The sequence below is a fragment of the Cupriavidus sp. GW823-FHT07A04 genome (genome assembly GCF_058794615.1).
The window spans coordinates 1-56,558 of record NZ_JBXAHA010000032.1; the positions used below are offsets into that span (position 1 = coordinate 1).

The following is a 56,558-nucleotide window of genomic DNA, read 5'->3' on the forward strand; positions in this document are numbered from 1 at the left end:
TAGTCTTCTTTGCCGACGCAAAGAAGAGTGACCGGCAGCCCCCGCAGGGGGATGTCGTATGGCCCTTGGGTGCAAAAGCCAACGCCGCTTAAAGAAACAGCGAAGGCAGCCGATCAGCCTACAACCTCTCAACAATAGTCACATTCGCCATCCCCCCACCCTCACACATCGTCTGCAACCCATACCGCTTCCCCTGCGCATGCAGCGCATGCACCAGCGTAGTCATCAGCTTGGCCCCCGATCCACCAAGCGGATGCCCCAGCGCAATCGCCCCGCCGTTCACGTTCATGCGCGCCGGATCGGCGCCCGTGGTCTGCAACCAAGCCAGCGGCACTGGCGCAAACGCTTCATTGATCTCGAACAGGTCGATATCGCCGATCTTCATGCCGGCCTTCTGCAGCGCCCGCAGCGTTGCCGGCAACGGTGCTTCCAGCATGATCACCGGGTCATGGCCCAGCACCGACATATGGTGAATGCGTGCCAGCGGCTTGACGCCCAGCTTCTTCAGGCCGGCTTCGTTGACCACCATCAGCCCCGCCGCGCCATCGCAGATCTGGCTGGCGCTGGCGGCGGTGACGGTGCCGCCTTCCTCGATCAGCTTGACGCTGGAGATGGATTCCAGGCTGGCTTCAAAGCGGATGCCTTCGTCCACCGTATGCAGCTCGCCGTTGGCGCTGCCGTCCGCGGCGCGCACGGCGACGGGCACGATTTCGTCCGTGAAGCGGCCTGCCTGCGTGGCGGCGATGGCGCGGCGGTGGCTTTCCAGCGCGTAGCGGTCCAGGTCGTCCCGCGTGAGGCCGTACTTGCGCGACATCATCTCGGCGCCGGTGAACTGGCTGAACTTCACACCGGGATAGCGTTCCTGCATGGCCGGGCTCATCGAGCTGCCGAAGCCGTTCTTGAAGGGCAACGTGGAGGGCAGGCCCATCGGCACGCGGGTCATGCTTTCCACGCCGGCGGCGATCACGATGTCCATGGTGCCGGACATCACCGCCTGCGCGGCGAAGTGCAGGGCTTGTTGCGACGAGCCGCACTGGCGGTCGACCGAGGTGCCGGGCACGCTTTCCGGCAGCTTCGAGGCCAGCACGGCGTTGCGCGCCACGTTGCCGGCCTGCTCGCCGGCCTGACCGACGCAGCCCATGATCACGTCGTCGATCAGCGCCGGATCGGCGCCGCTGCGCTCAACCAGTGCGTTCAGCACCTGCGCGGCGAGATCCGCCGGATGCCAGCCTGCCAGCTTGCCGCCCTTGCGCCCGCCCGCGGTGCGCGCGGCCGCTACGATGTATGCCTCTGCCATGTCGTCTCCTCTTGTCGTTCCGGGGCGAACCCGCCCGTAATGGCCGTGTCCTGGGAAGGGCACGGCCAAGCCTCGTTATCCTGTTGCGGATTCTGGCCCAGCAGCGGGGCGCCCGGCGTCGTCGGAAGCGACGATTGCGCGGCGCGGCCGACGCCCCAAGCGGCGGCGGCGCATCACGCGCGCGGCGTGAGCACCGAGAAGATGGCGGTGGCGCGCAGCAGGCAGCGCTCCCCGGCCATCAGGCGGCAACCGCCGAAGCGCAGCCGCGAGCCCAGCTTGTCGAACTCGACGTGCGCCTCCACCCAGTCGCCCACCCGCGCGGCATCGAAGTAATCCATGCTGAGGTTGACCGTCACCGCCGGCTGCTTGCGGTCGGTCTCCAGCGCCATCATCATGCCGATGGCGGTGTCGGCCAGCGTGGCCAGCATGCCGCCGTGCGGGATGCCAAGCGGGTTAAGGTGATGCGGCCCGATGCGGATGGCCACTACGCGCCGTTCCCGATCCACGTAGATCTGCCCGAAGTTCTCGAGGAAGCCCTTGGCGCCACGCAACGCGACAAAGCCCGGCGGCGGCGCCTCGGCCACTTCGGATTGCCCTGCGCCCGGGCCGGCATCGGAAGGTTGACTGGCTTCAGCCATGGCTGCGCCGCCTTATGCTGCGAAGTAGCGCGAGGCCACCCCGAGCTGCTCGCGGCATTCGGCCACCATGCGCTCGATCAGCTCGGCGCAGGTCGGGATGTCGTCGATCAGGCCCACGCACTGGCCGGCGCTGATGATGCCGCCGTCGGTCTCGCCAGCGGCGAGCGCGGCCTTGCCGCGTACGCCCGCCACCAGGTGCTTGACGTCCTCGAACTGGGCGCCGCCCGGCTGGCGCTCGATGGTGACGACCTCATCGGAGACGGCGTTCTTGAGCACGCGCGCGGTGTTGTGCAGCGTGCGGAAGATCAGGTTGGTGTCGCGCTCGCTGGCGTCCACCAGGGCCTGCTTGACGTTGTGGTGGATCGGCGCCTCGCGCGTGGCGCAAAAGCGCGTGCCCATGTTGATGCCCTCCGCGCCCAGCACCAGCGCCGCCGCCATGCCGCGCCCGTCGGCAATGCCACCCGAGGCAATCACCGGAATGCCCAGCCGGCGCGCGGCCAGCGGGATCAGCACCATGCCCGGGACGTCGTCCTCGCCCGGGTGGCCCGCGCACTCGAAACCGTCGATGGACACCGCGTCCACGCCCAGGCGCTCGGCCGACATCGCATGGCGGATCGCCACGCACTTGTGGATCACCTTGATGCCGGCCGCCTTGGCGCGCGCGATGTGCTCCTTGGGATTGTTGCCCGCCGTCTCCAGCACCTTGATGCCGCTTTCGATGATCACGTCGAGGTAGCGGGCGTACGGCGGCGGGTTGATGGAGGGCAGCAGCGTCAGGTTGACGCCAAAGGGCTGGTCGGTCAGCTCGCGGGTGCGGCGGATCTCCGCGGCCAGCGCTTCCGGGGTGGGCTGGGTCAGCGCGGTGAGCACGCCAAGCCCGCCGGCGTTGGAGACCGCGGCGGCCATCTCGGCGTAGCCAACCCACTGCATGCCGCCCTGGATGATGGGGTAGCGGGTGCCCAGCAATTCGGTGATGCGCGTCTTCATGATGTTCCTTCTGGCTTCTGGTCTTTGTGTTCTATGCTCGGTCTTCTGCCTGGCTCAGGCCGCCAGGCGTCCTGGCGCCAGTCTACGGCGGCACTGCCGTCCCTACCTCGTCGGATTCGACGATTGCAGGCGCCCGATTCTGCACTACCTTACCCACACCCATTTCGAGAGAGCCAAGGCCAGCCATGAGCACCCCGAACCCAGCCGTCCCCCCCAGCTTCGAGACCCTGCAATACGCCGTCGACAAGGGCGTCGCCACCATCACCCTGCACCGCCCGGAAAAGCTCAATGCCTTCACCCCGCGCATGATGCAGGACCTGATCGACGCCTTTGACGCCACCGACGCCGACGATGACGTCCGCGCGGTGATCGTCACCGGCTCCGGGCGCGCCTTCTGCGCCGGCGCCGACCTGTCCTCCGGCGGCTCCACCTTCGATTACGAGAAGCGCTACGGCGCCAGCAAGCAAGCCGCCCACCGCGATGGCGGCGGACGCGTGGCGCTGCGCATCTTCCGCAGCCTCAAGCCGGTCATCGCGGCGGTCAACGGCCCGGCGGTGGGCATCGGCGTGACCATGCAGTTGCCGATGGACATCCGCCTGGCCGCAACCGATGCCAAGTTCGGCTTTGTGTTCGCGCGCCGCGGCATCACGCCCGAGGCGGCATCGTCGTGGTTCCTGTCGCGCGTGGTGGGCATTTCCACCGCGCTGGAATGGTGCTACACCGGCCGCGTGTTCTCGGCGCAGGAGGCGCTGGAGCGCGGGCTGGTGCGCTCGCTGCACGCGCCCGAGGACCTGTTGCCAGCCGCGCAGGCGCTGGCCCGTGAGATCGCCGACAATGCCGCGCCGGTATCCGTCGCCATCTCGCGCCAGCTGATCTGGCGCATGGCCGGGGCCAGCCACCCGATGGAGGCGCACCGCCTGGACAGCCGCGCGATCCAGTCGCGCGGCCAGTCGGCCGACGTCAAGGAAGGCGTCAGCGCCTTCCTGGAAAAGCGCCCGGCCAGCTTCCCCGAGCGCGTGTCGCAGGACATGCCGGACTTCTTCGACTGGGGCAACGAGCCGCCCTTTATCTGATCCCCAATGGATCCCCTGCCAAGCCCCAAGGAGAACCGCGTGAAAGTCAGCATGGCAGTCCAGAGCCGCAAATCGGTACGCGGCTTTCTTCCCACGCCGGTGCCGCCGGAGATCATCCGCGACGTGCTGGAGCAGGCCGCGCGCGCGCCATCGGGCGGCAACCTGCAGCCGTGGCACCTGCACGTGGTAGGCGGCGAGCCGCTGGCGCGGCTCAAGGCCACCATGCGCGAGCGCGTCGCCGGCGCGCCCCGCGGCGAAGGGACCGAGTACGACGTCTACCCGCGCGAGCTGGTCTCGCCTTATCGCGAACGGCGCTTCCAGGTGGGCGAGGACCTCTATCGCTGCCTGGGCATCCCGCGCGAAAACAAGCCGGCGCGCCTTGCCCAGTTTGCCAATAACTTCACGTTCTTCGGCGCGCCGCTGGCGCTGTTCTGCACCGTGGACCGCCGCATGGGCCCGCCGCAATGGTCGGACCTGGGCATGTACCTGCAAACGGTGATGCTGTTGCTGCGCGAGCATGGGCTGGACAGCTGCGCGCAAGAATGCTGGGCGATGTATCCGGAAACCATTGCGGGCTTCCTCTCCCTGCCCGCCGAACGCATGCTGTTTACCGGCATGGCGATCGGCTACGAGGATCCGGCAGCGGCGGTCAACCAGCTGCGCGCCACGCGTGCGCCGCTGGCGGAGTATGCGGAGTTCATCGGCATCTGAGCGGGTGAGCCGGTGAACCGGTGAACGGGTGAATGGCTGAACGGCTAAGCGCCATGACCATGCCGATTTCGTTATCGGCTTGCGCAAAAAGCCACAGGCCAGCGGCACGTCCGAGTGCCCTCTGCAGGGGTTTCCATCCCCCCGGACGCTGCCTGGGCTCGCTTAATCGCCCGCGTTTCCTTACAGCAAACCCAGTTGCCGCGCGATGGCAACCGCCTGCGTGCGGTTGCTGGCCCGCAGCTTGGCGCTGATATTGCGCAGGTGGGTGCGCACGGTGGTCTCCGAGACAAAGAGCCGATCCGCCATCGCCACATTGGAGAAGCCCTCGGCCAGCAGTTGCAGCACTTTCTGCTCCTTGGGCGTAAGCGGTTCCAGCAGCCCATGGCGCGCCTGCATGGCGGCCGGGTCCACCGGCTCCGGCGCGCCGCCGCAGGCTTGCAGCAGGCGCTCCACGTACCCCGCGGGCAACGCGCTGCCCTGGCGCAGGCAGGCTTCGGCCACCAGCCGGCGCACCTCCGCGCTTTCGTCAGCGAAGATGCGGATGAATCCTTCCGCCGCGCCGAAGCGCAGCGCCTCGCCCATCGCCTGCAACGCCTGGGGGGCTTCGCCGCTGCGCTGGCAGGCCAGCGCAAGCAGGATGCGCAGCTTGAGCGCCCTGCGCATCAGTTGCGCGCGCTCGGTGGCGGCGAGCTCCGTCTCGATGGCCTCGCGCGTGCGCACGCAGGGCTCGGTGAACAGCGCCAGCCGCAGGCGCCCCATGACCACGTCTTCCAGGTCGTTGGCAAAAGAGCTGACCGCGCTCAGGCCGGGACGCGCGCGCCATAGCGCCGGGTCGGCTGCGTGCTGCAGCGCTTGCTCGGCGGCATGCTGATTGCCTTGCAGCAGCGCCAGGCGGGCGCGCTCGAGCATGGCACCCAGCACCAGCCGTGGCAGGCCGCGATGATGGCCAAGGTGCTCGAGGGCGGCCAGCCATTCGTGCGCGCCGTCCACGTCGCCGCGGTCGCAGGCGATGCGGGCCAGCACGGTATGGCCGGTGATGATCTGGTCGGGCAGGCCGAGGTCGCGCGCAAGCGGCACGTACACTGTAAGCAGGCGCTCCGCGCGCTCGCGCTCATTGATCTCGTAGAGCGCATCGGCCAGCAGGATGCCGGCCATGGCGTTGCCGTTGGTAGGGCCGTAGCGGTTCGGCAGCATGGTGCTGGCGGCAATGCGAAACCGCGCCAGCGCCTGCTGCAGGCGGCCCTGGCGCAGATCGATCAGCCCCTCCACCGATTCCGAGAAGATCTTGTTGAAGTTGCTGTCGGAGCCGCGCACCACCTGCCGGGCCACGCCCAGCAGGCGCCGCGCCTCGCGGTAGTCGCCGGTGACGGCGGCCATGCGCGCCATCGAGGTGGCAAGGATGGAGTCCGGGAACGGATAGCCCATGGGCAGCGGCAGCGGATCGTCGCGGCTGCAGGCGCGCGCCTCGTCGAAGCGGTCCATCATGTTCAGCAGCATATGGCGCAGCGCGCGCACATGCGCCAGCAGGTCGCCCTCGGCGCCGGCCAGCGGGATGGTCTGCAGCAGCGCAATGGCGTCGGCCGGGCCGCGCGTAAACGACAGCGCCCACACATGGGCGATCTGCAGCTTGGGCCACGCAGCCAGCGCGTCGGCCGGCACCGCATCCAGCCAGCGCGTCAGCAGGCGCATGCGGCCCTGCGCCAGCAACTCGTCCACCTTGCCCGCCAGCAGCGGCAGCGCGTGGTCCACCGCGCCGGCCGCCAGCGCATGCTCGATGGCCGGCACCGGCCGGCCCTGCTGCTCATACCAGCGCGAGGCGGCCATCTGCAAGGCGGGCACTTCGTGCGGCATGGCCTGCTGCAGCTGCGCGCGCAGGAAGCTGGAGAAAAGGCTGTGATAGCGGTACCAGCGCGCATTGGGCTGATGGGCCTGAGCAGGCGGCTCCGCGCCGCCGTGGCGCTCGCCATCCAGCGGCATCAGGAACAGGTTGGCCCGCTCCAGCCAGGCGAGGATCTCCTCGCTGTCGGCGGTGCCGCTCACGGCATCGCACAGCGGCCCGCTGAGCTGGTCGAGGATTGACGTGCGCAACAGGAATGCACGCACCGCATCGGGCAGGTGCAGGTAGACGTCCTCCACCAGGTAATCGGCAATCGCGGCGTTCGAGCCGGAGAAGCCGGCGATGAAGGCGTCCGGCTGGCCACGCCGCTCCAGCGCCACCGACGCCAGCCACAACGCGGTGGCCCAGCCTTCGGTGCGCCGGTGCAGCGTGGAGATAGCCGCGGGCTGCAGCGCCAGGCCGCGCGCGCGGCGCAGGAAGGAATCGGTCTCCTCGGCGGTGAAGCGCAGCTGGGCCGGCTCGATCTCCAGCAGCTCGCCACGCGCGCGCAGCCGCGCCAGCCCGGACTCCGGCACCCAGCGCGTGCCCACCACCAGGCGGGCGCCGGGTGGCAATTGCTCCACCACCTGCCAGACCAGGCCGGCCACGGCGGGGTTCTGCAAGGCCTCGAAGTCGTCCAGGAACAGCGTGAAGGGGCGGTCGTGGGCCGCCATGCGGTCGATCAGCGCAAGCGCGTGCTCGCCTGCCGACTGCGGCGCGGGCTGGGCCGCGGCGAGCGGCGCGCCGCCCTTGCGCAGCACCAGCTCGAAGGCGGCTTCGAGCGAGCCCAGAAAACGCGTGGCGTCATTGTCCGCGCGGTCCAGCGTGAGCCAGGCGGTGGCCACGCCTTCGGCGTCCAGCCGCGCCCGGCATTGCAGCATGGCGGTGGTCTTGCCGAACCCGGCCGGCGCGCGCACCAGCACCAGCTTGACGAAGCCGGCCGCGCACACGGCGTCGCAAATGGCGCGGCGCTCCACCTGGAACGGGGTCAGCATGGGCGGGCGCAGCTTTGCCACCAGCGTGGCGGCGCGGGCGGCGCCCCGATGGCCCGCGCTGGTCTCCTCGATTGTTGCCATTCGCCGTGTCTTCCTGTTGGCGGCGGCACCCACGAGCGGTGGATGCCACGCGATCGGCGCCGGCTTATGGTTGCCGGCTGCTGGCGCCACATGCGCCAGGGATCGAACGGCTGATTATGGCGTAAACGCCCGCCCGGCATGCGACGCGGCCGCGATGCCGGGCGGGCGGCCTCGATGCCGGCCACAATGCCTCCCCCCATGCCGGCCACACAAGCAAGCTATACCAGCTTGTTCTCCCGCCCCGCCCAGTAGCGCTCGCGCAGCAGCCGCTTGAGCAGCTTGCCGGTGGGCAGGCGCGGCAGCTCGGCGGCAAAGTCCACCGAGCGCGGGCACTTGATGGCGGACAGATGGGTGCGGCAGAAGGCCAGCAGCTCGTCGGCCAGGGCCGGGCTGGCGCGCGCCATGTCGAGTGGCTGCACCACCGCCTTGACCTCCTCGCCAAAGTCCTCGTTTGGCACGCCGATCACTGCCACGTCCATGACCTCGGGATGGGTCATCAGCAGGTTCTCGGCCTCCTGCGGATAGATGTTGACCCCGCCCGAGATGATCATGTTCGCCTTGCGGTCGGTCAGGTAGAGAAAGCCCTCCTCGTCCACGTAGCCGACGTCGCCCAGCGTGGTCCAGCCGGCGTGCACCGGGTGGCGCGATTGCGCGGTCTTGTCGGGATCGTTGTGGTAGACGAAGCTGCGCCCCTCGGCGAAGTAGATGGTGCCGGGCTCGCCCGGCGGCAGCAGCGCGCCGCTGTCGTCGCAGATGCGCAGCTGGCCAACGGAGGCGCGGCCCACGGTGCCTTTGTGGGTGAGCCAGTCGGCCGAACCCACGGCGGTGGAGCCGTTGCCCTCCGTGCCGGCGTAGTACTCCCAGATGATCGGCCCCCACCAGTCGATCATCTGCTCCTTGATGGCCACCGGGCAGGGCGCAGCGGCATGCACGGCAAAGCGCAGCGAGGACACGTCGTGGCGCTGGCGCACCGCCTCGGGCAGCTTGAGCATGCGCGAGAACATGGTGGGCACGACCTGGGTATGCGTGATGCGGTGCTCTGCCAGCAAGCGCAGGAATGCTTCCGCGTCGAAATGCTCCATCACCACCGAGGTGCCGCCGAGTTGCTGCACGGCCATGTTGTAGCGCAGCGGCGCCGCGTGATAGAGCGGCGCGGGTGAGAGGTAGCGCGTGTCTGAGCCGAACTGGTAAAGCGACTGGCACATCAGCACCAGCGAGCCAGGCACGTCGATCTGCTGGTTGGCCGGCGGCGTGAAGACACCCTTGGGGCGGCCGGTGGTGCCGGAGGAGTACAGCATGTCGGTGCCTGCACATTCGTCGTCGATGCGCCACCCGGGGTACTGGGCCAGCGCCGTCTCGTAGGCGGCAAAGCCCGGCACCGCGCCGTCCATCATCAGGCGCGCAACCAGGCATGGCACCTTGGCCGCCACCCCCTGCGCCACGGCGGCCTGCGCATGCGAGGTGACCAGCATCCTGGCGCCGCTGTCGGCCACGATATGCGCCGCGTCGTCCACGTTCAGGCGCGTGCTGATGCACACATAGATCAACCCCGAGCGTTGCGCGCCCCAGCACAGCTCGAACAGGCGCGGGTGGTTCTCCAGCAGGAAGGCCACGCGGTCGCCCGGCTGCAGCCCGTGGTCGCGGAACAGCCGCGCCGCCTGGTTGGAGCGCTCGTCAAGCTCACGGTAAGTAACGACGGTGCCGCCGGCCATGATGATGGCCGGCTTGTCCGGGGTGCGCTGCGCATGAACATGCGGGTGCATGACTGACCCTCCTGGAAGTGGGTGTGGCCGAACTGGGTGACTCGATGACTGGGTGACTGGGTGCGTTGGAAACTTCGGTATCGCGGAACCGGCAGGGATGGCATTGCGTGCGGCACATTGTCGGGACAGGTACCCCGGGCGGGCATCGTCGGATGCGACGAACGCGCCTTGGTGCAATGCCGCAAACGCCGATGTGGCCGCCCGTGCGGCGCGCCGCGCGCCAAGGCGATTCGTCGCATCCGACGATGCGAACCGGCGGCCTCTTCACATAATGGCAAGTGCCCCAGCAACCGCGCCAAGGAACCACCGTGGATTTCCAATTCAGCGAAGAACAATCGATGTTGCGCGACACGCTCGCGCGCTACCTGGCCGACCACTACAGCTTCGAAGCCCGCCAGGCGGCAATCCGCTCGCCCGCTGGCTGGCGGGCGTCCTGCTGGCAAGCCCTGGCGCAGGAGCTAGGGCTGCTGGGCGCCGCGTTCCCGGAACGCTTTGGCGGGCTCGGCGGCAATGCCGTCGACCACACGATCGTGATGGAGCAGTTCGGCCGCCACCTGGTGGTCGAGCCCTACCTGTCTACCGTTGTGCTCGGCGGCGGGGCCTTGCTGCATGGCAGCGAGACGCTGGCCGCCAACTGGCTGCCTGCCATCATCGGCGGCGAGGCCACCGTGGCCTGGGCGCACGCCGAGCCGCGCAGCCGTTACTGCCTGCACGATGTACAGGCCAGCGCCGCCCGCGTGCAAGGCGGCTGGCGCCTTGACGGCCACAAGGCCGTGGTGGTGGCCGCGCCGTGGGCCACGCACCTGGTGGTGAGCGCGCGCACCGGCGGCAGCCGGCGCGACCGGGACGGCATCAGCCTGTTCTGGATCGCGCGCAACGCGCCCGGCGTGACGCTGCAGGAATACCCCACCGTGGATGGCTCCCGGGCCGCCGATATACGCCTGGACAACGTCTTCGTGCCGGATGGCGGCTTGCTGGGCGCCGAGGGCGAGGCGCTGGCGCTGATCGAGCGCCTGAGCGACGAGGCTGCGGTGGCGCTGTGCGCCGAAGCCGGTGGCGCCATGAGCCGCATGCTCGGCGACACGGTCGACTACGCGCGCCAGCGCAAGCAGTTTGGCGTACCGATTGCCACCTTCCAGGTGCTGCAGCACCGCATGGCCGACATGTACGTGCAACTGGAGCAAACCGTGGCGCTGACGCAAGTCGCCGCCATGCAGGCTGGCGCGCAGCCCACGCAGCGCGCGCTGGCGGCCAGCGCCGCCAAGGCGCAGGCCGGGCAGGCCGGCAGGTTCGTCGGCCAGGCCGCGGTGCAGATCCATGGCGGCATGGGCGTGACGGAGGAGCTGGCGGTTGGCCATTACTTCAAGCGCGTCACCGCGATCGACCTGCAGTTTGGCTCCGCCGAACACCACCTGCGCCGTTACGCCGACCTGCTGTATCCGGCTGCCGCGTGAGCCCGCGCATTCCTGCCCCGCACTGACGAACATCCCGAGGCCCGTCGATGAATCTCGATTTCTCCCCGCAAGAGCTGCAGTTCCGCGACGAGGTCCGTGCCTGGATCAAGGAAGCCTTCGACCCCGGCCTCAAGGCCCTGATGGCACGCACCAAGAATGGCTATCTCGACAAGGAGGGCCAGGTGCGCTGGCAGAAGAAGCTGTTCGAGCGCGGCTGGGCCGCGCCCAACTGGCCCGAGGAATATGGCGGCCCGGGCTGGTCCCCGGCGCAGCGCTACCTGTTCCAGGCCGAGACCGCCGCCGCCGGCTGCCCGACCGTGTCGCCGATGGGCCTGAAGATGGTGGCGCCGGTGATCATGAAATACGGCAGCCCCGAGCAAAAGGCGCGCTTCCTGCCGCCCATCCTTCGCTCCGACATCTGGTGGTGCCAGGGCTACTCGGAACCCAACTCCGGCTCCGACCTGGCCTCCCTGCAGATGCGCGCCGAGCGCGGCCGCGACCAGGATGGCGAGCACTACATCCTGAACGGCTCCAAGATCTGGACCACGCACGCGCAATGGGCCGACTGGATGTTCTGCCTGGTGCGCACCAGCCGCGACGCGCGCCGCCAGGACGGCATCTCCTTCGTGCTGGTGGACATGCGCACGCCCGGCATCACGGTGGCGCCGCTGCCCACGCTGGATGGCCCGGTCGAGGGCCAGCAGGAAGTCAACCAGGTCTTCTTTGAAGATGTGCGCGTGCCGGTGGAAAACCGTATCGGCGAGGAGGGCCTGGGCTGGACCTACGCCAAATACCTGCTTGAGTTCGAGCGCGGCGGCAGCTACGGCCCGATGCTGCGCCAGCAACTGGCCAAGGTGGCACGCATCGCGCAGAAGGAGCCCGGCGAGGATGGCGGGCGCTTGCTCGACGACCCGGGTTTTCGCCGCAAGCTGGCCGAGCTGCACGTGCGCGCGGCCGCGCTGGAGGCGAGCGAGCTGCGGCTGTTTTCCAACGTGACGTCGGGCACCTCGATCGGCGCCGCCTCCAGCATGCTCAAGCTGGTGGGCACCGAGACCATCCAGGCCATCAGCGAGCTGGCGGTGGAAGCAGCCGGCCCGTACGCGCTGCCCTTCGTGCAGGATGGCTGGGGTGAATTGCAGGGTCGCGCCACGGGCCCGCAAGCGGGCCCCGACTACGCCGCGCCGCTGGCGCCGCGCTATTTCAACTACCGCAAGGCATCGATCTACGCCGGCTCCAACGAGATCCAGCGCAACATCATCGCCAAGCTGGTGCTAGGGCTGTAAGCCAGGTCAGTGCAGCAGCCCGCCAGCCGGGCTGCGCTCCTGGCCGGCGTCCACCTCATCGCCGGCTTCCAGCGCCTCGGTCACCGTGGCCCGGATCGATTCCGCCTTGAGCAGCAGGCGCAGGGCGATGTCGGCGCCACGGCTGGCCGCCACGCGCGCAATGAAGGCCCGGCGCGCCGGTTCGCCCAGCGTGGCGACGTGTGCGGCTTCGCACAGCACATGCCATGCGGCTGGCTGGCCGTCGAACTGTTGCCGGCGGCGCAGCAGGGTGGCGTCGATGGCGGCGGCGATGTCCGCGTCCCTCACGGTCTGATTGCGCATGGTGCTCTCCTGAACGGGAAACTGGGGTTAGGGCCAGGCGCGGGCCGTGCCACGATCGTTGCTGCCGTGGCTGCTGCCCGTCTGGAACCTGGCGCCGCGCTGGCGCGCGGCATGGATGGCTTCGCTCTTGTTGCTGACCTGCAGGCGCTGGTACAGCAGCGCGACATGGCTCTTCACGGTCGCCACCGAGATATTGAGCAGGCGGCTCACGGTCTTGAGCGCATAGCCCTGCGACAGCAGGACCAGCACCTCGTACTGGCGCGGCGTGAGCTTCAACATGCGCGCCTCGTCGCGCAGCAGGTCGATGCGGGCGCGTTCCGTCGCCAGAACCTGCAAGGGCGCGGAGGGGTGCGGGGCCGGCTGGCGCCAGCGCGCGTCATCGGCCAGTACCAGCCGGATCGCCGCCTCGATCGCCGCCAGCGATGACGCCTTCGGCAGCCACGCGCAGATGCCCCAGGCCAGGTCCGGCGGCAACACGGGCGGTAACGTGCCATCGACCAGCAGCAGCAGGTACTGCGCCGATAGCACGGTGCGTGCGGTCTCCAGCAACGCGCGCGCGCGATCCTGCTCCGGCGGCAAGCTGAGGATCACCAGCCCGATGTCGTTCATCTGCCCCTGCAGCATGGCGAGATCGGCCGGATCCACGCAGATCACGTGGCCCAGGCCCTCGACGCCACCAAGCATGCGCAGCAGGCCGAGCCGCAAGAGCGGGTTGTCTTCAAGCAGGAGTGCATTCATGACAGCGTGCCTCCGTGCGAGCTGCTGCGTTCCGGTTCCATCTGCTCCCCCTTTGGCAACGACGTGCCCATCCGGCTTGGCTGGTATTCGCGGCAGCGTTGTCACAGGCAATACCGCAAGCCGCGTGCCAGCGGCAAGGCGTTGAGCGCGGCGGGTGCGAAGGGGATTGCGGCAGGGGTGGCGCCGGCCGGGAAGGCAGGCGCCATAACGGCTGGCGGGAGGGCATGCCAGGCAGGAGGGACCTGGTGGCGCCCCTTGCCAGCAGCGAATGCGCGAGCGGCGGGCCGGCTGCGTGTTACGCGTTACGTAACGCGTTCCGCGGGGCAGGTGAAGGTGTTCAGGGAGAATGTGTCCCGATGATCAATGACTCGCTGCGCTTTCCCATGAAATGGGAAAGCGCAGCGTACCGAGCGTCTTGCATTCGTCTTGCATTCCTGTGCGCCAGCCTCAGTTGACCCGCCGGTTGTACCCTTCCCAATACGGCTCGCGCAGCTTCCTGCGCAGCAGCTTGCCGGAGGGGTTGCGCGGCAGCGCATCGACAAACTCGATGCTCTTTGGGATCTTGTAGCCGGCCAGCCGCTCGCGCGCCCACGCCACGATGCTGTCGCGATCCGGCGCCTGCCCGGGACGGGGCACGACGATGGCCTTGACCGCCTCGCCCCATTTTTCGTCGGGCACGCCGATCACGGCCACATCCGCCACTTGCGGGTGGCCGTAGATCGCGCTCTCGACCTCGGCGGGATACACGTTCTCGCCGCCGCTGATGATCATGTCCTTGACCCGGTCGTGGATGTAGACATAGCCCTCGGCATCGAGAAAGCCGGCGTCGCCGGTGCGCAGCCAGCCGTCGGCGTCGATGGTGCGCGCGGTCTCGTCGGGCTGCTTCCAGTAGCCCGCCATGTTCTGCGGCGAGCGGATCATCAGCTCGCCGACTTCGCCCGGCGGCAGGCGCCGGCCTTCCCAGTCCACCACCACCACTTCCACGCCGGGCAGCGGCTTGCCGGCGGCCCGCATGCGCGGCACGTCGTCGGTGGTGTGGTCTTCCGGCGCCAGGGCCACCACCGTGCCGGTGGTCTCGGTCATGCCGTACTGCTGCGCAAACCCGCAGCCGAAGACTTCGATGCCCTCGCGCAGCAAGGCTGCCGGGATCGGCGCCGCGCCATAGAGCAAGGTCTTCAGGCGGGAGTAGTCGATGCGGCGCGCGCGCGGATCGCGCAGCACGAACTGCATCGCCGCGGGCACCAGGAACAGCTTGCTGATGCGCTCGCGCTCAAAGAAGTCCAGCACCGCGCCGGGATCGAAATCGCGCGCCACCACGCCCTTGGCCCCCGCAAGCAAGCTGCGCAGGCCCCAGCCCGAGCCACCAATATGCGCCACCGGCATGGCCACCAGCGAGACATCGTCGTCCGTCCAGCGCGACCACGAGATATCTTCTCGCTCGCTGGCCTCGGTGCCGGCGGTCAGGTTGCGGTGGGTCAGCATGGCGCCCTTGGGGCGGCCGGTGGTGCCCGACGTATAAAGCTGCAGCACCACGTCGTGCGCGGCGCTCTGGTGCGCCGGTGGCGTGGGCGCATGCGCGTCGCGCCACGTCACATAGGCGGGCCAGTCCGGCTGGCCGCCTTCCATGGCGATCACCCCGCGCACCAGCGGCAGCGTGGGCAACAGCTTGCGCACCAGGTCTGCCGATTCCGGCCCAACGAACAGCAGCGCGGCATCGGAGTGGCCAACGATATAGCCCACCTCCGGCGGCGCCAGGCGCCAGCTCGCGGGCGCCATCACAGCGCCCATCTTGGCTGCCCCCAGCAGCAGCTCGAAGTAGTGATCGCAGTTCTTGCCGATATAGCCGATGCGCTCGCCGGGCCCGACCCCCGCTGCCGCCAGCGCCTGGGCGACACTATCGCTTTGGCGGTCCAGCGCCAGATACGTGGTCAGCCTGCCTTCGAAAGCATAGGCCACGGCATCAGGCCGCCGCAGCGCGAAGTGGCGCAGCGCATGCGGCAGTGTGGTCAGATAACTGAAATCCACCAGCGTCTCCTTCTCTCGGTCCTGCTGCATGCGCGCGTCCTTTTTATTGTTGTGAACTGCCGGATCAGCGCGGGGCCATGCGGATGGCGCCATCGAGCCGCACCGCTTCGCCGTTGAAATAGCTGTTGCGGCACATCTCCAGCGCGAGCGAGGCAAACTCTTCCGGCGCGCCGAGCCGCTTGGGGAACGGCACCGAGGCGGCCAGCGCAGCCTTGACGTGTTCCTGCGCGCCTTGCAAGAGCGGCGTGTTGAAGATGCCGGGCATGATGGTATTGACCCGAATGCCTTCGCCGGACAGGTCGCGCGCGATCGGCAGGGTCATGCCGACCACGCCGGCCTTGGAGGCGGAGTACGCCGCCTGGCCCATCTGCCCGTCCTGCGCCGCCACCGAGGCGGTATTGATGATGACGCCGCGATCGCCGTCACGCGCATCCAGCGTGAGCATGCCGGCGGCCGAGCGCGCCAGGCAGCGGAAGGAGCCGATCAGGTTGATCTGGATGATGCGCTCGAACGCGTCCGAGGCGAAGAAGCGGATCTGGTCCGGCGCCTCCTTGGCGCGCGATGCGGTCTTGATGGCGTTGCCGGTGCCGGCGCAATTCACCAGGATGCGTTCCTGCCCGAGCGCTGCGCGCGCCTTGGCGAAACCAGCTTCGACCTCGGCTTCCGACGTCACGTTGACCTGGCAGAACACGCCCCCGAGTTCACGCGCCACGGCCTCGCCCTTTTCCGCGTTCATGTCGAACAGCGCGACGCGCACGCCATGCGCCGCCAGCGCCCGCGCGGTGGCTTCGCCCAGGCCCGACGCGCCGCCCGTGATCACTGCCGTTACCGATGCATTGAGTTCCATCTTGTCTCCGCGTTGTCTTGATGTGTGTTGATGATGTGTGTTGAATCTGTGCTGAACCATTCCCCGCATTCCCCGTTCCCCGTCGGCGCGCAGCGCTACGCCTGGGCGGAATGCCTGAGTCCGGCGAGCCGAATAAACGGGCTTGCCAGCGTGGTATGGAGATTCAGGGATGACGGCGCGCAACGCATCGTCCGAAGCGACGAATGCATGAAAGCACATCAAACACGTGAAGCGCATGAAAGCGTGAGCACGCCAGCGCGCGGCGCGAATGCTGCTGCCTGCGGGCAGCAGCATTGGCCATTTGAAGAATCCGCGGCCTGTCTAGCGCCGCGTTGCCAGGTGATACAGCGCCAGCAGGATCACAGCGCCCAGCACGGCGCCGATAAAGCCGGCGGACTGGCCCTGGCGGTACCAGCCCAGGGCCTGCCCAAGGAAGGTCGCAGCGAGCGAGCCGACGATGCCCAGGCCGGCTGTCAGGAAGAAACCGCTTGGCCCGCGCCCGGGCGTGAGCATGCGCGCCACCAGGCCGGCGAGAAAGCCGATGAGAATGATCCAGATCAGGTGCATGTCATGCCCTCCCGGCGGCGCTTCCCGCGGCTCACTTGCATGCCTTGCCGTGATCCGCGTGGAAACCTTGCGCGGTGGCGTCGGCTTCACTCATATATGCGCCGTTCTTGGTCTTGCCGTAGTACTTCGTGCCAGGGCAGTGATAGACCTTGGAAGACTTGTTGGCCCATACCTGCCCAGGGCCACCACCCGGGGCGGCGGCGGCGGCGGGCGCGGCCGGCTTGGCCATCGGCATGGAAGCTGCGGGCGCGGGCGCGGCAGGCTTGGCCATCGGCGCGGCAGCGGCGGGAGCGGCTGGCGTGGCTTGAGCGCGCGCCAGGTGCGGGACCGAGGCGATGAGCGCCGCGGCCAGCAGCATGGGCAAGCCGACGCGCCGGCCTAACGAGGCGGGCGAGGCAGGCAAAACGGTAACGGCGGTAATAGCGTTCAAGGCTTTCATAGCATTCATGACAGGCTCCTGCGGTAACAATGCCATTGGGACAACGAAACGACAGGGCTGCATACAGCCGCAACCCGACCGACACGCAATACCTCACTCAACGGCCCGCACCGTCACTCCGTTGACCGCAACCAGCCAGCACGGGCTTGCTGCCATGGTACGCCTGCTGCACGCCACCCGCTGCTGCGGCCATGCGACACGCCTTGCCGGGTGCCCGGCGCGAGCGGCAACACCGATTGCGGCGCCGCACGAATCCGCGGCGTGTGCGGTATCCGCAATGCGCTACAGTGTCAGGCATCCCCCGGGATTGCCCGGCACCCTCTATCTACCCGCATGAGATGACGCTCGTGATCAGGTCCCAATTCACATTGCCGGCTGCATGCCGGCCAGGCGCACTGCTGCCGATGCTGACGCTGATGATCTGGCTGGCGCTGGCCACGCTGGCAGCGCAGCCGGCACTGGCGGCGCCGGCCGGACTGGCCTCGCTGGCGGCGGTCGTCAAGGCCGAGTCCGCGCCGGCCTCGCAGCCCGCGGCCAGCGAGCCGCTCGCGCAGTCGCTCGACCAGGTCATTACCACGCTGCAGAGCGACAAGGACCGCAAGGCCCTGGTCGACCAGTTGCAAACGCTGCGCAAGGGCATAGGTGGGGCCAGTGCGGCGTCAGCGCCACAGCCCGGCCTGCTCGGGGCGCTGGCTGAGGCGGTCGACCATCTCGATGCGTCGCTGGGCAAGGACAAGGGGCCGTGGCACTACTGGCGCTGGCGCATCGATTTCGCGGGCGAGGAGTGGCTGGCCGCACTGACCATCAACGGGACGCGCGCGCCCTGGCAATCGGCACGGGAGTTCTCCGCCGTGCTCGCGGCCTGGTTCTGCGCCGGATGGCTGTTGCGGGAGGCGGTGAGACGCGTGCGCAACCGGCGCCTGCAGCCAGCGGTACGCTATGAGCTGCCCGCAGTGCCGTCCTGGATGGACGTCGGGCTTTACATGCTGCGCAGGGTGGCGCCGTGGGTGGTGGCCTTCGCCCTGGCGATGCTGCTCTCGAGCAGTATGTTCGGACGCTCGCCCGCCAGCATGGCCGGCATGGTGATTGCCTACTCGGTGGTGGCCGGCGCCGTGATGGGCGCGGTGTGCCAGGTCATCTTCGCGCTGTTTACCTCGGCGCACCGTGCGCACGCGGTGCGCGACCTGCTGCTGCACTCCCGCAGGCTGCTGTTCGCCACCGGCGCGCTGGCGGCGCTGGGCGACGTCACGACCGACGCGCGTGTGATCGCCTCGCTCGGCACCAACCTGTCGGCGCTGACCTCCACCGTGGCCAACATCGCCGCGGCGCTGCTGATCGGCGCCTTCACGCTGCGCTTTCGCCGGCAGATCGGCCAGATCATCAGCAACCGGCCGCTGGTTTTCCGTCAGGAGCATCCCGCAATCATGGACCTGTTGCGCCTGGTAGGCGCGAGCTGGCACCTGCCGGTGCTGGCGGTGGTGGTGGCCTCGGTGGCCGGCACGCTGCTGGCCACCGGCTACGCGGACATCTTCCTGCGGCGCACGGTGGGCTCGGTGGCGCTGTTCGTCGCCGCGCTGCTGCTGACGCTGATCACCGGCCGCTCGCCCAAGGCCACGCACCGCGCGCCGCGCTTTCGCGACCGCCAGCGCTCGGCCTACCTGGCGCGCTTCGGGCGTTTCGCGGTAGCGCTGGTGCGGGTGGTGATCTGGTTCGCCTACTTCGAGCTGGCCAGCCGGATCTGGGGCGTGTCGCTGCTCTCGGTGATTGAATCCACCACGCTCGGCAAGCGCATCGGCGAGGCCGTGTTCAGCGTGACCTCCACCGTGCTGCTGTCGTGGCTGGCATGGCTGCTGATCGATACGGCCATCACCCAGACGCTGACGCCCGCGCACGGCCGCGGGCAGCCGCCCAGCCTGCGCGCCAGGACCATCCTGCCGCTGGTGCGCAATGCGTTATTCGTCGCGCTGCTGGTCATCACGCTGATCGTGGTGCTGGCCAACCTCGGCGTCAACGTGACGCCGCTGCTCGCCGGCGCCGGCGTGGTCGGCCTGGCCATCGGCTTTGGCGCGCAAAGCCTGGTGCAGGACCTGATCACCGGCCTGTTCATCGTGGTGGAGGATTCGATCGCCATCGGCGACTCGGTGGAACTGCCCGACCATATTGGCACGGTGGAGGCCATGACCATCCGCACCGTCAAGCTGCGCGACGGCAAGGGTGCGCTTCATATCCTGCCCTACAGCCAGATCAAGGCCATCAAGAACATGTCGCGCGGCTATGCCGTTGCCGTATTCAACATCGGTGTGGCGTATGGCAGCGACCTCGACCAGGCCATTGAGCTGATCCGCGAGACCGGCGCGGAGGTAGCGCGCGATTTCCGCTACGCGCGCAACCTGCTTTCCGGACTCGACATCCTGGGCCTCGATCGCTTCGACCCCAACGGCTCGGTGGTGCTGGCCCAGTTCAGGACGCGCCCGCTGACCCAGGCGGAAATCACGCGCGCGTTCAACGTGCGGCTCAAGCGCAAGTTCGACCAGCATGGCATCAGCATGGCCACGCAGCGGGTAACGGTGCAGGTCGAGGGCGGCCTGGGGCTCCCCCCGGCGCAGGACGCGCAGGCCACTGAGCTGGCGGCCGGCGCCGGGGGCGCTGCTGCGCTTTCAAAGGGTGCGCCGGGGCCAGGCTGAGCCGGCCGAGTCACTATGCGGCTCGCAAAGCGCACGCAGAAACGGGTACGCTTTGCGCGGCCGTGCCCCGCTTCGCGGGCATTTCAGCGCTGAAATAATTTTTAATAATTGCCCAGGCGACATTCCCTGTTTGCGAAGTTATGCTCGCATCCGCATAATGCCGCCACACGGTAACGCGCAGCGCTGACGTACCCGGCATACCGGGCGCCTGACCCCGTCCGGTGGCGTCTGCCACTTCGGAGCCGGCCACAGCGAGCCAGCCGTACCGCTACCAGCGGGCCAATAAAAAGAGCAAAGCAGGATCAGGCGAGAGCCACCGGGGAAAATACTATGGGCGAGCATCCGTCGGCGGATGAAGACTTCCATCGTCTGATCGATTCGATCTACGAGTCGGCGCTTGACGTCACTGCCATGCCAGCCGCGCTGGATCTCTTCTCCCGCTATACCGATATCGAAAGCCCGCATTACCTGGTCTGGGACAAACTGTCCGGACAAGCGCGCCTCGGCGTCACCCCGCATGGCTGCTTCCCGGCGCAGGGCACCTACGTGCCGGAAGGCCTGCATGCGCTGGCAAGCCTGCCCAGGCGCGCGCTCGCGGGCGATCACCCTGGCGACCTGCAGGACGGCGCACCTTGGCGCGCGCCGGCGCATGGCGCCGACCTGGAACAAGGCGTGCGCCTGCTCGATACCGCTGAGGTCTGCGTGCTGATGGGCGGCACGGACCGGGGCGGCCGCCTGGACACCGGTTTCGACGGGACGGAGGGCTTGAGCCATCGCAGCAAGCGGCTCGCGCGCGTGCTGCCGCACTGGGCCCGCGCCGCGCGCATGCAACAACGCAACTTCGAGTTGAGCGGCCTGGCGGCCCTTGGCCTGGCCGGGCTGGATACGCTCGACTTCGGCGTGATGGTGCTGCAGGCCGATATGCGCGTGCGCTACGCCAATATCTGGGCCGAGGCGCTGGTGCAGGCCGACAGCCAGCTCGCGCTGGAAAACGGCGTGCTCAAGGCCCACGACCAGACCCTGCACGCCACCCTGCACAAGCTGCTCGACCGCGCCATGCAATCCCGTGGCGGCGAGGCGGCGGCCGGCTCGTGGATGCACATCACGTCGGGCGGCCAGCCGGTACCCATCATCGTGCTGCCGCTGGTGGCCCGCCAGCCGGTGGAAGGCCCGTGGCAACTGCCGTTCGCGATGGTGCTGATGGGCAATTCCGAATCGCGCTCGGTGCTCGACAGTTCGGTGCTGACGTCGCTGTTCGGCCTGTCGCGCAAGGAAAGCCTGATTGCCATCCGCCTTGCCGCCGGCGAAACCCTGACCGAGATCGCCGACCACGAATTCGTCTCGCCGCACACGGTGCGCGTGCATATTCGCGACATCCTGCGCAAGACCGGCACCCATCGCCAGAGCGAGCTGGTGCGCCTGCTGCACCTGCTGCCGGGCGTGGCGCTGGAGCGCGCCGGCGCGCCGGCGCGGCGCGTGGCGAGCGCGCGCGCGCCTGATCCGCTGGCCTAGGCGACCACGGTGCTGGCCACCTCCAGCAAGCGCTGCACCTGCCGGTCGTCGCTATCCGTGGACGTGGCCAGCGCGATGCCGATGCGCGCCACCGGCCGCGGGCTGGCCAGCCGCAGGAAACGCACGCGCCGGTTGATATAGCGCGCCGCCACGCTCGGCACCAGCGCCACCCCCAGGCCGCTTTCCACCAGGCTGACGATGGTCTGCACCTGCACCGCCTCTTGCGTCACACGCGGTACGAACCCGGCTTGCTGGCACAGCAGCATGGCGATGGCCTGCAGGTTGGGCACCTCGGCGCTGGGATGCATGATGAAGGGTTCCCCGGCGAGCGCCTTGAGCGCAATCGCGTCGCGCTCGGCAAAGCGGCTATCGGCCGGCACCGCCGCCACGAACTCGTCGTTCTCCAGCGGCATCAGCGTGTAGCCGCCGCTGTGCAAGATGGGAAAGCGCACCAGCCCGGCATCGAGCTGATGGCGCTCCAGCCGGTCCAGGATCGACGCCGAGGTGGATTCATGCAGGATCAGCTCGATCCCCGGGTGCGCGGCCCGAAACGCCGGGATCAGCTTGGGCAGCAAGGCGTAGGTTGCCGAGCCCACAAAACCCACGCGCAGTGCACCGCGCTCGCCATGCGCCGCCGCCAGCGCCGCCGCGCGAGCCTGGCCGGCATGGAACAGCGCGCGCCGCGCGTCATGCAGCGCGGCTTCGCCAGCCTGGGTCAGCCGCACCCCGCGCGAGGTACGCACGAACAGCGGCGTGCCGAGCGCATCTTCGAGCTTGCGGATCGAGATGGAGAGCGGCGGCTGCGCCATGTGCAGGCGCTCGGCCGCGCGGTGGAAGTTGCCGGTTTCGGCCAGGGCGACGAACTGCTGAAGTTGACGAAGGTCCACGCTGATGTCCGTATTGATATCTGGAAGATATCGAATCCTAAAAATCTAATATTAGACGCAAGCGACCCGCCTGATCTACCCTGTGGCATCCGGCGCAAGCCAGGCACAAGAACAGACAGGAGACACCCAGGCATGTTGCCCCTCTCAGGCATCCGCGTCATCGACCTATCCACGGTCGTGATGGGCCCTTACGCCAGCCAGTGGCTGGCCGACCTCGGCGCCGAAGTCATCAAGGTGGAGCCCCCCGAGGGCGACTCCACGCGGCGCACCGGCCCGGCCGCCGAGGATGGCATGTCGGCCATCTTCCTGGGCGTGAACCGCAGCAAGAAAAGCGTGGTGCTCAACCTCAAGCTGCCCGCGGCGCAGGCCGCGCTGGAGCGCCTGCTGGCCAGCGCCGATGTATTCATGCACAGCATGCGCCCGCAGAAGCTGGCCGGCCTCGGGCTGGACCCCGCCGACGTGATGGCGCGCCACCCGCGCCTGGTCTACGTGAGCTTGCTGGGCTTTGCCGAGGATGGCCCCTATGGCGGCCGCCCGGCCTACGACGACATCATCCAGGGCCTGTCCGGCAATGCCGCATTGATGGCCGCGCAGACCGGCACCATGCGCTACTTCCCCACCATCGCGGCCGACAAGACCAGCGCTCTGGTGGCGGCGCTGTCGATCTCGGCCGCCATTGCCGGGCGCGAGCGCCAGGGCGGCAAGGGCGCGCTGGTGGAAGTGCCGATGTTCGAATCGATGGTGGCCTTCAACCTGGTCGAGCATCTCTATGGCCAGCACTTCGAGCCGCCGCGCGGGCCCACCGGTTATCCGCGCGTGCTGGCGCCGCTGCGCCGGCCCTACCAGAGCGCCGACGGCCACGTCTGCATGATGCCGTACACCGATGCCCACTGGCGCGACTTCTTCACCGCCGCGGGCCGGCCCGACCTGGCCGCCGACCCGCGCTTTGCCGGCATCGCCGCGCGCACGCAGCATATCGAAGCCCTCTACGAGCTGACCAGCGAGATCGTGCGCACGCGCACCACCGGCGCCTGGCTGGCGCTATGCGAAACGCTGCAGATCCCGGTGGCGCAGGTCAACCAGCTCGCTGAGCTGGTGGATGACCCGCACCTGCGCGCCACCGGCTTCTTCGACACGCTGGACGACCCGGCCATGGGCACGCTGCGCTTTACCGGCGCGCCGGTGCGCTTTGACGGCCAGCGCGCGGCGAGCGCGCTGCCGCCACGCCTGGGTCAGCACACCCGCAGCCTGCTTGGCGAGGCGGGCCTGAGCGGCGAGCAGATCGATGAGCTGGGCCGCACCGGCGCGGCCTATTGTGCGTCGCCGGCCACTAATGCCTAACCCTGCCGCATTCCCGCTCCTAACATAAAGGAAGCCGGCCGCCGATGGCGGCCCTCAACAGGAGACGCCGTGCCCCATACCCAACTCCCCCGCCTCGGCCAGGGCTTTTATTGGCAAGACATCAAGGAAGGCCAGGCGTTCCAGACCTTCCGCCGCACCGTGACCGAGACCGACCTGATCAACTTCATTTCGGTCACCGGCATGCTGGAAGCGATCTTTATCGAGGCGGGCTATGAAGGCGGCGCCATCCATGGCCGGCCCGTGCCCGCCGCGCTGACCTACGCCATGATCGAAGGCTTCATCCTGCAGACCATGATCCAGGGCACGGGGCTGGCCATGCTGGAGCTGACGCAGAAGATCCACGCCCCGGTGATGGTGGGCGACACCATCTGGGCCACGGTCACGGTGACCGGCATCCGCCCCACTTCGCGCAATGGCCGCGCCGTGGTGGACTCGGACATCGAAGTCTTCAACCAGCGCCATGAGCGTGTCATGACTTATTCCGCCCGGCGCTTGCTGGCCGGCCGCTAGCCACACGGAGACCCCTGTCTTGACTTCACTGCCCAGCACGTTCCAGCTGACTGCCTTGCCGCCGGCCGCCGCCGCCTTCCGGCACGAGGTGAAGGCATTCCTGGCCGAACACCTGCCGGCCCTTGCGCCCGAAGTCCGCGCCCGTTCATGGATGGGCTTCAACGCCGATTTCAGCCGCGCGCTGGCGCGCCACGGCTGGGTGGGCATCACCTTGCCCGCGCAACATGGCGGCGCCGGGCTCGATCCGTTCTCGCGTTTCGTGCTGGTGGAGGAGCTGCTGGCCTGCGGCGCGCCGGTCTCGGCCCACTGGATCGCCGACCGCCAGAGCGGGCCGCTGATCCTGCGCTACGGCAGCGACGCGCAGAAGGCCTTCTATCTCCCGCGCATCTGCAAGGGCGAAGCCTTCTTCTGCATCGGCATGAGCGAGCCCAACTCCGGCTCCGACCTGGCCAGCGTCGCGACCCGCGCCACGCCGCAGCCGGACGGCGGCTGGCGCTTGAACGGCCGCAAGATCTGGACGACCAACGCCGATCGCTGCCACTACATGCTGGCGCTGGTGCGCACCTCCGGCACGGGCGAGGACCGTCAGCGCGGCTTGTCGCAGGTCATCATCGACCTGTGCGCGCCGGGCGTGACCGTGCGCCCGATCCGCGACCTGGCCGGCGACGCGCATTTCTCCGAAGTCAGCTTCGAGGACGTGATGCTGCCTGAAGCGGCGCTGGTGGGCCGCGAAGGCAGCGGCTGGGAGCAGGTCAACGCGGAGCTGGCCTTCGAGCGCAGCGGGCCGGAGCGGCTGTACTCCAGCGTGGTGCTGCTCGATACCTGGATTGCGGCGCTGCGGCGCGCGCCGGCTGCACGGCGCGACACCGTCACCATCGGCCGGCTGGCTGGCCGGCTGGCGGTGCTGCGGGCCATGTCGCTGGCGGTGACCGCCCGGCTTGCCGCAGGCGAGAGCCCGGTGGTGGAAGCCGCGCTGGTCAAGGACCTGGGCACGGAGTTCGAGCAGTCCATTCCGGCGCTGGCGCAGGCCGCGCTGGGCGACGACCCGCACCTCGCCGCCGATCCCGACCTGTACCGCACCCTGGCCTATGTCAGCCAGGTCGCCCCGTCCTATTCGCTGCGTGGCGGCACGCGCGAGATCCTGCGCGGCATGATCGCCCGGGGCCTTGGCCTGCGCTGAACCGGAGTTCCCTATGCATAACGCTTACTCGGACGCGCTCGACAGCGTGCTGCGCGACTGCTGCACGCCCGCCGTCATCCGCGCCATCGAACGCGGCGACGACCACCTGCCCCTGTGGCAATCACTGCAAGACAGCGGCTTTGCCGATTGCCTCCTGCCCGAGGCGGCCGGCGGGGCGGGCCTGCCGCTGGACGAACTGGCGCCGGTGCTGTTCGCGCTGGGCCGCCACGCACTGCCTTTGCCGCTGGGCCAGACCTTGTTCGCGCGTGCGCTGCTGCACGCCGCCGGGCTGGCGGTGCCGGCCGAGCCCATCGCGCTGGCGACCTTCGATATGGATGAGGGCGCCACGGATGCAGTCCTCGTCGCAGGCGGCGCGCAAGCGGCCTGGTTCCTGGTGCAGGAAGGCACGCAATGCATGCTGCTGCCACGTGCCCGCGCGCAAGTCCGCCCGACCGGCGCCCACGCGGATCTGGCCGTGGTCCTGCCGCGCCCCGCATCGGACGGATTGCCACTGTTTACGCTGCCCGCGGGCACGCTGCGCCAGATCGGGGCCTGCCTGCACGCTGTGCAGCTGGCCGGCGCCATGTCGCATGTGTTCGACATGACGCTGCAATATGCCAACGACCGCCAGCAGTTCGGCCGCGCCATCGGCAAGTTCCAGGCCATCCAGCACCAGATCAGCGTGATGGCGGAACATGTCACCGCCGCGCGCATGGCCGCGCAGATCGCCTGCGCCGGCGGCGGCTGGCAGCCGGACCCGCTGCGCGCGGCCATCGGCAAGCTCAACGCCAGCGAAGCGGTCACGCCAGTGGCCGCCATCGCGCATGCCGTGCACGGCGCCATCGGCATCACCGAGGAGTACGACCTGCAGATCTACACCCGCCGCCTGCATGCCTGGCAACTGGCGGACGGGTCGCAGGCTTACTGGGCAAGGGTGGTGGGCGAGGCGGTGTGCGGCCAGCCTGGATCGGGCGTGGTCGATCTGGCCCGAAGCTGGAGCACCGACGCGGCCTGAGCCCCGGACGGGACCGGGGCCGGCCAGGATCAGCCGGCATCGGGCTCGCGCTGCAGCAGGCTCCAGCACAGGCGAACCAGCTCGTCCTCCAGGGCCGGGCTGCCGAGCAAGGGCGAGCGCTCCAGCGCGGCCGAGCGCACTACCCCGAACAAGGCCCGTGTGAGCGCGAACATCTGGGCCGGGGCGGGCAAGCGCAGCGCGCTCATGCCCAGCGCCTGCAACTGCGCGCCGATCCGTTCGCTGGCCAGGCGCAGCGCCGCCACGGCATCCTCGTCGCGATCATGGCGCCAGGCCAGGCGGGCCAGCGCGCGGCTATGCGCGTCATAGCCACCAAAGCTGAGCACATAGGCCTGCACATAAGCCCGCAGCGCGGCGCGCGCGGCTTGCGGCTCCGCCAGTCCCGCCGCTGCCGGCATGGCGGCCAGGCGTTCAGCCAGCATCGTTTCCAGGGCCACCAACGCCGCCTCGCGCTGTTGCTCGATCAAGGTGCGGCCAATCGCCGCGCGGTCTGCAAAGTACTGGTAAAGCGAGCCAACCGAAACCCCTGCCAGCGCAGCGATCTGCTCGGTGGTGGGCTCAGGCTGGGCACGCATCTCGTGTTCGGCGAACAGCTGCGCCGCGGCTTGCAAGATGGCTTGGACGGTATGTTGCGCGCGCTGCTGCGAGGGCTGGCGGCGCTTCGGCGGTTCGGTGGCGGCAGGCATGATGGAATCTGAGGAGAAAGCGAATTGGCTGCGACGCGGCAAGCCGATAGATTGTCGCACGGTGCCCCAAGCACGGGCTAACCGGACAAGTCCCAGAACATGCACACCACTGCCTTGCCTTCACCCACTTCACCCACTTCACCCGTTACACCTGCTCCACCCGTTCCACCCGCATCGGCGCTGCCGGCGCACTCGCCCGGCCCGCACCGCGCCCCCGAAGTAATCGTGGCCGGCGCCGGCATTGCCGGGCTGTGCGCGGCCGATGCGCTCGCCCGCGCCGGCGCGCGGGTGCGCGTGTTCGAGGCCGCCGGGGATGTCGGCGGCCGCATGCGCAGCGAAACCCTCGGGCCGCATGGCATAGAGTGCGGCGCACAATTCCTGTCGAGCGGCTACACGGTGCTGCCGGCGCTGGCGCGGCGGTTTGGCCTGGACGGCGGACTGCAAGCCGCCAGCGACCTCAACGCGGTGGTGCGCCAAGGCCGGCCGCGCCGCGTGCGCGCACAGAGCCTGCTGGACCCGCTGCGCAGCGGCCTGCTCGGATTGCCGGCCTGGCTCGGCTTGGGGCTGGCGCTGGGCCGCGAAGGCCGCGCGCTGCGCACGCTGCCGCTCGACGACCTTGGCCAATGGGCGCGCTACGATGCGGATTCCGCCAGCGAATGGCTTGGCCAGCGTGGTTGCCGCGAGGCGCTCGCCTATGTCACGGAGCCGCTATTGCAGGGATTCTATTTCCTCACGCCTGAATCGTCCTCCGCCGCGCTGATGCTGATGGCTAGCGGCTTCGGCTGGCGCCGCTGTGTCAACACTTCGCTGGTCGGCGGCCTGCAAAGCCTGCCACGCGCGCTGGCGCGCACGTTGCAGGTGGAGACCGGCCGGCGGGTCGCATCGATCCGCCAGCAGGACACGGGCGTGGTGGTGAGCGGCGCGGGCTTCGAAGCCACGGCCGACTACGTTGTGTGCGCCCTGCCGGCACCCTTTGCCCGGCAAGCCTGGACGGGCGGGGATGCGCTGGAGCGCCGCCTGCTCGCCACGCCCTACAGCCGCACCATCAACCTGTCCTTGCTCACACGGCCGGGGTTTCGTGTGCCGGCCGCTTTGGCGAGCGTCTACGGCGTATTGGTGCCGCGTGCCGAGCGCCGGTACGTAGCCGCGCTGGCGCTGGACGCCGGCAAGCGCCCGCTAGCGCGTCCCGCCGGCGGACATGGACAAGTCATCCAGGTCATGCTGGAAGACCGCGCCGCCGCGGATCGGTTGGGCGCGAGCGATGCGCAGATCCTCGCCGACGTGCTGCCCGGGGTCGAACATTACCTGCCGGGCATCTCGCGGCAATTGCAGGACTGCCTGGTCACGCGCTGGGCGCAGGCAATGCCCACGGTGCCGGTCGGCCGCGCCGCCGACGTGCTGGCGTACCGCAGCCGTGCGCCGGCATCGCGGCAACGGGTCTTCCTGGCGGGGGACTACGTGAATGCGCCCTTCACGGACGCTGCCGCGGCTACCGGCTTGTGGGCCGCGCAGGCCATCATGCGGGCGGTGTCATCCACCGCCCGCGCAGGCTGACGCTGCCATGCCCATTCAAGCCGCCTTGCGATGCCGGCGTTCCGGCTTGCATTCGTACTTGGATTCGCGCCGGCCATCTTCATAGGCCACTTCCAGGCGCACCGTAAAGCCCCACAGCCGCGTGACGTGGCGGATCACCTCGTCGAAATTCTGCGCCAGCGGGCGGCGGTCGTTCTGCAGGTGGCGCAGAGTCAGGGAGCGGTCTCCGCCCACATCCACATTGGTGATCTGGATGTTGGGCTCCATGTTCGACAGGTCGTACTGGTTGGCCAGCAACTGGCGGATGTTCCGGTAACCCTCATCGTCATGAATAGCGGTCACGCGTAGCTTGCCTTCGCGGTCGTCGTCGAGCACGGAGAACAGCTTGAGCTCGCGGATCACGCGCGGCGACAGGAACTGCAGCAGGAAGCTCTCGTCCTTGAAGTTGCGCATGGCGAAGTCGAGCGTCTTGCGCCAGTCGCTGCCGGCGAATTCCGGCGCCCAGCGGTAGTCTTCCTCGGTCGGGTTCTCGCACATCCGGCGCAGGTCCTGGAACATCAGGAAGCCCACGGTGTACGGGTTGAGGCCGCTGTAGTAAGGGCTGTTGTACGGCGGCTGGTAAATCACATTGGTATGCGCCTGCAGCAGCTCCATCATGAAGGCGTCGTTGACCAGGCCCTCTTCATACAGCTGGTGCAGGATGGTGTAGTGCCAGAACGTGGCCCAGCCTTCGTTCATGACCTTGGTCTGGCGCTGCGGGTAGAAGTACTGCGCGATCTTGCGCACGATGCGCACGATCTCGCGCTGCCACGGCGCCAGCTTGGGCGCGTTCTTCTCGATGAAGTAGAGCAGGTTTTCCTGCGGCTCCGGCGGGAAGGCGGCGTCGCGCTCGAACCCTTCATCGTCTTCCAGCGCATGCGCGCGGTGCTTGGGCAGGGTGCGCCACAGGTCGTTGACCTGCGTCTGCAGGTAGTTCTCCCGCTCGGTCTGGCGCGCCTGCTCCTCGGCAATGGAGAGCTTCTTGGGCCGCTTGTAGCGGTCCACGCCGTAGTTCTGCAGCGCGTGGCAGGAATCGAGCAGCGCCTCGACTTCCTGCTCCCCATAGCGCTGCTCGCATTCGGCTACGTAGTTTTTGGCGAACAGCAGGTAGTCGATGATGGCATCGGCGTTGGTCCAGGTGCGGAACAGGTAGTTGCCCTTGAAGAAGGAGTTGTGGCCGTAGCAGGCGTGCGCGATGGTCAGCGCCTGCATGGGCATGGTGTTCTCCTCCATCAAGTACGCGATGCAGGGATTCGAGTTGATGACGATCTCGTAGGCCAGGCCCATGTGCCCGCGCTGGTAGCTGCGCTCGGACGCGAGAAAATGCTTGCCGTACGACCAATGGCTGTAGCCCACGGGCAGGCCAGACGACGCATAGGCGTCGAGCATCTGCTCCGCGGTAATGATCTCAACCTGGTTGGGATAGGTGTCCAGACCGAAATCGCCGGCAATGCGTGCGATTTCGCGGTCATAACGCTGGATCAGCTCAAAGGTCCACTCCGAGCCGGTAGAGAGATATGCCATTTACGACCCCCGTTGCGGGTGAAGCTAGGGTTGCGCCCCTCTCCCGCACTGCGGGAGAGGGGAAAACACCTGCAAAAAACCAGGGCGACTTCAGCGGCTGGATGGCCATGCCGCTTTTTTCTGGAACAGGTCATGCAGCACAGGGTAGATCTCGTCCGCCCCGATGATGCGCTGCATGGCGAAGTTCTCATGCCGGTCCTTGACCGCCAGATACTCTTCCCACAGGTTCTGCGGCTCTTCCGAAGCCACTTCCACATAGGCGTAGTACTGCACCAGCGGCAGGATGGACTCGCGCAGCAAGCGCCCGCACAACTCCGAATCGCCCGCCCAGTTGTCGCCATCCGAGGCCTGGGCGCAGTAGATATTCCACTGGCTGGCGGGATAGCGGTCGTGAATTACCTCGACCATCAGCTTGAGCGCGCTCGATACGACCGTACCACCGGATTCGCGCGAATGGAAGAAATCTTCCTCGTTCACTTCCTTCGCCACCGTGTGATGACGAATGAACACCACGTCGATGCGATCGTAGTTGCGCTTGAGGAAGAGGTACAGGAGCATGAAAAAGCGCTTGGCGAGATCCTTGCGGCTCTCATCCATGGACCCGGACACATCCATCAGGCAGAACATCACCGCCTGTGCCTGCGGGCGCTTTTTCAGCACGCGATTGTTGTAGCGCAGGTCGAGCTTTTCGATAAAGGGTACGCGCTCCACGCAGGCGCGCAGGTGACGCATTTCCTTCATCAGCTCCAGCGCCCGTGCCGAGTAAGGCCCGTCCTGCTCCAGCACCTCGCCATACTCCTGCTCCAGCACCGCGAGCTTTTTCTGGTAAGGACTGGACAAGGCAATGCGCCGCCCGAGCGAGCTTCGCATCGTGCGCAGGATGGACAGGTTGGACGGCGTGCCGTCGATCGAGAAGCCAGCCCGGACCTTGCGGACCTCGGCGATCTTGGCAAGGTGGCGCTTGGCCATGTCCGGCAGCGCCATGTCCTCGAAGAAGAAGTTGAGGAAATCCTCGCGCGACAGGCTGAAGACGAAATCATCCTCGCCTTCACCCGAATCGCTCGCCTTGGAGCCGCCGCCACCCCCGCCTTGCTGCTGGCGGTCGAAACTGTCCCCCCGGACAAATTTCTTGTTGCCCGGATGGATCCACTCCCGCCGGCCGCCCTGGCCGTGGTGAAAAGCGGGCTCGGAAATGTCCTTGACCGGAATGGACACCTGCCCGCTTTGTTCGATGTCCATGATCTTCCGGCCGGACACCGCCTTCGCTACCGCCTGGCGTATCTGTTCGCGGTAGCGTTTGATGAAGCGTTGCTGGTTGACGGCACTCTTGTTGCCGCCGTTCTCGCGCCGATCGATGACCGTGGCCATATGCTTGCCCTCGCTTAGAGGCCTCGTTCAGGCGCCGTTACGATGATTTTCTTACGCGCAAATACCACTCCACAAGTAAGCGGACCTGCTTCGCGGTGTATCCCTTCTCAACCATGCGGTTGACGAAGTTCGCGTGCTTGTCCTGATCCTCGCGAGAGGATTTGGCGTTGAACGAGATCACGGGCAACAGATCTTCGGTGGTGGAGAACATGCGCTTCTCAATCACCATGCGCAACTTCTCGTAGCTGGTCCACGCGGGGTTCTTGCCCGCGTTGTTGGCCCGCGCGCGCAGCACGAAGTTGACGATCTCGTTGCGGAAGTCCTTGGGGTTGGATATCCCCGCAGGCTTCTCGACTTTTTCAAGCTCGTCGTTCAACGCGTTGCGATCGAGAATCTCACCGGTATTCGGGTCGCGATATTCCTGGTCCTGGATCCACAGGTCCGCAAAGACCACGTAGCGATCGAAGATGTTCTGGCCGTATTCGGAGTACGACTCCAGGTAAGCGGTCTGGATCTCCTTGCCGATGAACTCCACGAACGGTGCGGTCAGGTACTCCTTGATGTACGACCGCAGCTTGGCCTCCTGCTCCGGCGGGAACTGCTCGCGCTCGATCTGTTGCTCGAGCACATAGAGCAGGTGCACCGGATTGGCGGCCACCTCGGTATTGTCGAAGTTGAAGACCTTGGACAAGACCTTGAAGGCGAAACGCGTGGACAAGCCGTTCATGCCCTCGTCGATGCCAGCGTAGTCGCGATACTCCTGGTACGACTTGGCCTTGGGGTCGACATCTTTCAGGCTCTCGCCGTCATAGACGCGCATCTTGGAGAAGATGTTTGAATTCTCCGGCTCCTTGATGCGGGTGAGCACGGCGAACTGCCCCATCATCTTCAAGGTGTTGGGCGCGCAAGGCGCGGCCGACAGCGAACTGCTGCGCAACAGCTTGTCGTAGATCTTCACCTCCTCCGACACGCGCAGGCAGTACGGCACCTTGACGATGTAGATCCGGTCGAGGAAAGCCTCGTTGTTCTTGTCGGCCTTGAAGGTTGTCCACTCGGCTTCGTTCGAGTGCGCCAGGATGATGCCGTCGAAGGGGATCGCGCCGAAGCCTTCGGTGCCCTTGTAGTTGCCCTCCTGGGTGGCGGTCAGCAGCGGGTGCAGCACCTTGATCGGCGCCTTGAACATCTCCACGAACTCAAGCAGCCCGCGGTTGGCCAGGCACAACCCGCCGGAATATGAGTAAGCGTCCGGATCGTCCTGCGGGAAATCTTCCAGCTTCCTGATATCTACCTTGCCGACCAGCGAGGAGATGTCCTGGTTGTTTTCATCGCCCGGCTCCGTCTTGGAAATCGCGATCTGCGACAACACCGACGGGCGCAGCTTGACCACGCGAAAGCGCGTGATGTCGCCGTTGAACTCATGCAGGCGCTTGACCGCCCAGGGCGAGGCGATGGTGTTGAGATAGCGCACCGGGATGCCGTAGTCCTCTTCCAGGATCTTGCCGTCTTCCTCGGGGGAGAACAGCCCGAGCGGCGATTCATGGATAGGCGAACCCTTCAATGCGTAGATGGGAATCTGCTCCATCAACGCCTTGAGTTTTTCCGCGAGCGAGGACTTGCCCCCCCCCGGAGGCCCAAGCAGGTAAAGGATCTGCTTGCGCTCCTCGAGCCCTTGCGCGGCATGCTTGAAGAAGGCGACGATCTGCTCGATCGTGTCCTCCATGCCGTAGAACTCGCGGAAGGCCGGATAGACCCTGATGACCTTGTTGAAGAACAGGCGGGACAGCCGAGGATCGTGGTGGGTATCCACCAGTTCGGGCTGACCAATGGCGGCGAGCATGCGCTCGGATGCGGTCGCATAGGCGGAAGGATCCTTCTTGCAGATATCCAGGTACTCCTGGATGCTGTATTCCTCTTCCTTGCGACCTTCGAAGCGTGTGGCGTAGTGGCCGAAAATGTCCATACCTCACTCCCGTCAGAGACCCGTCCGAGGCGAAGGTAGATCTACTACAACTCAAGATCTCGCGGCAGCGCTTGCGGTTCCGCCACCCCGGCTTGGCGGTGCTGCCATGTTGCGAAATCTTTACTTAATCATAGTCAAATAACGGCGAGAGCTGAGAGTCGGTTGACGAGCTTTGCAATGGCGCAACGGATCAGCTCGACTCACCGTACTACCACTTCAGGCCCCACTCGCGACGGGCATTTGAACCATGTCTTGTGACACACATTACACCTTTCCGTTATTCCGTGCACACCTGCTTTTGTAACGAGAAACGCGCTTGCCCCCTCGCAACCCCCACTGGGCGGGACTTTGCGGCCGGCCTACTTCCAACGTACTACGACGTTGGCATGAGAGGCTTGCCGCATGGCCCCGCACACACGCATCACAGCGTGCGTGCCACCAGCTCCTTCATGATTTCGTTGGAGCCGCCATAAATCTTGCTGACCCGCGCGTTCGCATACATGCGCGCGATCGGGTATTCGAGCATATAGCCGTACCCGCCATGCAGTTGCAGGCATTCGTCGATGATTTCGCAGTTCTTCTGCGAGCACCACCACTTGGCCATGGCCGCCGTGGGCGCATCGAGCTCGCCCCTCAGCAAGCGCACCATGCAATCATCGACAAAGGTAGCGGCGATGGTTGCCTCGGTCTTGCACTCCGCCAGCTTGAAGCGCGTGTTCTGCATATCGATCAGCGGTTTTCCAAACACCTGCCGCTCGCGCACGTAGTCGGTGGTGAGCTCGATCGCGCGCTGCATGCTCGCCACCGCACCAAGCGCGATGATCATGCGCTCCTGCGGCAGTTGCTGCATCAGCTGATAGAAGCCCTTGCCCTCCTCGTCGCCCAGCAGGTTCTCCACCGGCACGCACACGTCGTCGAAGAACAACTCGGCGGTGTCCTGGCCTTTCTGCCCGATTTTTTCCAGAATTCGGCCGCGCCTGAAGCCAGGCTGGTCCCGGGTCTCGACCATGATGAGCGAGACCCCTTTCGCGCCGGCATCGGGATCGGTCTTGGCTACCACGCAAACGAGGTCGGCGTGGTAGCCATTGGTGATGAAGGTTTTTGCACCGTTGATGCGATAGATGTCTCCGTTCTGGGTCTTCTCACGCACCGCTCGGGTGCGTACCGACTTGAGATCCGAGCCCGCGCCGGGCTCCGACATGGCGATGGCGGCCACCATGGCACCTGAAGCCATCTGCGCAAGCCATTTGCGCTTCTGCGCCTCGGTACCGTAGTTGAGCAAGTAATGGGCCACGATGCCGCTGTGCACGCCATTGCCCAGGCTGGTGGCGATGGCGCGTGCCATTTCGTTACAGATCACAGCCTCGTGGGCAAAGTTCCCGCCGCCGCCGCCGTACTCCTCGGGAATGCTGGCGCACAGCAGGCCAACCTCGCCGGCGCGGTTCCAGACTTCGCGGTCGATGTAGCCGCGCTCGGCCCAGCGCGCCTCGTTCGGCACCAGCTCGCGCTCCACGAAGCGGCGGACGGTGTCCTGGAACATGACCAGGTCTTCGCTCATCCAGGGCACCTTGCGGGCGGCCATCGCCATGTTCTTGTCGGAATTTCCCATGTTGTTCTCCTTGATGGTTGCCGGTGTTGCCGGTGTTGCGTTGCAGCACCACGCGCTTGTTGTTGTGTGGTTGTGTGGTGGTTCAGTCGGGCCAGCGATAGCGCGGCGGCTGCTTTTCCAGGAAGCGCGTGGCGGCCTCCTTGCGGTACGCGGTGGCGAAAGCGATACCCTGGCCGTCTGCCTCCATCTCCAGCATGCTGTGCAGGTCCTGGTTCAGCGAGGCATTGAGCGCCTTCTTGGTCAGCGCAACCGCTACCGGCGAAGCTTCGGTAAAGGCCGAGGCGAGCGCCAGCGCGCGGGCATGCAGATCCTCCGGCGGCACGATTTCCATCACGATGCCCTGCTCCAGCGCCGCTGCGGCGCTCAGTTCACGCATCGAGAACATCAGCGCCTTGGCGCGCTGCAGGCCGATCATGCGCGGCAGCGTGTAGAACACACCGCAATCCGGGATCAGGCCCAGGCGCAGGAAAGGCAGGCCAAAGCGCGCGCGCGGCGTGGCCAGGATGATGTCGGCCACGAGAGCCAGGCTGAAGCCGGCGCCATAGGCCGCGCCGTCTACCGCCGCGATCACGGGACGGTCGAGGTGGATCAGGTCTTCCAGCCAGGGATGGATGGCCGCCAAGCGCTGGCGGCCCTGGTCAGCGCTGATTTCGCCTTGCATCGAGCTGATGTCGCCGCCGGAACAGAAATCCGTGCCCGCGCCGGTGAGGATCAGCGCGCGCACGCTGGTGTCCTGGCGCAACTGGTGCACAACCTCGCCGATTTCGCGGCGCATGGTGCCGTTCAGGGCGTTCTTGCGTTTCGGGAAGTCGAGCGTGAGGGTGGCAACCCCGTCGGCAACGGCGTAGCGAATGGTCTCCATGGCGAACTCCTCTGGGTTGGCTTGGTGAATAAATGCAGTAGCAGTCATAAAATCGGCGCGTCAATCAAGCTGGATGTTGGCGTCGCGGACGATGCGCGCCCACTTGGGCGTGTCCGTCGCGATCACCGCGGCCAGTTCTTCCGGGGACGAGCCCACCGGCTGCAGCCCCATCGCCACCAGCTTTTGCGAGATGTCCGGGAGCCGCACGATGCGGGCGATCTCGGTGGAGAGCCGGGTAACCACGTCGCGCGGCGTATTGGCGGGCAGGAACATCGAGAACCAGCCGCTCGGCTCAAACCCGGTGAAGCCGGCCTGCGCGAAAGTCGGCACCGAGGGAATCGATTTGTAGCGCTGGGCGCCCGTGATGGCGAGGATCTTGAACTTCCCGCTATTCAGATAGCTGTTGGCCGAGGTCACATCGACAAACGCCGAATCCACCTGCCCACCCAGCACGTCGCTCATCAGCGGCGCGGCGCCTTTGTATGGAATGTGTGCAAGGTCCACGTGCGCCTGCATCTTGAGCAGCTCGCCATGCAAATGCGAGGAGGTGCCGTTGCCGTAGGAGCCGTAGCTGAGCTTGCCGGCCTTGGCCAGGGCCACGAACTCAGCGAGCGTGCTGGCCGGCACCCGGTTGGGCACCACGAACAGGTCGGAGGACCTGGCCAGCAGTGAAACCGGCGCGAAGTCGCGGGCCACGTCGTACGGAATGCGCTTGTACAGGCTGGGCGACTGGATCATGGCGGTGATGCCGAGCAGCATCGTGTAGCCGTCGGGCGGCGCCTTGGCCACGATGTCGTTGCCCAGCATGCCACTGGCGCCGGGCTTGTTGTCAACCACCACCGGCTGGCCCCAGGCCTCGGTCAGGCGCTGGCCGATCATGCGCGCGATGGTATCGGTGCCGCCGCCGGCGGGATACGGCACCACCATGCGGATGGGCCGCGCTGGATAGGTGCCCTGCGCCTGCGCGGGCCACTGCCATCCGCCCAGCAACGCACCGCCGCCCAGCACTGCCGCCTGGCCCAGCCAGTTTCGTCTCGATGTCTTCATGATGTCTCCCATCGTTCTCGTTGTTCTCGGTGTTCTCGTTGTTCTGGTTCAGGCCACGCTGCCGGCGGCGGCCGGTTGATCTCCGCCTTGGCCCTGCTCCAGCTCCTGCAGTGCCCGCCACTGGATCTTGCCGGTGGCCGATTTGGGCAAGGCATCGACAAAGCTGACAATACGCGGCACCTTGTAAGCCGCCAGCCGCTCGCGGCACCACGCCATGATCTGCTCGGCGCTGGCCTCGGGCGTGCCGCGCGCGGCCGGCTTGAGCGCCACCACGGCCTTGACGGTCTCGCCGCGGCGCGCGTCGCGCGCGGCGATCACGCAGGCTTCGTGGACGGCGGGATGGCCGTAGAGCAGGTTCTCCACCTCCGCCGGCCAGACCTTGAAGCCGGATGCGTTGATCATGCGTTTGAGCCGGTCGCGCATGAAGAAATAGCCTTCCTCATCCATGAAGCCGAGGTCGCCGGTGCGCAGGAATCGCTTGCCATCGATCTCGATGAACGATTCCGCATCGGCTTGCGGGTTGCGCCAGTAGCCGCGCATCACCTGCGCGCCATGGGTCACGATCTCGCCCAGTTCGCCCTGCGGCAGCTCGGCCAGCGTGTGCGGGTCGATCACGCGCGCGTCCACGCCGAACGTGGCGATGCCCAGGCATTCGCGCTTGGGCCGGTGGCGCGGATTGGACAGCAGGAAGGCGGCGGTCTCGGTCAGGCCGTACGCCTCCACGTAAGGCAGGCCAAAGCGCTCCTGCAGCATGGTGGCCACGGCGTCCGGCATGGCGGCCCCGCCGCCGCCCAGGTAGGCAAGGCTGGAGAGGTTGCGCTCGCCGATGCCCGGCTGCGCGAAGAAATCCACCAGCATGGCGGGCGGCGCGCCCCAGGTGGAAACCTGGTAGCGCTCGATCAGGTCTGCTGCTGCCGCGCGATCCCAGCGCGGCAGCAGCACGATGGTGGCGCCCAGGTAAAGCGGCGCGTGGATGCCGTTCTGCATGCCCAGCAGATGGAACATCGGTGCGACCGACAAGCACACGCTCTGCGGGCTTGCGCTGCGCCACAGCTGCGAGCCCACCGCCGCGCTCATCAGCGTGCCGTGTGTGTGCATGCAGCCCTTGGGATGGCCAGTGGTGCCCGAGGTGTAGGCCAGCATGCACAGCGTGTCGTAGCCGGCCTCGTGCGCGCGTGGGGCATGGCCCGCGGCGTCGGCCTGTGTCCATGTCGCCAGCGTGGCGCCTGCAGGCGCGCGTTCGGGTAGCGGGGTGCGCTCGTAAAGCCAGGCGGGCACGCTGTCGGCGCCGCCGGCCGCCTCGAGCATGTCCCCATACTGATGCACGATGACATGCGCCAGCCCGGCGCCATGCAGCGGCGCAATCTGCGGATATAGCTCCGCCGCGACGAAGGCCGCCACCGCGCCGCTGTCCGCGGCCACGTGTTCGAGCTCCCCGGTCAGCCACATCGGGTTGGCTGGCACGACCACCGCCTCGGCACGCAGGATGGCGTAGTAGGCGACGATGAACTGCGGGCAGTTCTGGCTGAACAGCATCACGCGGTCGCCCGGCGCCACGCCGCAAGCCTGCTGCAGGTAGCCGGCCATGCGCTCGATCTGCGCATGCAGGCTGGCGTAGGAGATGGCCGTATGGAAATACTGGATCGCGGTCTTGTCCGGATAGCGCCGGGCGGCCACCTCGACGTTGTAGGCCAGGCTGGTGCGCGGCACGCACACCTCGGCGGGCATGCCTGGGGGCCAGTGGGGAGAACGGTAGGCCGGGGCGCGGGTAGCAGAAGCAGCTTGATTCATAAGAAACACAAAGTGGGAAAATTGCAGGCCGCCACCGGCCCGGCGCCCATCAAGGCGGCGTGCATCGGGACGGCGTTAGTCAAGACGGATGTTCCGGGTGCGGATGACCTTGCCCCAGCGCGCGTAATCGCTGCGCATGGTCTCGGCGAAGGCATCGGGCGTGCTGCCGGCAAGCACCACGCCCATGTCGTTCATGCGCGCGCGCACGGCTGGCATGGCCAGCACGCGGTTGACGTCCGAGGAGAACTTTTCTATCACCGGGCGCGGCGCGGCGGCCGGCAGCAACAGCCCGAACCAGCCCATCGAATCCATGCCCGCGATGCCAGACTCGCGAAAGGTCGGCACGTCTGGCAGTTGCGGCGCGCGCGCGGGGCCGGTCACCGCCAGCGCGCGCAGGCGGCCGGTTGCCGTGTGCGGGCGCGCGCCCATCACCGAGATGATCGCCGCGGGTATCTGCCCGCCGAGCAGGTCGTTCAGTTCCGGCGCCTCGCCCTTGTACGACACGTGGGTCATGTCCAGCCCCGCCGCATCGTTGAACACTTCGCAGTAGAGATGGCCGCTTGAGCCGGTGCCGTAGGAGCCATAGTTGAACTGCCTTGGCCTGGACTTCACCAGCGCGATGAATTCGGCCAGCGTCGTGGCGGGCACCGAGTTGTGCACCGCGAACACCAGGCTGGTGGTGCCAAGATTGGACACCGGAGCGAAATCGCGCACCGGGTCGAACGGCGCCTTGGCATAGAGGCTCGGGGCCTGGACCAGCGTGGTGATGGTAAGCAGCGCGGTATGGCCGTCGGCATCGGCCTTGGCCACGGCGTCGGCGCCGATCATGCCGCTGGCGCCTGGGCGGTTTTCCACCACGATGGGGCGCTGCCACATCTTGCCGAGCGGCTCGGCAATGGCGCGTGCCAGCACATCGGTGGCGCCGCCCGCGGGGTAGGGCACCACCAGCCGCACGGGCTTGGCCGGGAAAGCGTCGGCACGCGCGGGGCTCAGCCCCAGGCCCAGGCCGCCGGCGGCGAGGGCACCGGCTCCGATCTGCTGCAATGCCTTGCGGCGCGTGTGCTGCATCGCTGCTCCTGAATCCGCCCCGAAAGGGCACGAGAGGGTTGGGAAATGCTGCAGGCTCAGTCGAGCCGGATATTGAGCTTGCGGATCACGCCGTTCCAGTAAGCCTGGTCGGCGCGCGCCACCTCGGCGAACTCCATCGGCCGGGTGCCTTTGACGATCACGCCAAGGTCGGTCATGCGCTGCCGGATATCAGGCGTGGCCAGGATGGCGTTCACGTCCGCCGAAACCTTGTCCACGATCGGCCGCGGCGTGCCGGCCGGGGCGAACAGGCCGAACCAGCCGGGCCCGTCCAGGCCGCTGTAGCCCAGTTCCTGGAAGGTCGGCACCTCGGGCAGCATGGGCGCCCGGGTGTTGCCCACCACGGCCAGCGCGCGCAGGCGGCCGGTGCGCATATGCGGCTTGATCCCCATCACGGAGATGGTGCCCACCGACACCTGGCCGCCCAGCAGGTCGTTGAGCAACGGCGCCTCGCCTTTGTAGGGGACATGGATCATGTCCAGCCCGGCGGCGCCGGTAAACACTTCCATATAGAGGTGCGCACCGCTGCCGGTGCCGTAGGTGCCGTAGGAATACCCTTTCGGCTTGCCCTTCGCCATTTGCACCACCTCGGCGAGGCTGCCCGGCATGGACGAGTTGGCGGCCACCACGAGGTGCGAAGTCGCCAGCTCCGACAGCGCGACGAGGTCGCGCATCGGGTCGAAAGGCGGCTTTGCATACTGGCTGGGCAACTGCACCACGCTGGTCAGCGTGAGCAGCAAGGTGTAGCCATCCGCAGGCGCCTTGGCCACCGCATCGGCACCGATCATGCCGCTGGCGCCCGGGCGGTTTTCCACCACCACCGTGCGCTGCCATTGCTGGCCAAGCGGCGCGGCAATGGCGCGGGCGAGCACGTCAGTGGCGCCGCCCGCCGGATACGGCACCACCAGCCGCACCGGCTTGGCGGGGTATCCGGTGGGCACGGCGCCTTGCGCGAGCGCGCTGGCGATCCCGGAGATGCCGCCGCCAGCGGCCAACGAGGCCGCGCCAAGCCGTAACAGGGTCCTGCGACGTCCTATCTGCATCCTGCTTCTCCCCTCTTGAACCGCCACGCCGCGCCCTGCGGATGCACAGGCCAGCAAGGGATGAGATTGCGCGATGGTGCACTGCGTGGACAATGACCATTCGGCCCAAAATGATTGGCCGAATCGTTCAGGGAAAAGCCTGCCTTTGGTAAATCCGGATTGTGCTGGGGCGCAGCATCGGGTTAACTGGCGCACATAGCCGGCACAGAACCGGCAGCGGTCCGGCAAGCCCGCGCGTTGCGCTGCAGTGCAGCGAGATGCAGCCCAGGGGAGATCCGGACCAGGACCGGGGAGTCCGTTGAGAACGAGGAGACAATGCAAATCGCCGCACTCAGGGCATCCGCGCCGTCATCGATGACGGTGCCGCTCAGTTCCCTCCCGCCAGGCACACCGGGCGCTGACGCTGCTCAGCCGCCCACGCGCCACACCATTTCCGTGCTGCAGCTGCACCAGATCGTGCAAGGCGCGCGCCGCCTTGGCTGCGACATCGACGCCCTGCTGCGCCGCGCCGCCATTTCGCCCGCGTTGCTGCAGTCGCCCAACGCGCGCGTGAGCGAGGGCCAGTTTGCCGCGCTGATGCGCTCGATGCGGCGCGTCACGCGCGATGAGTTCTGGGGCTTGCTCAGCCGGCCCGTGGCACCGGGCGTGTTCGCCCAGGCCTGCCAGGCGTTGATCCACTGCGCCACGCTGGAAGACGCCATGCGCGCCGGGCTGAACCAGTATCGCCTGCACCTGGTCGATTTCGTGCCTCGGCTGCAACAGCGCGACGGCCGCGCCACCCTGCTCCTGCTGCCTCGCGCGCCCGCCACGGCGTGCCGCCAGTACGCGCAATCCACCTTCGCCTTCCAGGCTTACGGGGTGGCCAACTGGCTGGTGGCGCAGCGCATTCCCCTCGCCGGCGTCGACCTGGCCGCGCGCGCGCCGGAACCAGCGCGCGGGCCATCCCGGCTCACCGACACCGAACGGGTCTTCAACACCCAGGTCCGCTATGGCCAGCCGCACACCGCCTTGCACTTCGACGCCAGCTGGCTGCGCCTGCCCGTGGTCCAGGACGCCAGCAGCCTGCAAGCCTTCCTGAACGACACGCCGCGCAACCTGCTCACCCGCTACCGCGACGACTCCTGCCTCGCCGAGCGCATCCGGCGCCACCTGCGCTGCCACCTCGACGATGAACTGCCCTCGCTGGAACAAATGGCCGAGACCCTGCGCCTGACGCCGCAAACCCTGCGCCGCCGCCTGCGCGAAGAAGGGCGCGGCTACCAGAGCATCAAAGACAGCCTGCGCCGCGACGCGGCCATCGCCTTCCTGGAACACACGGACCTTGCACTGCAGCAGGTGGCGCTGCGCGTGGGGTTTTCAGAACCCAGCACGTTCCATCGGGCGTTCAAGAAATGGACGGGAGTAGCGCCCGGGGAGTACCGGCAGCGGCAGATGATGGCGTCCGCGGCCTGAATCGATAGCCCTGGGGCCGGGGATGCGCTAGATCGTCTGCAGACGGAAGCGCTCTATCGGCTCCGGGTGCGCCTGCTGCATATGCGAGAGCACCTCGTTGCGCGAGTCCTGCATGATCTTGCGCATGTCGCGCTCGGCGGCTTCCGCGTCGCTGGCGGCGATGGCGGCCAGCACCTGTTCGTAGTCACCCACGCTTTCCACACGGCGCTGGGCCGTGATGTAGTCCAGCGGCTGGCTGGTAACCCACAGCATCTGCCACACGCCATCGTGCGGCAAGGTACGGTAAGCCTGGATGAGCTGGCGGTTGCCGCAGGCATTCATCAGGCCCACGCCCATGCGGCCGACAGCCCGCACAAAATCGATCAATGCCGGCTCGGGCTCGCTGCCAAGCGCGCGCAATTCATCCAGACGAACCTGCAACGGCGGCAGGGCTGCCTTGTCGGGATTGATCGCCAGGTAGCGCACGGCCAGCGACAGCAGCGCGCTGCGGATATTGAAGATATCGATCAGGTCGTCCTGCCGCAACTCCACCACGAACGCCCCGCGCCGGGGTGAGATCTCCACCAGGCCCTGCTTCTCCAGCACACGCAAGGCGTCGCGCACCGGGCCGCGGCTGATGTCGAAGAGCTCGGCGATCGCCTGTTCCTTGATCTGGTCGCCCGGCGCGTACTGGCCGTTGAGGATGGCCTGGCCGAGATGCTTGGCGACCTGCTCGGGGATTGTGGCCGCTGTCATGCGCCGCGGCGATGGCGCCTGCGCCGGCAGATCCTGATCGGGCGCATCCGGCTCGGGCGCGGCTGGCTGTATTCCAAAGAGTCCGCTCATGAGGAGGCCGGTTAAGAGGGGTGGGTTAAGAGGGGTATATAGGATTGGGCCCATTCTATACAGAGGGCTTTCTCGCGTAAATCGTCGATTGTTAACAATTAACCGTTGACGTAACTCTTAAGTGCTCGCATACTTTTTTTGCCACCCGCGGCGACCGACGGGGTAGCCACAGTCACGCATCCACAGCGATGCGGCGCATTGCGGCCCGACCCCGTGGCGACCGGACAACATATTTCATCGGGGGCGGAGACAACCCAGCCGGCGCACGCCGGCGCCACCGGAGAAGCACGATGCGCGAGCATTCGCTGCAAACCATGATCGGCGGGCTTTTGCTAGGGGCGTTCGCGTCAACGGCGCTCGCGCAAGCTACCATCCCCCCTGCAACATCTGCCGCACCCGCCACCGGGGCCTTGAGCGTGGCCTTCGGCGCCGAGTCCACCACGCTCGACCCGGTCAAGATCTCCGCGGGCGTCGATCACTATTTCGTGGGCCAGATCTTCGAGATGCTGACGCGGCGCAATGCCGCGCTCAAGGACGAGAACTGGCTGGCCGAATCGTGGAAGCTGGAACCCGGAAAGGACGGCAAGCCGGTGCTCGACGTGCATCTGCGGCGCGGCGTGAAATTCCACAACGGCGACCCGCTCACCGCCGAGGACTTCGAGTTCTCCTGGCAGCGCCAGCGCGACCCCAAGAGCAGCTTCTTCTCGCACTATGTGTCGTCCGTCGAGCGCTTCGAGACCATCGACCCGCTTCACTTCAAGCTGGTCTTCAAGGAGCCGGACGCGCAGTTCATCGTCGGCAACATGCAGCTCTGGGCCATGCCTAAGAAGTACATCCAGAAGGTGGGCGAGGAGGAGTTCGCGCGCAAGCCGGTGGGGACCGGTCCATGGAAATTCGTCTCGCGCACGGTTAAGGACGAACTCAAGCTGGAGGCCTTCGACGGTTACTGGAACCAGGCCGCGCGCCCGACCGTCAAGGAACTGACGATCAAAATCATCCCGGAGGACCTGACCCGGGTGGCCGCCTTCAAGACTGGGCGCGTGGACTGGATCGACAATGTGCCGCCGTCGATGGTGGAAGAGTTCAAGAAGATGCCGGGCGTCAAGACCGCCACCGTGGTGAGCGGCAACAACCTCTTCCTGAACTTCAACACGCAGATGCCGAAGTCGCCGTTCAACGACGTGCGGGTGCGCCAGGCTGCCGCCCACGCCATCGACGTCGACGCCATCATCAAGCGCGTGCTGTTCGGCCAGGGCGAGCGCTATGCGCAAATCGGCAAGGAGTCCACCGGCTACGATCCGGCGCTCAAGCCTTACACGTACGATCCCAAACAGGCCCGCGAACTGCTCAAACAGGCCGGCTACCCGAACGGCTTCGACACGTCCTGCTACAACCTCACCACCCCGCGCGAGCCGGGCATGAAGGAGGTTGGCGAGGCAATGTACGCCTACCTGTCTTCGGTGGGCATCCGCTGCCAGGTGCGCAACCTGGAATATGGCGCCTGGATCAGCCTGGGCAAGCGCGGGCGCAGCGGCCCGCCGGAAATGGATGGCGTGCTGAGCTGGATGTGGTCGCAAGGCCTGCCCGGCGACCCGGGCCTGGCATGGTCCGGGCACCTGCACAGCTACCAGGCCGGCGGCTGGGGCACGTACTCCTATACCACCGACAAGGAAGTCGACGCCCTGCTGGAAAAACAACGCGGCACCATGGACCCGGCCGCGCGCGCCGAGTTGCTGCGCCAGATCGCGCGGATCAAGCAGGAGCGCGTGCTGGGCGGCCTGCCGACCTACCGGCCGCTGGTGACATTCGCCTGGCGCGCGGACAAGATCGACTACGTGCCCTGGCCTATCCGCGACTACTGGCGCGCCTTCCAGCAGGTGGGCTGGAAACAGAAATAGCCTGACGGCGGCCACACCGCCAAACGCACATGTCATCCGGCAGCCAGGCGCGGCCGCGCACGCTGATCCTCGCGCTTCGCGCGGCGCGCGGCGCACGGCCGCGCCGATCTCCCAACGAAGGAGTCCCCATGCCAACCGCCATCGCCAGACGCCTGATGCAGGGTCTTGTCAGCATCATTGGCGCGAGCGTCATCATCTTCATCATCTCGCGGCTCTCGGGCGACCCGCTCGCGCTGCTGCTACCGGCGGATGCGCCGGCCGAGGCGATCGCGCAGACCCGCGCGCACCTTGGGCTCGACCAGTCCGTCCTTATGCAGTACTTCTACTTCGTCAGTCACGCCCTAGGCGGCGACTTCGGCAATTCCTATCGTTGGCAGGTGCCTGCCCTGGGCCTGATCCTGGAGCGCCTGCCCGCCACGGTGGAGCTGGCCGTGGCAGCGCTGTTGTTCTCCGTGGCGATGGCCGTGCCCTTCGGTGTGTTGTCCGCGCTGCACCGCGGCTCCTGGTTCGACCGCTTCGCCAAGATCTTCGCCATGCTCGGCCAGGCCATGCCGAACTTCTGGGTCGGGCTGCTGCTGATCCTGTTCTTCGCGGTGCGGCTGAACTGGCTACCGGCCTTCGGGCATGAAGGCTGGAGCAGCCTGGTGCTGCCCGCAGTCGCACTCGGCTGGTACCCGGTGGCAGCGCAGACGCGCATCGTGCGCTCGGCCATGCTCGATGTGCTCGACAGTGACTACATCCGCATGGGCCGCGCCATGGGTGTGCCGGAACGCGTGCTGGTGTGGAAGTACGCGCTGCGCAATGCCGCCATTCCTCTCGTGACCATCCTTGGCGTGTACTTCGCCGCGATGCTGGGCGGGGCATTCGTGGTGGAGGTGATCTTCGCGTGGCCGGGCGTGGGCCGCACCGTGGTGGAAGCCGTGTTCGCCCGTGACTTCCCCGTGGTGCAGGCGGGCGTCATGCTGACCTCCGTGCTGTTCGTGCTTTCCAACCTGCTGGTCGACCTGAGCTACAGCCTGATCGACCCGAGGATCCGCCATGGCTGATACCGCTAGCTCTCGCGCCTTTCCTGATCAGAGGCTGCGCCGGCTGCTGCCGAACGGCCTGCCGTGGTTTCCCGCGCTGGTATTCGTGCTGTTGCTGGTATGTGCGCTCGGCGGCGAACATCTGCTGGCGCACGATCCCAACGGCCTTGATCTCGGCCTGGCCTTCCAGCCGCCCGCATGGCTGGCGGGCGGCGGCTGGGCGTATCCACTAGGCACCGACAACATGGGCCGCGACGTGTTGGCCCGCATCATGGCCGGCACACGCATCTCCCTGGTGGTGGCGCTCTACGCCATCGTGCTGTCTGGCGGCATCGGCACGTTGGTGGGCATGGTCGCCGGTTACTTCGGCGGCCGTGTCGACACGCTGATCATGCGGCTTGTGGATATCCAGATGTCGATCCCGTCGCTGGCGCTCGCCCTGGTACTAGCCGCCGTGCTCGGCCCCGGCTTCGAGACCGTGGTGCTGGTGATCGTGGTCACCTACTGGACCTGGTACGCGCGCATCGTGCGCGGCGAGGTGATGTCGCTCAAGCAGCGCGACTACGTGGCGCTAGCACGCGTGGCCGGCTGCGGCACGCTAGTGATCTTCCGCCGCCACCTGCTGCCCAACCTGTTCAACACGCTGCTGGTGCTGGCCACGCTGCAAGTGGGGCAGGTCATCATCTTCGAGGCCTCGCTGAGCTTCCTCGGCCTGGGCATCCAGCAACCCGACGTGTCCTGGGGACTGATGCTGGCGGATGCGCGCAACTACATCACCAACGCATGGTGGGTCATCACCATGCCGGGCCTGGCCATCATGGCCACCTGCCTAGCGTCCAACCTGCTGGGCGACTGGCTGCGCGACCATTTCGACCCGCGCCGGAGGCAGCTATGAACGACATGTCGCAAACCAAGGAAGTGCCAGCGGGACCGGCCGCCGAACCGATGCTTCAAGTGCAGGGCCTGACCACCCACCTCAGGCTGCGCCGCGGCGTGGTGCGCGCGGTCGACGGCGTGGACCTGCATGTGAACGCGGGCGAGACGCTCGGCGTGGTGGGCGAGTCCGGTTCCGGCAAATCGATGACCATCCTGTCCATCATGCGGCTGCTGCCGCGCCAGGGCGGCCCGGATGCCGTGCGCCTGGGCGGCAAGGTGCTGCTCGATGGCGTGGACCTGCTCACCGTGCCGGAGAAGACCATGAGCGAGGTCTACCGCGGGCGCAGGATCTCGATGATCTCGCAGGATCCGCTGACTTCGCTCAATCCCGTCTTCACCGTGGGCGATCAGGTCGGCGCGCCTGGACGCTACCACGGCATCACGCATGGGCGCGGCGAGCGGCGCAAGAATGCCGCCGAGGTCCTGGCGCGTGTGCGCATCCCCTCGCCCGAGACGCGCCTGGACGATTACCCGCACCAGTTCAGCGGCGGCATGCGCCAGCGCGTGGTGACGGGCATGGCCATCGCCAGCTCTCCGCGCCTGCTGGTGGCCGACGAGCCCACCTCCGCGCTGGACGTGACCATCCAGGTGCAGATGATGGCGCTGCTGCGCCGCATCCAGGACGAGACGGGCGTCGGCATCATCCTGATCACGCACGACCTGGGTGTGGCCGCCAGCATCTGCCAGCGCGTGGCGGTGATGTATGCCGGGCGCATTGTCGAGACCGGCGACGTGCGCACGCTGTACCGCCATCCGGCCCACCCATACACGCGGGCGCTGCTCGAATCGATTCCGCATTTCGGCCAGAAGAAGGAGCGCCTCTTCGCTATCCAGGGCACGCCGCCGAGCCTGATCGATCCGCCGCCGGGCTGCCGCTTTGCCGCGCGCTGCCCGCATCGCAAGCCGCTGTGCGACGACGCGTATCCGCCCGAGATCGACCTCGGCGGGGGCCACAAGGCCAGTTGCTGGCTGGTGTCGGCATGAGCGCCGCATTCAACGAGGCAAAAGCGAGGTCCCATGCTGCTTGAAGTCAATGACCTGCAAAAACACTTCGCGGTACGCGGCACGAAGCAGGTCGTGCGTGCGGTGGACGGCGTGAGCTTTGCCGTCGATGCCGGCCAGACCTTCGCGCTGGTGGGCGAATCCGGCTGCGGCAAGACCACCATCGCCAAGCTGCTGCTTTTGCTGGAGCGCCCCACCGGGGGCAATATCCGCTTCCAGGACGAGAACGTGCTGGGCCTGCGGGGGACAGGCCTTCTGTCGTACCGCCGCCAGGTGCAGGCGGTGTTCCAGGACCCATCCTCCTCGCTCAATCCACGGCTGAAAGTACGCATGCTGCTGGCCGAGCCACTGCTGGCGCACGGCGAGGGTGGCAACCGAGCCGCTGTGCAGCGCCGGCTGGAAGAGCTGCTGGACATCGTCGGCCTGCCCGCCAGCGCGCTCGATCTCTACCCGCACGAGTTCAGCGGCGGCCAGCGCCAGCGCATCGCGGTGGCCCGCGCGCTGGCGCTGCAGCCAAAGCTGATCGTGCTGGACGAGCCCACCTCCGCGCTCGATGTATCCATCCGCGCGCAGATCATCAACCTGCTATCGGATATCCAGCGCAGTTTTGGCCTGGCCTACCTGGTCATCGCGCACGACCTGGCGCTGGTGGAGCACTTCAGCTCGGCGGTGGGCGTGATGTACCTCGGCGCGATGGCCGAGAGCGGTCCCAGCGCCAGTGTGTTCGGTTCGCCGCGCCACCCCTATACGCAGGCCCTGCTCGGCTCCGCGCCCCGGCCGGATCCCGATCACCAGCCCACGCCCGGCCTGATCCACGGCGAGATCGGCTCGGCGCTGAACCCGCCATCCGGCTGCCGCTTTCATCCGCGCTGCCCGCATGCGATGGCGGCCTGTGCCGAGCGCGTGCCGGCGCCGCGCACGATGCCCGGCGAGCCAGGGGCACCGCTCGCCCATCTCGCCGCTTGTCATTTGCAAGATCCCGATCTCCCCGCCAACCCGGCCGCCAAACCTACGCAGGAGTTGATTGCGTCATGAGCCACGCGCTGACATCCCAAGCGGATTCCGACTATTTCCAGCAACTCGACCAGCTGCAGCAACAGCACTGGCCCGGCGCCGTGCCGCGCCAGGCTAGCTGGCCGCACGGCGAAATCGCGCTGACCGAATACCTGCGAGCGTGGGCAAGGCAGCGCCCCAACCACCCCGCCGTGATCTTCTATGGCAGCGAGCTGAGCTATGCCGAGCTGGATCGCCTGAGCGACCGCTTCGCCGCGCTGCTCCACCAGCACGGCGTGCGCGTCGGCGAGCGCGTAGCGGTGATGCTGGGCAACTGTCCGCAGTTCCATATCGCCTTCTACGGCATCCTCAAGCTGGGCGCTGTGCACGTGCCGGTCAACCCGCTCTTCAAGGAACAGGAACTGATCCACGAGCTCAACGACGCCGACGCCGCCACCATCCTCGTGCTCGACCAGCTCGCGCCGCTACTGCAATCCGTGCAGCAGCGCACGGCGGTGCGCACGGTGTTCGTCACCGGCTACAGCGACCTGCTTCCCGAATCGCCCACGCTGCCCCTGCCGCCCGGCATCGACACGCCGCGCACGGTGCCTTCCGGCACCATCGACCTGATGCCCGCGCTGTCGGCATGCGATGCGCCCACGCCGGCCGGGACGCCCGACCTCGACGCGGTCGCTGCGCTCAACTACACCGGGGGCACCACCGGCATGCCCAAAGGCTGCGTGCATACGCAGCGCGACATGATCTACACCGCCGCCACCGGCTGTACCATGTCGGGCGCGCTCGCGCCGGACGGCAGCGGCGCAGCGCTGGATGACGTCTCGCTTAACTTCATGTCGATGTTCTGGATCGCCGGCGAGAACATCGGCCTGATCTACCCGATCTTCGCCGGCGGCACGCTGGTGCTGCTGGCGCGCTGGGATCCGATGGGCGTAATGGCGGCCATCGACCGCTACCAGGTCAGGCGCACGGTGATGCTGGTCGACAATGCCGCCGAGCTGATGGACCATCCCGACGTCGCGCGCTACGACCTGCGCTCGCTGCGCGCCACGCGCGTCTCGTCCTTCGTCAAGAAGGTCAACCCGGACTTCCGCCGCCGCTGGCTCGACCTGACCGGCAGCGTGATGGCCGAAGGCGCGTGGGGCATGACCGAGACCCATACCAGCGACACCTTCACCACCGGCATGCAGGACGACGACATGGACCTCAAGGGCCAGCCCGTCTTTGTCGGCCTGCCCATGCCCGGCACCCGCATCAAGATCTGCGATTTCGAATCCGGCGCGCCGCTTCCGCTCGGGCAGGAAGGCGAAATCGTGGTGCGCACGCCCTCGCTGTTCAAGGGCTATTGGAACAAGCCCGATGCCAGCGCCGAAGCCATCCGAGACGGCTGGTTCCACACCGGCGATATCGGCGTGTACGACCCGCAGGGCTACCTCCACTTTCTCGGGCGGCGCAAGGAAATGCTCAAGGTCAAGGGCATGAGCGTGTTCCCCGCCGAGATCGAAGCGCTGCTGGGCCAGCATCCGGCCGTGGTGGGCTCCGGCGTGATCGGGCGGGACGATGCCGAACGTGGACAGGTGCCGGTGGCATTCGTACGGCTGCACCCGCATGCGCAGGGCAGCCTTTCCGCCAGCGAGCTTGCGCTGTGGTGCAAGCAGAACATGGCGACCTACAAGGTGCCAGAGATCCGCTTCGTGCAGCAACTGCCGATGACGGCCACCGGCAAGGTCAAGAAGCACGAGCTTCAGCAATTCCTGGCCTGAAAGGCCGGATGCCACGAACCTAGCAAGGGAGCAGACAGAATGAACGTACACAACCGTGCCGAAGAGCTTGCCCTGCGCAAGGCACAGGCGGCCCAAATGGGCGGCGCCGACAAGCTGGCGCGCATCAAGGCACGCGGCGCGCTCAACGCGCGCGAACGCGTCGAGGCGCTAGTGGATGACGGCAGCTTCTTCGAGATCGGCATGCTCAACCACTCCGACGTGTCGGGCATGGAAGGCAAGACACCCGCCGACGGAAAAATCTGCGGCGTGGGCCGCATCGACGGCCGCCCCGTCGTGGTCAAGGCCGACGATGTATCCGTGCTAGCCGGCACCGGGGGACGCATCGGCAGCAGGAAATCGCGCCAGCTCGTCGCGCTCGCGCTCGACAAAGGCTATCCGATCGTCAACCTGGGCGAAGCCGGCGGCGCGCGCCTGCCTGATATCCAGGGCGCCGACGGCCTCAGCTCGATGACGGTCGGCACCAGCCTCGCCCGGCGCGTGCGCCGCGTGCCGATGGCCGCCGCCATTCTTGGCGAATGCTTCGGCAGCCCGTCGTGGCATGCGGCCTTCGCCGATTTCGTGGTGCAGGTCAAGGGCAGCTGCATGGCGGTGTCCGGCCCACGCGTGCTGGAAATCGCCACCGGAGAAAAGGTCACCAACGAAGAGCTGGGCGGCTGGCAGGTGCATGCGCGCACCACCGGTCTGGTCGACCGCGTGACCGACGACGAGGCTGGCTGCCTGGAGACAATCCGCAAGTTCCTTGCCTACCTGCCCTCGCACGCGGGACAACTGCCCCCGCTGCAGTCTCCGCGGGAAACCGCCGAGCAGGCCGAAGCCCGCCAGCTCGACATCGCCCGCCTGGTACCGGATTCCCCGCGGCGCGCCCACGATATGCGCGAGCTGGTCCGCACGCTGGCGGACGACCGCGAGATCCTTGAACTCAAGCCCGAATTCGACCGCAGCGTGATCACCTGCCTCGCGCGCCTGGACGGGCAGACGGTGGGCATCATTGCCACCAACCCGACCTACTCGGCCGGCGCCATGGGCCCGGACGGCTGTGACAAATGCACCAGCTTCATCTGCCTGTGCGACTCCTTCAACATCCCGCTGATCTTCCTGCACGACACGCCCGGCTTCTTTGTCAGCCGCGCGGCCGAGCAAAAGCGCATGCCCGGCAAGATCATCAATTTCGTCGAAGCGCTGGCGCTGGCAACCGTGCCGAAGCTCTCGGTGGTGATCCGCAAATCGTACGGCATGGCCTATTCCAATCTGGCTGGCGCCGGCATGGATGCGGACTTTGTTTTTGCCTGGCCGGGAGCGGATATCAGCTTCATGTCTCCGGAAGTGGCGGTCAATGTGATTCGGCCAGCGGAACGGCACGACGCCTCGGACGGGGAGCAGGCCGACGAGCGCGCCGAGAAGGCAAAGCTGTATGAAGAACTGCGCAGCGCTAGCGCACCATGGCGCGCCGCCGGCCTGGGCTACCTCGACGACGTGATCGCGCCCGAGTCGACGCGCAGCACACTGATCCGCGCCCTGGCGCTGGCACGCGGCGAGCGCAACGGCGGCATCGGCGAGCATCTGCTGGCGGCATGGCCGACCAACTTCTGAACCACCCTATTTTCTCGAAACGCACAGGAACAACGACTATGGCAGCCACCCGCATCGAATCGATCGTCACCGGCAAGGTCTGGAAGATCGACAAACAGAAAGGCGACGCCGTCGCGCAAGGCGAGGCCATCATGGTGATGGAATCGATGAAGATGGAGATCCCGATCGAGTCGCCGGTGAGTGGGCGGGTCGGGGAGATCAGCGTGGCGCAGGGGGATAGCGTGAATGAGGGGGAGGTAGTGGCGGTGGTGGTTGGGGAGTAGCAACACCAGCTCACACGAGGGCGATCCAGCGGCATTGGCCTTGCGGCACGCGGCGCCTCGCCCGCAAGCGGACGGGCGCCATGCCGTGCCGCGCTCAGCGGAACACCAGCACCGGAATATCGCTATGCGTCAGCACCTTCTGGGTTTCGCTGCCCAGCAGCAGGCCGCTGATGCCGCGCCGCCCATGCGAGGCCATGAAGATCACGTCGCAGCCTAGCTCCTTCGCCATGCCGATGATGCCCCGATAGGGAGCGGACGCAATGGACGTGGCACCCGCACATGGCACGCCGGCCAGTGCCGCGGCCGATTCCACCTTGGCCAGTTCCTCGCGCGCCGCCGCCTCGATGCGATGCTCGAAGACCGACTTCTTCTCATGGCCCGCGTCGCTGGACATCAGGAACGGATACTCCTCGAGGCACATATACGGAGTCAGCTTGGCGCCGGTCGTCCGCGCGAACTCGACGGCCGCCGGGAAGGCCTTTTGCGAGAGTTCCGATCCGTCGATGGGGAGCAGGATATGTTTGAACATGGGATGGCCTTTCAATTGGCAGATTGGCGGATTTGAAATTGGCTTCAGGAAGCCGAGACCTTGCGCAGGATGACGTAGAGCTGGTCCTTCAGGAGCAGCTTTTCCTTCTTGAGGACCTCGATGGCGGTGCCATCTGCGGGAACCGTGCCCGCCTCCATGTTCTTGATCTCATGGTCCAGTTCGTTGTGGCGGGTAAAGAGCCGCGCAAAGTGGGCGTCCTGGGTCTTGAGGATGGATATCTGATCGCGGAATTCAGGAAACATGGGCCTCACCTTGGGTGGGAGTTGGAAGGCTGGGGAGTTCAGGGACATTGTGCCGGTAACCAGGCACACGAGGCTTGATATGGATCATGTCCGGTGGGCTGGGAACCCGGCGGGGGCACCGTTCTTGCCGGCAGGCCTTATCCCGGGCGTAGCCATGCCTGATTGCAATTGACCGGCCGTCCATGGCAACAAAAGTTTTCTGGACGTCACGGGAATAGCGCCTGATAGTTCGATCTAAAAACAAAGAGACCAGCCTCGATCCATGGGCAGAAAGATGCACGCGACTCCACGGGACTTGCAAATTATCGGAAATAACCAATAATAATGAGGTGCCTTGTCTTATCGACACGAACGCCGCCCGGGCAGAGCGCCATGCGAAGGAACGTACCTGGAAGCAAAGGAGCGCATCATGGCCAAAGATGACAAGAACGTTTTGAATCCCGATTCGTTCGAGAAGTTTCGCAAACGGGCTCTCGATAAGCCTGAGACACGCCGCGCCTATCTGGCGGAAGTGCAGAAGCTCGACGAAGATCCCGATACGCGGTTTGCGATGGCTGGCCGGGTCGGAAGCATCCTGCGCGCCGCGCGCCAGAAGAGCGGCAAAACACAGGCGCAGCAATCCGCCGACAGCGGCATGCTGCAATCCGAGATCAGCCGGATCGAGAACGGCGGCGGTTCGCTCGGACCCTCTATGGAAACGATCGTGAATTACGCTCACGCGCTCGACATGGAGGTCGTATTGATGCTGAAGCCGCGCGAAGCCAAACTGCCTCTTGAACTGGTCGAGCCTGCCGATGAGTCAGCCGATGAAGCGAAGGCCGTGTCGGATATGAGCAGGGTACGGCTGTGGGGTGTCTTTTGATTGCGCACGCAATGGCGAATTTCTTCGGGCACTGGACGGAGATCGTCATCGAAGGCATGACCTTGCTCAGCGTCATTCTGATCTGGCGTCCCGCCGCGCGCATGACCCGGCGCCTCAGGGGCGCAATGATCGCCAAAGGCATACCGAACGACCTGGGGGTTGTCTCCGACAAGGCGCGATACCAGCGCAAGGCGTTTGTAGCCGCCGCACTGTCGTGGGAGCCACGAGACAGCCAGCAGCTGATTTGCGGGCTGCTGCTCGCCATCGTGGTCTCGGCCGTCAAGATTGGCCTGATGCTGTTCGGGTCCTGACGGCTGGCGGCATCTTATGCGCCGCCGTCCGCAGGCCGATGGTACGCACCCCGGCGGCTGCACCCGGGTAACGCGTACCGCCGGAACCGGCCTCAGATCAAGCCTTGTTCGCGCAGGGCCGCGATCCGCGCTGCCGACATGCCCAGCACGCCCGAAAGCACCGCCTCGGTATGTTCGCCCAGCCGCGGGGGCGCCGCGTCGTACCGCACCGGCGTGGCCGAAAGCCGCAACGGACTCTTCACCGTGGGACAAACCCCGCCATCGCTGCGCACCATATCCACCTGCAGTTCACGGTACCTGACCTGCGGATCCTCCAGCACCTGCGCATAGTCGTTGATCGGCCCGCAAGGAATGCCCTCGCGTTCCAGCGCTTGCACCCAATGCGCGGTCGTGCCCGTGCGCATATGGGCTTCGAGCAGCGGCACCAGCACATCGCGATTGACGATGCGGCCAGTGCCGGTGGTGAAGCGTTCGTCCGTGGCAAGGTCCGGACGCGCCACGCCCCGGCAGTACCCTTGCCATTGCCCGTCGTTGCCTGCGGCCACGATCATGTAGCCGTCCGCCGTGGCAAACACGTGGTACGGCACCATGTTTGCATGCGCGTTCCCGAAGCGCTGCGGCGTCTTTCCGGTGATCTTCTGCGCCAGGATTGGCGTCGCCCCGACCGCCACCACCGCGTCGAGCAGCGCCATGTCGATCCGCTGCCCCTCGCCGGTACGCTCGGCATGGCGCAGCGCGGCCAGCACGGCCACGGTGGCATACATGCCGGTGAGCATGTCGACCACGGCCACGCCGACCTTTTGCGGGCCGCCGCCGGGCAGGTCGTCGCGTTCGCCCGTGATGCTCATCAGCCCGCCGATGCCCTGGAAGATGAAGTCGTAGCCGGGCTTGTGCGCGCTCGGGCCTTCCTGGCCGTAGCCGGTGATGGAGCAATAGACCAGCGCCGGGTTGATGGCCTTGAGGCTGTCGTAGTCCAGGCCGTAGCGCTTCAGGTCGCCAACCTTGTAGTTCTCCAGCACGATTTGCGATTTCGCCGCCAGCTCGCGCACGATGCTCTGCCCTTCGGGGCTGGCGATATCGAGCGTGACCGAGCGCTTGCCGCGATTGGCGCCAGCGTAGTAGGTGGCATCGCGCGAGGGCTTGCCGTCGCCGTCGGGCAGCCAGGGAGGGCCCCAGGAGCGGGTGTCGTCGCCCACGCCGGGTCGCTCTACCTTGATCACCTCGGCGCCGAGGTCGGCCAGGTTCTGGGCGCACCAGGGACCGGCCAGGATGCGCGAAAGATCCAGCACGCGTACGCCGTCAAGCGCGCTCTTCATGGTTGTCGTTGTTGTCATGCGCGGAACTCCGCTACGCCGTTGCTGAGCACGGTGACGTCGCGCGCGGGCACGCGGGCGTCGAACAACACGCGGCCGCCGCCTTCGCGCCACATGCGCACTTCGAGGGTTTCGCCGGGAAATACCGGGCGGGAAAAACGCACATTGAGTTCGAGCAGCTGATCGCCATCGCCGTTGGCGAAGGTGTCGACCAGCGCGCGCGCCGCCACGCCATAGGTGCACAAGCCGTGCAGGATGGGTGCGTCGAAGCCCGCCACGCGCGCCACTTCCGGATCGGCATGCAACGGGTTGGGATCGGCATTGAGACGATACAACAACGCGGCCTGCGGCATGATCGCCTGGCTGCGAGCCGCATCCGGCGCGCGGGCCGGCGCTGCCGGCAGTGCTTCGGGCGCGGTATCGCCATGGCCAAAGCCGCCATCGGCGCGGCAGAAGGTGGTGTGGTTCACGGTGGCCAGTTCGGCACCGGTGGCCGCATCCACCAGCGTGCGCTCCACGATCACGAGCGCGCCCTTGTCGGCCCCTTTGTCGATGACATGGGTCACCCGTGCCCGCGCACGCACGGTGCCGGACGCCGGCAGCGGACGGTGCAGGCGCAGGCGCTGCTCGCCGTGGACGATGCGCACCCAGTCGATGCCGCTCTTCGGGTCCTGCATCCAGAA

Annotated in this window: 49 protein-coding genes (1 of these 49 running past the window's edge); 22 read left to right on the forward strand and 27 right to left on the reverse strand. The window is 67.0% G+C overall.

Annotation, left to right across the window (positions count from 1 at the left end):
• Nucleotides 1-118: 118 nt before the first annotated feature.
• The 3 genes from AC1Q7Q_RS37440 to AC1Q7Q_RS37450 all read right to left on the reverse strand — a co-directional run bounded on the left by AC1Q7Q_RS37440 (nt 119) and on the right by AC1Q7Q_RS37450 (nt 2,922).
• On the reverse strand, nt 119-1,297 hold the full coding sequence (locus AC1Q7Q_RS37440) for an acetyl-CoA C-acetyltransferase (RefSeq protein ID WP_492374212.1): 1,179 nt from the start codon (nt 1,295-1,297) through the stop codon (nt 119-121).
• Nucleotides 1,298-1,470: 173 nt separating this feature from the next.
• Nucleotides 1,471-1,935: a PaaI family thioesterase gene (locus AC1Q7Q_RS37445; protein ID WP_492374211.1), complete on the reverse strand. Its 465-nt coding sequence runs from the start codon at nt 1,933-1,935 to the stop codon at nt 1,471-1,473.
• A gap of 12 nt (nt 1,936-1,947) precedes the next feature.
• Nucleotides 1,948-2,922: an NAD(P)H-dependent flavin oxidoreductase gene (locus AC1Q7Q_RS37450; RefSeq protein ID WP_492374210.1), complete on the reverse strand. Its 975-nt coding sequence runs from the start codon at nt 2,920-2,922 to the stop codon at nt 1,948-1,950.
• 185 nt (nt 2,923-3,107) lie between these two features.
• Here AC1Q7Q_RS37450 and AC1Q7Q_RS37455 point away from each other — a divergent pair, with 185 nt between their 5' ends.
• A complete protein-coding gene (locus AC1Q7Q_RS37455) occupies nt 3,108-3,995 on the forward strand; it encodes a crotonase/enoyl-CoA hydratase family protein (protein WP_492374209.1) in 888 nt (295 codons plus the stop codon).
• Nucleotides 3,996-4,034: 39 nt separating this feature from the next.
• Nucleotides 4,035-4,706, forward strand: coding sequence for a nitroreductase (locus AC1Q7Q_RS37460; RefSeq protein WP_458764515.1), 672 nt, complete (start codon nt 4,035-4,037; stop codon nt 4,704-4,706).
• Between the two features lie 180 nt (nt 4,707-4,886).
• Here AC1Q7Q_RS37460 and AC1Q7Q_RS37465 read toward each other — a convergent pair whose 3' ends face one another.
• The gene (locus AC1Q7Q_RS37465) at nt 4,887-7,658 is read right to left on the reverse strand and encodes a winged helix-turn-helix domain-containing protein (RefSeq protein WP_492374208.1); all 2,772 of its coding nucleotides are present in this window, start codon (nt 7,656-7,658) and stop codon (nt 4,887-4,889) included.
• A 218-nt stretch (nt 7,659-7,876) separates the two neighbouring features.
• Nucleotides 7,877-9,421 (reverse strand): AMP-binding protein, encoded by a 1,545-nt coding sequence (locus tag AC1Q7Q_RS37470; RefSeq protein WP_492374207.1) that lies wholly within the window; start codon nt 9,419-9,421, stop codon nt 7,877-7,879.
• A 308-nt stretch (nt 9,422-9,729) separates the two neighbouring features.
• Here AC1Q7Q_RS37470 and AC1Q7Q_RS37475 point away from each other — a divergent pair, with 308 nt between their 5' ends.
• Nucleotides 9,730-10,875, forward strand: a complete 1,146-nt coding sequence (locus AC1Q7Q_RS37475) for an acyl-CoA dehydrogenase family protein (protein WP_492374206.1) — start codon at nt 9,730-9,732, stop codon at nt 10,873-10,875.
• Between the two features lie 47 nt (nt 10,876-10,922).
• Complete coding sequence (locus tag AC1Q7Q_RS37480) at nt 10,923-12,158, forward strand: acyl-CoA dehydrogenase family protein (protein ID WP_492374205.1); 1,236 nt, start codon at nt 10,923-10,925, stop codon at nt 12,156-12,158.
• A gap of 6 nt (nt 12,159-12,164) precedes the next feature.
• Here the strand turns inward: AC1Q7Q_RS37480 and AC1Q7Q_RS37485 are convergent, their stop codons facing one another.
• The 6 genes from AC1Q7Q_RS37485 to AC1Q7Q_RS37510 form a co-directional block, all read right to left on the reverse strand.
• Nucleotides 12,165-12,479, reverse strand: a complete 315-nt coding sequence (locus AC1Q7Q_RS37485) for a DUF7696 family protein (protein WP_492374204.1) — start codon at nt 12,477-12,479, stop codon at nt 12,165-12,167.
• Between the two features lie 27 nt (nt 12,480-12,506).
• Nucleotides 12,507-13,217: a helix-turn-helix transcriptional regulator gene (locus AC1Q7Q_RS37490; protein WP_492374203.1), complete on the reverse strand. Its 711-nt coding sequence runs from the start codon at nt 13,215-13,217 to the stop codon at nt 12,507-12,509.
• 447 nt (nt 13,218-13,664) lie between these two features.
• A complete protein-coding gene (locus AC1Q7Q_RS37495) occupies nt 13,665-15,242 on the reverse strand; it encodes a fatty acid--CoA ligase (RefSeq protein WP_492374219.1) in 1,578 nt (525 codons plus the stop codon).
• A 64-nt stretch (nt 15,243-15,306) separates the two neighbouring features.
• Entirely contained in the window at nt 15,307-16,089 is a 783-nt protein-coding gene (locus AC1Q7Q_RS37500) for an SDR family NAD(P)-dependent oxidoreductase (protein ID WP_043357193.1), read from the reverse strand.
• Between the two features lie 321 nt (nt 16,090-16,410).
• Nucleotides 16,411-16,656, reverse strand: coding sequence for a GlsB/YeaQ/YmgE family stress response membrane protein (locus AC1Q7Q_RS37505; RefSeq protein ID WP_441639843.1), 246 nt, complete (start codon nt 16,654-16,656; stop codon nt 16,411-16,413).
• A 31-nt stretch (nt 16,657-16,687) separates the two neighbouring features.
• Nucleotides 16,688-17,104 carry a signal protein gene (locus tag AC1Q7Q_RS37510; protein WP_492374202.1) on the reverse strand — a complete coding sequence of 139 codons (417 nt, stop codon included), beginning with the start codon at nt 17,102-17,104 and terminating at the stop codon, nt 16,688-16,690.
• Nucleotides 17,105-17,499: 395 nt separating this feature from the next.
• Here AC1Q7Q_RS37510 and AC1Q7Q_RS37515 point away from each other — a divergent pair, with 395 nt between their 5' ends.
• The gene (locus tag AC1Q7Q_RS37515; RefSeq protein ID WP_492374218.1) at nt 17,500-19,779 is read left to right on the forward strand and encodes a mechanosensitive ion channel family protein; all 2,280 of its coding nucleotides are present in this window, start codon (nt 17,500-17,502) and stop codon (nt 19,777-19,779) included.
• A 330-nt stretch (nt 19,780-20,109) separates the two neighbouring features.
• Nucleotides 20,110-21,291: a helix-turn-helix transcriptional regulator gene (locus AC1Q7Q_RS37520; RefSeq protein WP_492374201.1), complete on the forward strand. Its 1,182-nt coding sequence runs from the start codon at nt 20,110-20,112 to the stop codon at nt 21,289-21,291.
• Here AC1Q7Q_RS37520 and AC1Q7Q_RS37525 read toward each other — a convergent pair.
• The gene (locus AC1Q7Q_RS37525; RefSeq protein WP_492374200.1) at nt 21,288-22,178 is read right to left on the reverse strand and encodes a LysR family transcriptional regulator; all 891 of its coding nucleotides are present in this window, start codon (nt 22,176-22,178) and stop codon (nt 21,288-21,290) included. The genes AC1Q7Q_RS37520 and AC1Q7Q_RS37525 overlap by 4 nt on opposite strands.
• 132 nt (nt 22,179-22,310) lie before the next feature.
• Here AC1Q7Q_RS37525 and AC1Q7Q_RS37530 point away from each other — a divergent pair, with 132 nt between their 5' ends.
• The 4 genes from AC1Q7Q_RS37530 to AC1Q7Q_RS37545 all read left to right on the forward strand — a co-directional run bounded on the left by AC1Q7Q_RS37530 (nt 22,311) and on the right by AC1Q7Q_RS37545 (nt 26,245).
• Nucleotides 22,311-23,519 carry a CaiB/BaiF CoA transferase family protein gene (locus AC1Q7Q_RS37530; protein WP_492374199.1) on the forward strand — a complete coding sequence of 403 codons (1,209 nt, stop codon included), beginning with the start codon at nt 22,311-22,313 and terminating at the stop codon, nt 23,517-23,519.
• Nucleotides 23,520-23,588: 69 nt separating this feature from the next.
• Entirely contained in the window at nt 23,589-24,050 is a 462-nt protein-coding gene (locus AC1Q7Q_RS37535; RefSeq protein ID WP_150985236.1) for a MaoC family dehydratase, read from the forward strand.
• Nucleotides 24,051-24,069: 19 nt separating this feature from the next.
• Nucleotides 24,070-25,230 carry an acyl-CoA dehydrogenase family protein gene (locus AC1Q7Q_RS37540; protein ID WP_492374198.1) on the forward strand — a complete coding sequence of 387 codons (1,161 nt, stop codon included), beginning with the start codon at nt 24,070-24,072 and terminating at the stop codon, nt 25,228-25,230.
• Nucleotides 25,231-25,243: 13 nt separating this feature from the next.
• On the forward strand, nt 25,244-26,245 hold the full coding sequence (locus AC1Q7Q_RS37545; protein WP_492374197.1) for an acyl-CoA dehydrogenase family protein: 1,002 nt from the start codon (nt 25,244-25,246) through the stop codon (nt 26,243-26,245).
• Nucleotides 26,246-26,274: 29 nt separating this feature from the next.
• Here the strand turns inward: AC1Q7Q_RS37545 and AC1Q7Q_RS37550 are convergent, their stop codons facing one another.
• Entirely contained in the window at nt 26,275-26,949 is a 675-nt protein-coding gene (locus tag AC1Q7Q_RS37550) for a TetR/AcrR family transcriptional regulator (protein ID WP_253929607.1), read from the reverse strand.
• A 225-nt stretch (nt 26,950-27,174) separates the two neighbouring features.
• Between AC1Q7Q_RS37550 and AC1Q7Q_RS37555 the strand changes: the two genes are divergently transcribed.
• Nucleotides 27,175-28,503: a protoporphyrinogen/coproporphyrinogen oxidase gene (locus tag AC1Q7Q_RS37555; RefSeq protein WP_492374196.1), complete on the forward strand. Its 1,329-nt coding sequence runs from the start codon at nt 27,175-27,177 to the stop codon at nt 28,501-28,503.
• Between the two features lie 15 nt (nt 28,504-28,518).
• Here the strand turns inward: AC1Q7Q_RS37555 and AC1Q7Q_RS37560 are convergent, their stop codons facing one another.
• The 9 genes from AC1Q7Q_RS37560 to AC1Q7Q_RS37600 form a co-directional block, all read right to left on the reverse strand.
• A complete protein-coding gene (locus AC1Q7Q_RS37560) occupies nt 28,519-30,045 on the reverse strand; it encodes a SpoVR family protein (protein ID WP_043357207.1) in 1,527 nt (508 codons plus the stop codon).
• A gap of 90 nt (nt 30,046-30,135) precedes the next feature.
• Complete coding sequence (locus AC1Q7Q_RS37565) at nt 30,136-31,413, reverse strand: YeaH/YhbH family protein (protein ID WP_043357209.1); 1,278 nt, start codon at nt 31,411-31,413, stop codon at nt 30,136-30,138.
• Between the two features lie 37 nt (nt 31,414-31,450).
• Nucleotides 31,451-33,373: a PrkA family serine protein kinase gene (locus AC1Q7Q_RS37570; RefSeq protein ID WP_318235460.1), complete on the reverse strand. Its 1,923-nt coding sequence runs from the start codon at nt 33,371-33,373 to the stop codon at nt 31,451-31,453.
• Between the two features lie 421 nt (nt 33,374-33,794).
• Complete coding sequence (locus AC1Q7Q_RS37575; protein WP_492374195.1) at nt 33,795-34,982, reverse strand: acyl-CoA dehydrogenase family protein; 1,188 nt, start codon at nt 34,980-34,982, stop codon at nt 33,795-33,797.
• Between the two features lie 82 nt (nt 34,983-35,064).
• On the reverse strand, nt 35,065-35,844 hold the full coding sequence (locus tag AC1Q7Q_RS37580) for an enoyl-CoA hydratase/isomerase family protein (protein ID WP_492374194.1): 780 nt from the start codon (nt 35,842-35,844) through the stop codon (nt 35,065-35,067).
• A 60-nt stretch (nt 35,845-35,904) separates the two neighbouring features.
• Complete coding sequence (locus AC1Q7Q_RS37585) at nt 35,905-36,891, reverse strand: Bug family tripartite tricarboxylate transporter substrate binding protein (protein ID WP_492374193.1); 987 nt, start codon at nt 36,889-36,891, stop codon at nt 35,905-35,907.
• Nucleotides 36,892-36,939: 48 nt separating this feature from the next.
• A complete protein-coding gene (locus AC1Q7Q_RS37590) occupies nt 36,940-38,682 on the reverse strand; it encodes a long-chain fatty acid--CoA ligase (protein ID WP_492374192.1) in 1,743 nt (580 codons plus the stop codon).
• Between the two features lie 75 nt (nt 38,683-38,757).
• Nucleotides 38,758-39,750: a Bug family tripartite tricarboxylate transporter substrate binding protein gene (locus tag AC1Q7Q_RS37595; RefSeq protein ID WP_492374191.1), complete on the reverse strand. Its 993-nt coding sequence runs from the start codon at nt 39,748-39,750 to the stop codon at nt 38,758-38,760.
• 56 nt (nt 39,751-39,806) lie between these two features.
• Complete coding sequence (locus tag AC1Q7Q_RS37600) at nt 39,807-40,811, reverse strand: tripartite tricarboxylate transporter substrate binding protein (protein WP_492374190.1); 1,005 nt, start codon at nt 40,809-40,811, stop codon at nt 39,807-39,809.
• 315 nt (nt 40,812-41,126) lie between these two features.
• On the opposite strand from AC1Q7Q_RS37600, the gene AC1Q7Q_RS37605 reads away from it, so the two are divergent.
• Nucleotides 41,127-42,263, forward strand: a complete 1,137-nt coding sequence (locus AC1Q7Q_RS37605; protein ID WP_492374189.1) for an AraC family transcriptional regulator — start codon at nt 41,127-41,129, stop codon at nt 42,261-42,263.
• Between the two features lie 27 nt (nt 42,264-42,290).
• Here AC1Q7Q_RS37605 and AC1Q7Q_RS37610 read toward each other — a convergent pair whose 3' ends face one another.
• Nucleotides 42,291-43,088 carry a GntR family transcriptional regulator gene (locus AC1Q7Q_RS37610; RefSeq protein WP_492387284.1) on the reverse strand — a complete coding sequence of 266 codons (798 nt, stop codon included), beginning with the start codon at nt 43,086-43,088 and terminating at the stop codon, nt 42,291-42,293.
• Between the two features lie 290 nt (nt 43,089-43,378).
• Between AC1Q7Q_RS37610 and AC1Q7Q_RS37615 the strand changes: the two genes are divergently transcribed.
• The 8 genes from AC1Q7Q_RS37615 to AC1Q7Q_RS37650 all read left to right on the forward strand — a co-directional run bounded on the left by AC1Q7Q_RS37615 (nt 43,379) and on the right by AC1Q7Q_RS37650 (nt 52,597).
• On the forward strand, nt 43,379-44,986 hold the full coding sequence (locus AC1Q7Q_RS37615; protein WP_492374187.1) for an ABC transporter substrate-binding protein: 1,608 nt from the start codon (nt 43,379-43,381) through the stop codon (nt 44,984-44,986).
• Between the two features lie 128 nt (nt 44,987-45,114).
• Complete coding sequence (locus AC1Q7Q_RS37620; protein WP_492374186.1) at nt 45,115-46,032, forward strand: ABC transporter permease; 918 nt, start codon at nt 45,115-45,117, stop codon at nt 46,030-46,032.
• Nucleotides 46,025-46,906, forward strand: a complete 882-nt coding sequence (locus AC1Q7Q_RS37625; RefSeq protein WP_492374185.1) for an ABC transporter permease — start codon at nt 46,025-46,027, stop codon at nt 46,904-46,906. The genes AC1Q7Q_RS37620 and AC1Q7Q_RS37625 overlap by 8 nt, the downstream gene beginning before the upstream one ends.
• Nucleotides 46,903-47,931: an ABC transporter ATP-binding protein gene (locus tag AC1Q7Q_RS37630; RefSeq protein ID WP_492374184.1), complete on the forward strand. Its 1,029-nt coding sequence runs from the start codon at nt 46,903-46,905 to the stop codon at nt 47,929-47,931. Before AC1Q7Q_RS37625 ends, AC1Q7Q_RS37630 begins: the two co-directional genes overlap by 4 nt.
• A 33-nt stretch (nt 47,932-47,964) precedes the next feature.
• On the forward strand, nt 47,965-48,984 hold the full coding sequence (locus AC1Q7Q_RS37635) for an ABC transporter ATP-binding protein (protein ID WP_492374183.1): 1,020 nt from the start codon (nt 47,965-47,967) through the stop codon (nt 48,982-48,984).
• Nucleotides 48,981-50,723, forward strand: coding sequence for an AMP-binding protein (locus AC1Q7Q_RS37640; RefSeq protein WP_492374182.1), 1,743 nt, complete (start codon nt 48,981-48,983; stop codon nt 50,721-50,723). Before AC1Q7Q_RS37635 ends, AC1Q7Q_RS37640 begins: the two co-directional genes overlap by 4 nt.
• A gap of 39 nt (nt 50,724-50,762) precedes the next feature.
• Nucleotides 50,763-52,334, forward strand: coding sequence for an acyl-CoA carboxylase subunit beta (locus AC1Q7Q_RS37645; protein ID WP_492374181.1), 1,572 nt, complete (start codon nt 50,763-50,765; stop codon nt 52,332-52,334).
• A gap of 38 nt (nt 52,335-52,372) precedes the next feature.
• On the forward strand, nt 52,373-52,597 hold the full coding sequence (locus tag AC1Q7Q_RS37650; RefSeq protein WP_492387285.1) for an acyl-CoA carboxylase biotin carboxyl carrier protein subunit: 225 nt from the start codon (nt 52,373-52,375) through the stop codon (nt 52,595-52,597).
• Nucleotides 52,598-52,691: 94 nt separating this feature from the next.
• Here the strand turns inward: AC1Q7Q_RS37650 and AC1Q7Q_RS37655 are convergent, their stop codons facing one another.
• A complete protein-coding gene (locus AC1Q7Q_RS37655; protein WP_492375857.1) occupies nt 52,692-53,126 on the reverse strand; it encodes a universal stress protein in 435 nt (144 codons plus the stop codon).
• 44 nt (nt 53,127-53,170) lie between these two features.
• Complete coding sequence (locus tag AC1Q7Q_RS37660; protein ID WP_492375856.1) at nt 53,171-53,389, reverse strand: HP1242/YdcH family protein; 219 nt, start codon at nt 53,387-53,389, stop codon at nt 53,171-53,173.
• A 409-nt stretch (nt 53,390-53,798) separates the two neighbouring features.
• Here AC1Q7Q_RS37660 and AC1Q7Q_RS37665 point away from each other — a divergent pair, with 409 nt between their 5' ends.
• Nucleotides 53,799-54,251: a helix-turn-helix domain-containing protein gene (locus AC1Q7Q_RS37665; protein WP_492375855.1), complete on the forward strand. Its 453-nt coding sequence runs from the start codon at nt 53,799-53,801 to the stop codon at nt 54,249-54,251.
• A gap of 11 nt (nt 54,252-54,262) precedes the next feature.
• On the forward strand, nt 54,263-54,562 hold the full coding sequence (locus tag AC1Q7Q_RS37670) for a hypothetical protein (protein WP_459374808.1): 300 nt from the start codon (nt 54,263-54,265) through the stop codon (nt 54,560-54,562).
• A gap of 92 nt (nt 54,563-54,654) precedes the next feature.
• On the opposite strand, the gene AC1Q7Q_RS37675 is transcribed toward AC1Q7Q_RS37670, so the two are convergent.
• Nucleotides 54,655-55,896, reverse strand: coding sequence for a CaiB/BaiF CoA transferase family protein (locus tag AC1Q7Q_RS37675; protein ID WP_492375854.1), 1,242 nt, complete (start codon nt 55,894-55,896; stop codon nt 54,655-54,657).
• Nucleotides 55,893-56,558: the 3' portion of a MaoC/PaaZ C-terminal domain-containing protein gene (locus AC1Q7Q_RS37680; RefSeq protein WP_492375853.1), read on the reverse strand. Its footprint extends 198 nt past the window's final position; only the last 666 of its 864 coding nucleotides appear in the window; its start codon lies off the right edge, out of view; the stop codon is at nt 55,893-55,895. Before AC1Q7Q_RS37680 ends, AC1Q7Q_RS37675 begins: the two co-directional genes overlap by 4 nt.

Excerpts from the sequence above, each read along its gene's own strand:
- AC1Q7Q_RS37440 (WP_492374212.1), bottom strand. The coding sequence starts at position 1,297 with ATGGCAGAGGCATACATCGTAGCGGCCGCGCGCACCGCGGGCGGGCGC.
- AC1Q7Q_RS37445 (WP_492374211.1), bottom strand. The coding sequence starts at position 1,935 with ATGGCTGAAGCCAGTCAACCTTCCGATGCCGGCCCGGGCGCAGGGCAA.
- AC1Q7Q_RS37450 (WP_492374210.1), bottom strand. The coding sequence starts at position 2,922 with ATGAAGACGCGCATCACCGAATTGCTGGGCACCCGCTACCCCATCATC.
- AC1Q7Q_RS37455 (WP_492374209.1), top strand. The coding sequence starts at position 3,108 with ATGAGCACCCCGAACCCAGCCGTCCCCCCCAGCTTCGAGACCCTGCAA.
- AC1Q7Q_RS37465 (WP_492374208.1), bottom strand. The coding sequence starts at position 7,658 with ATGGCAACAATCGAGGAGACCAGCGCGGGCCATCGGGGCGCCGCCCGC.
- AC1Q7Q_RS37470 (WP_492374207.1), bottom strand. The coding sequence starts at position 9,421 with ATGCACCCGCATGTTCATGCGCAGCGCACCCCGGACAAGCCGGCCATC.
- AC1Q7Q_RS37480 (WP_492374205.1), top strand. The coding sequence starts at position 10,923 with ATGAATCTCGATTTCTCCCCGCAAGAGCTGCAGTTCCGCGACGAGGTC.
- AC1Q7Q_RS37485 (WP_492374204.1), bottom strand. The coding sequence starts at position 12,479 with ATGCGCAATCAGACCGTGAGGGACGCGGACATCGCCGCCGCCATCGAC.
- AC1Q7Q_RS37490 (WP_492374203.1), bottom strand. The coding sequence starts at position 13,217 with ATGAATGCACTCCTGCTTGAAGACAACCCGCTCTTGCGGCTCGGCCTG.
- AC1Q7Q_RS37500 (WP_043357193.1), bottom strand. The coding sequence starts at position 16,089 with ATGGAACTCAATGCATCGGTAACGGCAGTGATCACGGGCGGCGCGTCG.
- AC1Q7Q_RS37505 (WP_441639843.1), bottom strand. The coding sequence starts at position 16,656 with ATGCACCTGATCTGGATCATTCTCATCGGCTTTCTCGCCGGCCTGGTG.
- AC1Q7Q_RS37510 (WP_492374202.1), bottom strand. The coding sequence starts at position 17,104 with ATGAATGCTATGAAAGCCTTGAACGCTATTACCGCCGTTACCGTTTTG.
- AC1Q7Q_RS37515 (WP_492374218.1), top strand. The coding sequence starts at position 17,500 with ATGCTGACGCTGATGATCTGGCTGGCGCTGGCCACGCTGGCAGCGCAG.
- AC1Q7Q_RS37520 (WP_492374201.1), top strand. The coding sequence starts at position 20,110 with ATGGGCGAGCATCCGTCGGCGGATGAAGACTTCCATCGTCTGATCGAT.
- AC1Q7Q_RS37530 (WP_492374199.1), top strand. The coding sequence starts at position 22,311 with ATGTTGCCCCTCTCAGGCATCCGCGTCATCGACCTATCCACGGTCGTG.
- AC1Q7Q_RS37545 (WP_492374197.1), top strand. The coding sequence starts at position 25,244 with ATGCATAACGCTTACTCGGACGCGCTCGACAGCGTGCTGCGCGACTGC.
- AC1Q7Q_RS37550 (WP_253929607.1), bottom strand. The coding sequence starts at position 26,949 with ATGCCTGCCGCCACCGAACCGCCGAAGCGCCGCCAGCCCTCGCAGCAG.
- AC1Q7Q_RS37560 (WP_043357207.1), bottom strand. The coding sequence starts at position 30,045 with ATGGCATATCTCTCTACCGGCTCGGAGTGGACCTTTGAGCTGATCCAG.
- AC1Q7Q_RS37565 (WP_043357209.1), bottom strand. The coding sequence starts at position 31,413 with ATGGCCACGGTCATCGATCGGCGCGAGAACGGCGGCAACAAGAGTGCC.
- AC1Q7Q_RS37570 (WP_318235460.1), bottom strand. The coding sequence starts at position 33,373 with ATGGACATTTTCGGCCACTACGCCACACGCTTCGAAGGTCGCAAGGAA.
- AC1Q7Q_RS37575 (WP_492374195.1), bottom strand. The coding sequence starts at position 34,982 with ATGGGAAATTCCGACAAGAACATGGCGATGGCCGCCCGCAAGGTGCCC.
- AC1Q7Q_RS37580 (WP_492374194.1), bottom strand. The coding sequence starts at position 35,844 with ATGGAGACCATTCGCTACGCCGTTGCCGACGGGGTTGCCACCCTCACG.
- AC1Q7Q_RS37585 (WP_492374193.1), bottom strand. The coding sequence starts at position 36,891 with ATGAAGACATCGAGACGAAACTGGCTGGGCCAGGCGGCAGTGCTGGGC.
- AC1Q7Q_RS37590 (WP_492374192.1), bottom strand. The coding sequence starts at position 38,682 with ATGAATCAAGCTGCTTCTGCTACCCGCGCCCCGGCCTACCGTTCTCCC.
- AC1Q7Q_RS37595 (WP_492374191.1), bottom strand. The coding sequence starts at position 39,750 with ATGCAGCACACGCGCCGCAAGGCATTGCAGCAGATCGGAGCCGGTGCC.
- AC1Q7Q_RS37600 (WP_492374190.1), bottom strand. The coding sequence starts at position 40,811 with ATGCAGATAGGACGTCGCAGGACCCTGTTACGGCTTGGCGCGGCCTCG.
- AC1Q7Q_RS37605 (WP_492374189.1), top strand. The coding sequence starts at position 41,127 with ATGCAAATCGCCGCACTCAGGGCATCCGCGCCGTCATCGATGACGGTG.
- AC1Q7Q_RS37610 (WP_492387284.1), bottom strand. The coding sequence starts at position 43,088 with ATGAGCGGACTCTTTGGAATACAGCCAGCCGCGCCCGAGCCGGATGCG.
- AC1Q7Q_RS37615 (WP_492374187.1), top strand. The coding sequence starts at position 43,379 with ATGCGCGAGCATTCGCTGCAAACCATGATCGGCGGGCTTTTGCTAGGG.
- AC1Q7Q_RS37620 (WP_492374186.1), top strand. The coding sequence starts at position 45,115 with ATGCCAACCGCCATCGCCAGACGCCTGATGCAGGGTCTTGTCAGCATC.
- AC1Q7Q_RS37625 (WP_492374185.1), top strand. The coding sequence starts at position 46,025 with ATGGCTGATACCGCTAGCTCTCGCGCCTTTCCTGATCAGAGGCTGCGC.
- AC1Q7Q_RS37630 (WP_492374184.1), top strand. The coding sequence starts at position 46,903 with ATGAACGACATGTCGCAAACCAAGGAAGTGCCAGCGGGACCGGCCGCC.
- AC1Q7Q_RS37635 (WP_492374183.1), top strand. The coding sequence starts at position 47,965 with ATGCTGCTTGAAGTCAATGACCTGCAAAAACACTTCGCGGTACGCGGC.
- AC1Q7Q_RS37640 (WP_492374182.1), top strand. The coding sequence starts at position 48,981 with ATGAGCCACGCGCTGACATCCCAAGCGGATTCCGACTATTTCCAGCAA.
- AC1Q7Q_RS37645 (WP_492374181.1), top strand. The coding sequence starts at position 50,763 with ATGAACGTACACAACCGTGCCGAAGAGCTTGCCCTGCGCAAGGCACAG.
- AC1Q7Q_RS37650 (WP_492387285.1), top strand. The coding sequence starts at position 52,373 with ATGGCAGCCACCCGCATCGAATCGATCGTCACCGGCAAGGTCTGGAAG.
- AC1Q7Q_RS37655 (WP_492375857.1), bottom strand. The coding sequence starts at position 53,126 with ATGTTCAAACATATCCTGCTCCCCATCGACGGATCGGAACTCTCGCAA.
- AC1Q7Q_RS37660 (WP_492375856.1), bottom strand. The coding sequence starts at position 53,389 with ATGTTTCCTGAATTCCGCGATCAGATATCCATCCTCAAGACCCAGGAC.
- AC1Q7Q_RS37665 (WP_492375855.1), top strand. The coding sequence starts at position 53,799 with ATGGCCAAAGATGACAAGAACGTTTTGAATCCCGATTCGTTCGAGAAG.
- AC1Q7Q_RS37670 (WP_459374808.1), top strand. The coding sequence starts at position 54,263 with ATGGCGAATTTCTTCGGGCACTGGACGGAGATCGTCATCGAAGGCATG.
- AC1Q7Q_RS37675 (WP_492375854.1), bottom strand. The coding sequence starts at position 55,896 with ATGACAACAACGACAACCATGAAGAGCGCGCTTGACGGCGTACGCGTG.